General features: G+C 58.2%; 47 protein-coding genes, 5 tRNA genes and 1 riboswitch (1 of these 53 running past the window's edge). Of the genes, 38 read left to right on the top strand and 14 right to left on the bottom strand.

Annotation, left to right across the window (positions count from 1 at the left end; genetic code table 11):
* On the bottom strand, positions 1–103 hold the beginning of the coding sequence (locus tag GVL50_RS10130; RefSeq protein WP_053122884.1) for a DUF2790 domain-containing protein. Its footprint begins 158 nt before the window's first position; 103 of the gene's 261 nt are visible here — the first part of the coding sequence; it begins with the start codon at positions 101–103; its stop codon lies beyond the left edge, outside the window.
* Positions 104–554: 451 nt separating this feature from the next.
* On the opposite strand from GVL50_RS10130, the gene acs reads away from it, so the two are divergent.
* From acs to argR, 7 genes are all read left to right on the top strand, one after another.
* Positions 555–2510: an acetate--CoA ligase gene (acs, locus tag GVL50_RS10125; protein ID WP_053122882.1), complete on the top strand. Its 1956-nt coding sequence runs from the start codon at positions 555–557 to the stop codon at positions 2508–2510.
* Positions 2511–3292: 782 nt separating this feature from the next.
* Entirely contained in the window at positions 3293–4066 is a 774-nt protein-coding gene (locus tag GVL50_RS10120; protein WP_053122880.1) for an ABC transporter substrate-binding protein, read from the top strand.
* A 91-nt stretch (positions 4067–4157) separates the two neighbouring features.
* A complete protein-coding gene (locus tag GVL50_RS10115) occupies positions 4158–4847 on the top strand; it encodes an ABC transporter permease (RefSeq protein ID WP_007912702.1) in 690 nt (229 codons plus the stop codon).
* Complete coding sequence (locus GVL50_RS10110; RefSeq protein WP_008077928.1) at positions 4844–5542, top strand: ABC transporter permease; 699 nt, start codon at positions 4844–4846, stop codon at positions 5540–5542. Before GVL50_RS10115 ends, GVL50_RS10110 begins: the two co-directional genes overlap by 4 nt.
* A 1-nt stretch (position 5543) precedes the next feature.
* Positions 5544–6656, top strand: a complete 1113-nt coding sequence (locus GVL50_RS10105) for a M14 family metallopeptidase (protein WP_159812723.1) — start codon at positions 5544–5546, stop codon at positions 6654–6656.
* Positions 6657–6683: 27 nt separating this feature from the next.
* A complete protein-coding gene (locus GVL50_RS10100) occupies positions 6684–7448 on the top strand; it encodes an ABC transporter ATP-binding protein (RefSeq protein ID WP_007912705.1) in 765 nt (254 codons plus the stop codon).
* A 266-nt stretch (positions 7449–7714) separates the two neighbouring features.
* Positions 7715–8695, top strand: coding sequence for a transcriptional regulator ArgR (gene argR / locus GVL50_RS10095; protein WP_007912706.1), 981 nt, complete (start codon positions 7715–7717; stop codon positions 8693–8695).
* 24 nt (positions 8696–8719) lie between these two features.
* Here argR and GVL50_RS10090 read toward each other — a convergent pair whose 3' ends face one another.
* Positions 8720–13759, bottom strand: a complete 5040-nt coding sequence (locus GVL50_RS10090) for a dermonecrotic toxin domain-containing protein (protein ID WP_159812821.1) — start codon at positions 13757–13759, stop codon at positions 8720–8722.
* 308 nt (positions 13760–14067) lie between these two features.
* Between GVL50_RS10090 and GVL50_RS10085 the strand changes: the two genes are divergently transcribed.
* The 7 genes from GVL50_RS10085 (at position 14068) to astE (ending at position 21947) form a co-directional block, all read left to right on the top strand.
* Positions 14068–15288: an aspartate aminotransferase family protein gene (locus GVL50_RS10085; RefSeq protein ID WP_141126185.1), complete on the top strand. Its 1221-nt coding sequence runs from the start codon at positions 14068–14070 to the stop codon at positions 15286–15288.
* 239 nt (positions 15289–15527) lie between these two features.
* The gene (gene aruF / locus GVL50_RS10080; protein WP_053122867.1) at positions 15528–16547 is read left to right on the top strand and encodes an arginine/ornithine succinyltransferase subunit alpha; all 1020 of its coding nucleotides are present in this window, start codon (positions 15528–15530) and stop codon (positions 16545–16547) included.
* A 51-nt stretch (positions 16548–16598) separates the two neighbouring features.
* The gene (astA, locus tag GVL50_RS10075) at positions 16599–17624 is read left to right on the top strand and encodes an arginine N-succinyltransferase (RefSeq protein WP_053122864.1); all 1026 of its coding nucleotides are present in this window, start codon (positions 16599–16601) and stop codon (positions 17622–17624) included.
* A complete protein-coding gene (astD, locus tag GVL50_RS10070; protein ID WP_178124176.1) occupies positions 17621–19090 on the top strand; it encodes a succinylglutamate-semialdehyde dehydrogenase in 1470 nt (489 codons plus the stop codon). The genes astA and astD overlap by 4 nt, the downstream gene beginning before the upstream one ends.
* 139 nt (positions 19091–19229) lie before the next feature.
* On the top strand, positions 19230–20576 hold the full coding sequence (gene astB / locus GVL50_RS10065) for an N-succinylarginine dihydrolase (protein ID WP_053122860.1): 1347 nt from the start codon (positions 19230–19232) through the stop codon (positions 20574–20576).
* 57 nt (positions 20577–20633) lie between these two features.
* On the top strand, positions 20634–20924 hold the full coding sequence (locus GVL50_RS10060; protein WP_008077915.1) for a hypothetical protein: 291 nt from the start codon (positions 20634–20636) through the stop codon (positions 20922–20924).
* 12 nt (positions 20925–20936) lie between these two features.
* Positions 20937–21947: a succinylglutamate desuccinylase gene (gene astE / locus GVL50_RS10055; protein ID WP_159812719.1), complete on the top strand. Its 1011-nt coding sequence runs from the start codon at positions 20937–20939 to the stop codon at positions 21945–21947.
* Between the two features lie 144 nt (positions 21948–22091).
* Here the strand turns inward: astE and GVL50_RS10050 are convergent, their stop codons facing one another.
* Positions 22092–22601, bottom strand: coding sequence for a 6,7-dimethyl-8-ribityllumazine synthase (locus tag GVL50_RS10050; RefSeq protein WP_007919335.1), 510 nt, complete (start codon positions 22599–22601; stop codon positions 22092–22094).
* Positions 22602–22702: 101 nt separating this feature from the next.
* Positions 22703–22874, bottom strand: a riboswitch (FMN riboswitch).
* A 198-nt stretch (positions 22875–23072) separates the two neighbouring features.
* On the opposite strand from GVL50_RS10050, the gene ltaE reads away from it, so the two are divergent.
* From ltaE to GVL50_RS10010, 8 genes are all read left to right on the top strand, one after another.
* A complete protein-coding gene (gene ltaE, locus GVL50_RS10045; protein ID WP_159812717.1) occupies positions 23073–24077 on the top strand; it encodes a low-specificity L-threonine aldolase in 1005 nt (334 codons plus the stop codon).
* A 146-nt stretch (positions 24078–24223) separates the two neighbouring features.
* Complete coding sequence (gene alaS, locus GVL50_RS10040; protein WP_159812715.1) at positions 24224–26842, top strand: alanine--tRNA ligase; 2619 nt, start codon at positions 24224–24226, stop codon at positions 26840–26842.
* 90 nt (positions 26843–26932) lie between these two features.
* On the top strand, positions 26933–28174 hold the full coding sequence (locus GVL50_RS10035) for an aspartate kinase (RefSeq protein ID WP_053122853.1): 1242 nt from the start codon (positions 26933–26935) through the stop codon (positions 28172–28174).
* A gap of 188 nt (positions 28175–28362) precedes the next feature.
* The gene (gene csrA / locus GVL50_RS10030) at positions 28363–28551 is read left to right on the top strand and encodes a carbon storage regulator CsrA (RefSeq protein ID WP_002554426.1); all 189 of its coding nucleotides are present in this window, start codon (positions 28363–28365) and stop codon (positions 28549–28551) included.
* 62 nt (positions 28552–28613) lie between these two features.
* Positions 28614–28704, top strand: a tRNA-Ser gene (locus GVL50_RS10025).
* 107 nt (positions 28705–28811) lie between these two features.
* Positions 28812–28888 (top strand) — tRNA-Arg (locus tag GVL50_RS10020).
* Between the two features lie 71 nt (positions 28889–28959).
* Positions 28960–29036 (top strand) — tRNA-Arg (locus GVL50_RS10015).
* Positions 29037–29108: 72 nt separating this feature from the next.
* A tRNA-Arg gene (locus GVL50_RS10010) sits at positions 29109–29185 on the top strand.
* A 19-nt stretch (positions 29186–29204) separates the two neighbouring features.
* Here the strand turns inward: GVL50_RS10010 and GVL50_RS10005 are convergent.
* A complete protein-coding gene (locus tag GVL50_RS10005; RefSeq protein WP_159812713.1) occupies positions 29205–29723 on the bottom strand; it encodes a cell envelope protein SmpA in 519 nt (172 codons plus the stop codon).
* Positions 29724–30043: 320 nt separating this feature from the next.
* On the opposite strand from GVL50_RS10005, the gene mgtE reads away from it, so the two are divergent.
* Positions 30044–31486: a magnesium transporter gene (mgtE, locus tag GVL50_RS10000; RefSeq protein WP_053122849.1), complete on the top strand. Its 1443-nt coding sequence runs from the start codon at positions 30044–30046 to the stop codon at positions 31484–31486.
* A gap of 239 nt (positions 31487–31725) precedes the next feature.
* Here mgtE and GVL50_RS09995 read toward each other — a convergent pair whose 3' ends face one another.
* Positions 31726–32052: an Arc family DNA-binding protein gene (locus tag GVL50_RS09995; RefSeq protein ID WP_003178899.1), complete on the bottom strand. Its 327-nt coding sequence runs from the start codon at positions 32050–32052 to the stop codon at positions 31726–31728.
* A gap of 389 nt (positions 32053–32441) precedes the next feature.
* Here GVL50_RS09995 and phnN point away from each other — a divergent pair, with 389 nt between their 5' ends.
* The gene (gene phnN / locus GVL50_RS09990) at positions 32442–33011 is read left to right on the top strand and encodes a phosphonate metabolism protein/1,5-bisphosphokinase (PRPP-forming) PhnN (protein WP_159812819.1); all 570 of its coding nucleotides are present in this window, start codon (positions 32442–32444) and stop codon (positions 33009–33011) included.
* Here phnN and GVL50_RS09985 read toward each other — a convergent pair.
* Positions 32986–33165: a PA3371 family protein gene (locus GVL50_RS09985; protein WP_053122845.1), complete on the bottom strand. Its 180-nt coding sequence runs from the start codon at positions 33163–33165 to the stop codon at positions 32986–32988. The two genes, phnN and GVL50_RS09985, sit on opposite strands and share 26 nt — an antisense overlap.
* A gap of 20 nt (positions 33166–33185) precedes the next feature.
* The gene (locus GVL50_RS09980) at positions 33186–33416 is read right to left on the bottom strand and encodes a hypothetical protein (RefSeq protein WP_159812711.1); all 231 of its coding nucleotides are present in this window, start codon (positions 33414–33416) and stop codon (positions 33186–33188) included.
* Positions 33417–33710: 294 nt separating this feature from the next.
* On the opposite strand from GVL50_RS09980, the gene GVL50_RS09975 reads away from it, so the two are divergent.
* The 5 genes from GVL50_RS09975 (at position 33711) to GVL50_RS09955 (ending at position 39405) form a co-directional block, all read left to right on the top strand.
* Positions 33711–33787, top strand: a tRNA-Arg gene (locus GVL50_RS09975).
* 288 nt (positions 33788–34075) lie between these two features.
* Entirely contained in the window at positions 34076–35680 is a 1605-nt protein-coding gene (locus GVL50_RS09970; RefSeq protein WP_159812709.1) for a tetratricopeptide repeat-containing response regulator, read from the top strand.
* The gene (locus GVL50_RS09965; RefSeq protein WP_159812707.1) at positions 35677–36369 is read left to right on the top strand and encodes a sensor histidine kinase KdpD; all 693 of its coding nucleotides are present in this window, start codon (positions 35677–35679) and stop codon (positions 36367–36369) included. The genes GVL50_RS09970 and GVL50_RS09965 overlap by 4 nt, the downstream gene beginning before the upstream one ends.
* 338 nt (positions 36370–36707) lie before the next feature.
* Positions 36708–37949 (top strand): glutamine synthetase family protein, encoded by a 1242-nt coding sequence (locus GVL50_RS09960; protein WP_178124175.1) that lies wholly within the window; start codon positions 36708–36710, stop codon positions 37947–37949.
* Positions 37950–38016: 67 nt separating this feature from the next.
* Positions 38017–39405: an MFS transporter gene (locus tag GVL50_RS09955; RefSeq protein ID WP_159812705.1), complete on the top strand. Its 1389-nt coding sequence runs from the start codon at positions 38017–38019 to the stop codon at positions 39403–39405.
* A gap of 725 nt (positions 39406–40130) precedes the next feature.
* Here GVL50_RS09955 and GVL50_RS09950 read toward each other — a convergent pair.
* The 4 genes from GVL50_RS09950 to flgA all read right to left on the bottom strand — a co-directional run bounded on the left by GVL50_RS09950 (position 40131) and on the right by flgA (position 42730).
* On the bottom strand, positions 40131–40877 hold the full coding sequence (locus tag GVL50_RS09950; RefSeq protein ID WP_053122832.1) for a flagellar brake protein: 747 nt from the start codon (positions 40875–40877) through the stop codon (positions 40131–40133).
* An 88-nt stretch (positions 40878–40965) separates the two neighbouring features.
* Entirely contained in the window at positions 40966–41433 is a 468-nt protein-coding gene (locus GVL50_RS09945) for a flagella synthesis protein FlgN (protein WP_053122830.1), read from the bottom strand.
* Positions 41434–41481: 48 nt separating this feature from the next.
* Positions 41482–41808: a flagellar biosynthesis anti-sigma factor FlgM gene (gene flgM, locus GVL50_RS09940; protein WP_053122828.1), complete on the bottom strand. Its 327-nt coding sequence runs from the start codon at positions 41806–41808 to the stop codon at positions 41482–41484.
* A 160-nt stretch (positions 41809–41968) separates the two neighbouring features.
* Entirely contained in the window at positions 41969–42730 is a 762-nt protein-coding gene (gene flgA, locus GVL50_RS09935; protein ID WP_159812817.1) for a flagellar basal body P-ring formation chaperone FlgA, read from the bottom strand.
* 82 nt (positions 42731–42812) lie between these two features.
* Between flgA and GVL50_RS09930 the strand changes: the two genes are divergently transcribed.
* The 6 genes from GVL50_RS09930 to flgE all read left to right on the top strand — a co-directional run bounded on the left by GVL50_RS09930 (position 42813) and on the right by flgE (position 47944).
* Positions 42813–43745 (top strand): chemotaxis protein CheV, encoded by a 933-nt coding sequence (locus GVL50_RS09930; RefSeq protein ID WP_159812703.1) that lies wholly within the window; start codon positions 42813–42815, stop codon positions 43743–43745.
* Positions 43746–43791: 46 nt separating this feature from the next.
* The gene (gene cheR, locus GVL50_RS09925) at positions 43792–44619 is read left to right on the top strand and encodes a protein-glutamate O-methyltransferase CheR (RefSeq protein ID WP_053122821.1); all 828 of its coding nucleotides are present in this window, start codon (positions 43792–43794) and stop codon (positions 44617–44619) included.
* 360 nt (positions 44620–44979) lie between these two features.
* A complete protein-coding gene (gene flgB, locus GVL50_RS09920; RefSeq protein WP_053122819.1) occupies positions 44980–45387 on the top strand; it encodes a flagellar basal body rod protein FlgB in 408 nt (135 codons plus the stop codon).
* 3 nt (positions 45388–45390) lie between these two features.
* Positions 45391–45834, top strand: coding sequence for a flagellar basal body rod protein FlgC (gene flgC / locus GVL50_RS09915; protein WP_053122816.1), 444 nt, complete (start codon positions 45391–45393; stop codon positions 45832–45834).
* Positions 45835–45849: 15 nt separating this feature from the next.
* Complete coding sequence (flgD, locus tag GVL50_RS09910) at positions 45850–46578, top strand: flagellar hook assembly protein FlgD (protein ID WP_053122813.1); 729 nt, start codon at positions 45850–45852, stop codon at positions 46576–46578.
* Between the two features lie 31 nt (positions 46579–46609).
* Positions 46610–47944, top strand: a complete 1335-nt coding sequence (flgE, locus tag GVL50_RS09905) for a flagellar hook protein FlgE (RefSeq protein WP_159812701.1) — start codon at positions 46610–46612, stop codon at positions 47942–47944.
* A 1021-nt stretch (positions 47945–48965) separates the two neighbouring features.
* Here the strand turns inward: flgE and GVL50_RS09900 are convergent.
* Entirely contained in the window at positions 48966–51860 is a 2895-nt protein-coding gene (locus GVL50_RS09900) for a ribonucleoside-diphosphate reductase subunit alpha (protein ID WP_159812699.1), read from the bottom strand.
* Between the two features lie 832 nt (positions 51861–52692).
* Between GVL50_RS09900 and GVL50_RS09895 the strand changes: the two genes are divergently transcribed.
* Together GVL50_RS09895 and GVL50_RS09890 are read left to right on the top strand one after the other, a co-directional pair.
* The gene (locus tag GVL50_RS09895) at positions 52693–53415 is read left to right on the top strand and encodes a response regulator (protein WP_159812697.1); all 723 of its coding nucleotides are present in this window, start codon (positions 52693–52695) and stop codon (positions 53413–53415) included.
* Positions 53412–55022, top strand: a complete 1611-nt coding sequence (locus GVL50_RS09890) for an ATP-binding protein (protein WP_159812695.1) — start codon at positions 53412–53414, stop codon at positions 55020–55022. The genes GVL50_RS09895 and GVL50_RS09890 overlap by 4 nt, the downstream gene beginning before the upstream one ends.
* A 117-nt stretch (positions 55023–55139) precedes the next feature.
* Here the strand turns inward: GVL50_RS09890 and GVL50_RS09885 are convergent, their stop codons facing one another.
* Together GVL50_RS09885 and GVL50_RS09880 are read right to left on the bottom strand one after the other, a co-directional pair.
* Complete coding sequence (locus GVL50_RS09885) at positions 55140–55859, bottom strand: 4'-phosphopantetheinyl transferase (RefSeq protein WP_159812693.1); 720 nt, start codon at positions 55857–55859, stop codon at positions 55140–55142.
* Positions 55860–56054: 195 nt separating this feature from the next.
* Complete coding sequence (locus GVL50_RS09880) at positions 56055–56846, bottom strand: dienelactone hydrolase family protein (protein WP_159812691.1); 792 nt, start codon at positions 56844–56846, stop codon at positions 56055–56057.
* Between the two features lie 144 nt (positions 56847–56990).
* Here GVL50_RS09880 and GVL50_RS09875 point away from each other — a divergent pair, with 144 nt between their 5' ends.
* Positions 56991–57596 (top strand): hypothetical protein, encoded by a 606-nt coding sequence (locus GVL50_RS09875; protein ID WP_159812689.1) that lies wholly within the window; start codon positions 56991–56993, stop codon positions 57594–57596.
* Positions 57597–57671: the final 75 nt, after the last annotated feature.

Below are 57671 nucleotides of genomic sequence, written 5' to 3'. Positions count from 1 at the left end.
ATTCCTCGATGGCCGGTTTTTGCTGGGCGACATCAGTCGGGACCTCGTTTGCCATGGCGGTTGCGCACAGACTGCTGAGGGCCAGAACCAATAAAGCTTTCATTTCAAATTTACCTTTTTGAGGTCGAATGGGGTCACGCAACCTTTTTAGGGTTGCGTGTGGAACTTCATCGTTTGCGGTTGTTACTTGAGAGCTGGATTAACGGCCTTCGTGGGGGCTGTAACGTTGTTAATCGCGTTTGCCTTGTCGGCGAGGTGAATTCTAGGGAGGTGGAGTGGGGGTAAACAGACCGGGTTTTGATAAACACTTTTCACATATTTGGTAACAATCCCCCCAAAAACACCTCAATCCCTCTGTAGGAGCTGCCGCAGGCTGCGATCTTTTGATCTGGATGTTTAGGGGCAAGATCAAAAGATCGCAGCCTTCGGCAGCTCCTGCACGGGCCACCGTGGGTGGGCGAGGGGTTGTTACTACCATCGTCGAATGGTTCTATGGGCCCGGCCCCGTTACAACAGGGTCATACAAAAACAACTATTACACCGAGGTAAGAAAGATGAGTGCGGCTTCTCTGTATCCCGTTCGTCCCGAGGTTTTGGCTAACACGCTGACTGACGAGGCGACCTACAAAGCCATGTACCAGCAGTCGGTCGTCAACCCTGACGGCTTCTGGCGTGAGCAAGCCAAGCGCCTCGACTGGATCAAGCCTTTCACCACGGTGAAACAGACTTCTTTCGACGATCACCACGTCGACATCAAATGGTTTGCCGACGGCACCCTCAACGTTTCCTACAACTGCCTCGACCGTCACCTGGCCGAGCGCGGCGATCAAGTGGCGATCATCTGGGAAGGCGACGATCCTTCCGAGAGCCGCAACATCACCTACCGCGAACTGCACGAACAAGTGTGCAAACTCGCCAACGCCCTGCGTGGTCAGGACGTACACCGCGGCGACGTGGTGACCATTTATATGCCGATGATTCCCGAAGCCGTGGTCGCCATGCTGGCCTGCACCCGGATCGGCGCGATTCACTCGGTGGTGTTCGGCGGTTTCTCGCCGGAAGCCTTGGCCGGTCGCATTATCGATTGCAAATCGAAAGTGGTGATCACCGCTGACGAAGGCATCCGTGCCGGCAAGAAGATTTCCCTCAAGGCCAACGTCGACGACGCGCTGACCAATCCGGAAACCAGCAGCATCCAGAAAGTCATCGTCTGCAAGCGCACCGGTGGCGACATCAAGTGGAACCAGCATCGCGACATCTGGTACGAAGACCTGATGAAAGTGGCAGGCACCGTTTGCGCGCCGAAAGAGATGGGCGCCGAGGAAGCACTGTTCATCCTTTATACCTCCGGCTCGACCGGCAAGCCGAAGGGCGTGCAACACACCACCGGCGGTTATCTGCTGTACGCGGCGATGACCCACGAGCGCGTGTTCGACTACCGTCCGGGCGAAGTTTATTGGTGCACCGCCGACGTCGGCTGGGTCACCGGCCACAGCTACATCGTCTACGGCCCGCTGGCCAATGGCGCGACCACGTTGCTGTTCGAAGGCGTGCCGAACTATCCGGACATCACCCGGGTGGCGAAGATCATCGACAAGCACAAGGTCAACATCCTCTACACCGCACCGACCGCGATCCGCGCGATGATGGCCTCGGGTCAGGCTGCGGTTGAAGGCGCGGATGGCAGCAGTCTGCGTCTGCTCGGTTCGGTCGGCGAGCCGATCAACCCGGAAGCGTGGGATTGGTACTACAAGAATGTCGGCAAGTCGCGTTGCCCGATCGTTGATACCTGGTGGCAGACCGAGACTGGCGGCAACATGATGAGCCCGTTGCCGGGTGCGCACGCGCTGAAGCCGGGTTCGGCGGCGCGACCGTTCTTCGGTGTGGTGCCGGCGCTGGTCGACAACCTCGGTAACATTATTGAGGGCGAGGCTGAAGGCAATCTGGTGATTCTCGATTCGTGGCCAGGTCAGGCGCGCACGCTGTATGGCGATCACGATCGTTTCGTCGATACCTACTTCAAGACGTTCCGTGGCATGTACTTCACCGGTGACGGCGCGCGTCGTGATGCTGATGGTTATTACTGGATCACCGGGCGTGTCGATGACGTGCTCAACGTGTCCGGCCACCGCATGGGCACGGCCGAGATCGAGAGTGCGATGGTTGCGCATCCGAAAGTTGCTGAGGCGGCGGTGGTTGGGGTTCCGCATGACATCAAGGGGCAGGGTATTTATGTCTATGTCACGTTGAAGAATGGTGAGGAGCCGACCGAGCAGTTGCGTCTGGAGCTGAAGAACTGGGTGCGCAAAGAGATCGGGCCGATCGCTTCGCCGGACGTTATCCAGTGGGCACCGGGTCTGCCGAAGACGCGTTCGGGCAAGATCATGCGCCGCATTCTGCGCAAGATTGCCACGGCGGAATATGACGGGTTGGGGGATATCTCGACGCTGGCGGATCCGGGTGTGGTGCAGCATTTGATTGATACGCATAAGACGATGAATGTGGCTTAAGCGTTAGATGCTTAGGAGCCCCGTCCGGTGAATGCCGGGTGGGGCTTTTTTGTGCGGCAAGATCAAGGGATCGCAGCCTTCGGCAGCTCCTACAGGTTAACTGTTAATTCTCGAAATACGCGGTAGACACAATCAATGTAGGAGCTGCCGAAGGCTGCGATCTTTTGATCGTTCCCACGCTCTGCGTGGGAATGCAGCAAGGGACGCTCTGCGTCCCAGAAGCCGACGCAGAGCGTCGAGGGAGGCATTCCCACGCAGAGCGTGGGAACGATCAGCGGCTCAACCAATAATTATCGACCAGCGCCGTCAGCCCTTTCCTACTGTTACCCGCCGCCCTCCACGTAACCGAATGTGTAACCGCCCGCCCCGGAGCGGGGCAATGGGAAACGCATCGCCCCGTTTTAGAGCCTCCAAACCCCCGGTGAAAAATAAGACACAACGCTGCGCTTGCCGGATTAGAAGGGTTTGCGAATAATAGGCCCGCAATTTGCAGCGTAGATCGGTTCACTGTCTTTCGCTCTTGCATGAATTTGCAAGGCTGTCAACGTGCTCAAGCGGGTTTCTCTGTGCATCTGTAATTAGTTGTCGCATTGAAGAAATATCGACTTCGGGCCTGTCGTTAGAATGCCGATCACTCGCTCATCGTGGCTGATGTTGAAATCTCTCCAGGTTTCAACAGGAAATTTCCCACCGATGCAGCAACCGATTTCCCGATTCACCCATTCGCATATTGGGCTGTCGCTCACTCTGCCGTTTTTGCCCTTTACCGATGGAGTCCCAAGATGAAGAAACTTGTGCTGCTTGGCGCCCTGGCACTGTCCGTGCTGTCGCTGAATTCCTTCGCTGACGAAAAACCTCTGAAAATCGGTATCGAAGCGGCTTACCCTCCGTTCGCTTCGAAAGCACCGGACGGCAGCATCGTTGGTTTCGACTACGACATCGGCAACGCTCTCTGCGAGCAGATGCAGGTCAAGTGTGTGTGGGTCGAGCAAGAGTTCGACGGTCTGATCCCGGCACTGAAAGTGCGCAAGATCGACGCGATTCTGTCGTCCATGTCGATCACTGAAGATCGCAAGAAGTCGGTCGACTTCACCAACAAGTACTACAACACCCCGGCACGTCTGGTCATGAAGGCCGGTACTCAGGTCAGCGAAGGTCTGGCTGAGCTGAAGGGCAAGAACATCGGCGTACAACGTGGTTCGATCCACGAACGTTTCGCCCGCGAAGTGCTGGCTCCACTGGGTGCCGAGATCAAGCCGTACGGCTCGCAGAACGAAATCTACCTCGACGTGGCTGCCGGTCGCCTCGACGGTACCGTGGCTGACGCAACCCTGCTGGACGACGGTTTCCTGAAAACCGACGCCGGTAAAGGCTTCGCGTTCGTCGGTCCTGCGTTCACCGACGTCAAATACTTCGGTGACGGCGTAGGCATCGCTGTTCGTAAGGGCGACGCCCTGAAAGACAAGATCAACGCTGCCATCGCGGCCATCCGCGAAAACGGCAAATACAAAGCAATCCAGGACAAGTACTTCGCCTTCGATATCTACGGCAAGTAACACGTCTCTGCGACAAGTCCGAAATGGCGCAAGCAACAGGATCTCTGAGGTTTGCGCCATTTTTTCATCCCAACTTTCGAGGACCTGAATCATGTTGAAAGGCTACGGGGCTGTCATCCTCGATGGCGCATGGCTGACGCTTCAGCTCGCCTTGTCGTCCATGGCTCTGGCCATCGTTCTCGGGCTGATCGGTGTCGCGTTGCGCCTGTCGCCAGTGCGCTGGCTGGCCTGGCTGGGCGATCTGTATTCCACGGTGATTCGCGGGATTCCCGATCTGGTGCTGATCCTGCTGATCTTCTACGGCGGTCAGGACTTGCTCAACCGCGTGGCACCGATGCTCGGCTATGACGACTACATCGACCTGAACCCGCTGGCCGCCGGCATCGGCACTCTCGGTTTTATCTTCGGTGCGTACCTGTCGGAAACCTTCCGTGGCGCGTTCATGGCGATCCCGAAGGGCCAGGCCGAAGCGGGCATGGCGTACGGCATGAGCAGTTTTCAGGTGTTCTTCCGGGTGATGGTGCCGCAGATGATTCGCCTGGCGATTCCGGGCTTCACCAACAACTGGCTGGTACTGACCAAGGCCACCGCGCTGATTTCCGTGGTCGGTCTGCAAGACATGATGTTCAAGGCCAAGCAGGCGGCAGATGCCACCCGCGAGCCATTCACCTTCTTCCTCGCAGTGGCGGCGATGTACCTGGTGATTACCAGTGTTTCGTTGCTGATCCTGCGTCAACTTGAGAAGCGCTACTCGGTAGGCGTAAGGGCGGCTGATCTATGATCTTCGACTACAACGTCATTTGGGAGGCCCTGCCGCTGTACCTCGGCGGCCTGCTGACCACCCTCAAACTGCTCGCGCTGTCGCTGTTTTTCGGTTTGCTCGCGGCCCTGCCACTGGGGCTGATGCGCGTCTCGAAGAACCCGGTCGTTAATGGCGCCGCGTGGCTTTACACCTACGTGATCCGTGGCACGCCGATGCTGGTGCAACTGTTCCTGATCTACTACGGTCTGGCCCAGTTTGAAGCGGTACGCGAAAGCTTCTTGTGGCCATGGCTGTCCAGCGCAACGTTCTGCGCGTGCCTGGCCTTTGCGGTCAACACCAGCGCCTATACCGCTGAAATCATCGCCGGCAGCCTCAAAGCCACGCCGAACGGTGAGATTGAAGCGGCGAAAGCCATGGGCATGTCGCGCTTCAAACTGTACAAACGCATTCTGCTGCCATCGGCCCTGCGCCGGGCACTGCCGCAGTACAGCAACGAAGTGATCATGATGCTGCAGACCACCAGTCTGGCGTCCATAGTGACCTTGATCGACATTACCGGCGCGGCCCGTACCGTCAACGCGCAGTACTATCTGCCGTTCGAGGCGTACATCACCGCTGGCGTTTTCTACCTCTGCCTGACGTTCATTCTGGTCAAGCTGTTCAAGCTGGCCGAGCGTCGCTGGTTGAGCTACCTCGCGCCGCGGAAGCATTGATATGGAACGCATCGACCACGTTTTGCCGTGGAGCCATTTGGGCAGCGAGCGCAAGATTTCCGTATTCCGCTTCGGACGCGGCGAGCGCAAGGCCTACATTCAGGCCAGCCTGCACGCTGATGAATTGCCGGGTATGCGCACCGCTTGGGAGCTGAAAAAGCGCCTCGGCGAACTCGAAGCCAAAGGCTTGCTCAACGGTGTCATCGAACTGGTGCCGGTCGCCAACCCGTTGGGCCTTGGGCAATTGCTGCAGGGCAATCATCAGGGGCGTTTCGAGGCGGGCAGCGGCAAGAATTTTAACCGTGATTTCGTTGAGCTGAGCGCGCCGGTTGCGGCCGCTTTGGCTGACAGTCTCGGTGATGATCCGCACGCCAATGTGCGTCTGATTCGTCAGGCGATGGCCGATCATCTGGCCGCATTGCCGGAGGCGAGCAGCCAGTTGCAAGGCATGCAGCGTGTGTTGCTCAGCCATGCCTGCACCGCCGATGTGGTGCTCGATCTGCATTGCGATGCCGAAGCCGCGCTGCACATGTATGCGTTGCCGCAGCACTGGCCACAGTGGCGTTCGCTGGCCGCGCACCTGAATGTGCGTGTGGGTTTGCTCGCGGAAGATTCCGGTGGCAGCTCGTTCGATGAGGCTTGCTCGTTGCCGTGGTTGCGTCTGTCGCGTCAGTTCCCCGAGGCGCAGATACCGCTGGCGTGCCTGGCGACGACGATTGAGCTGGGCGGCCAGGCCGACACCGGTCGCGCGGAGGCCGAGGCGTATGCTGAAGACATTCTGGCGTTCCTCGCCGAGCAAGGTTTGATCACCGGCGAGTGGCCGAATCCTGCGCACGAAGCGTGCGAAGGCATGCCGTTCGAAGGCACCGAATTGCTCCTCGCACCCCATCCCGGCGTCGTAAGTTTTCTGCGCAAGCCCGGCGAGTGGGTCGAGGCGGGCGACGAGATTTTTGAAGTGATTGATCCTGTGTCCGATCGGGTCAGCACGGTGTGTGCTGGTACCTCCGGGGTGCTGTTTGCCATTGAACGGCTGCGCTATGCCCAACCCGGTTTCTGGCTGGCCAAGGTGGCGGGGCGCGAAGCGCTGCGTCACGGGCGCTTGCTCAACGACTGACTGACTGTTTTTGTGAGAACCGACCGCATGTACAAACTTGAAGTCCAAGACCTGCATAAACGCTATGGCAGTCACGAAGTGCTCAAGGGCGTGTCCCTGAAAGCGGCAGCTGGCGATGTGATCAGCATCATCGGCTCCAGTGGCTCCGGCAAAAGTACTTTCCTGCGCTGCATCAACCTGCTCGAGCAGCCGCACGCGGGCAAGATTCTGCTCAACAACGAAGAGCTGAAACTGGTTGCGAACAAGGACGGCGCGCTGAAAGCCGCTGATCCGAAGCAGCTGCAACGCATGCGTTCGCGCCTGTCGATGGTGTTCCAGCATTTCAACCTGTGGTCGCACATGACCGCGATTGAAAACATCATGGAAGCGCCGGTTCACGTGCTCGGCGTACCCAAGTACGAAGCGCGCGAAAAAGCCGAGTACTACCTGAACAAGGTCGGCGTGGCCCATCGTAAAGATGCGTTCCCGGGCCACATGTCCGGTGGCGAGCAGCAGCGTGTGGCGATCGCCCGTGCGCTGGCGATGGAACCTGAGGTGATGCTGTTCGACGAACCGACCTCGGCCCTCGACCCGGAACTGGTCGGCGACGTGTTGAAGGTGATGCAAGCGCTGGCTCAGGAAGGTCGCACCATGGTCGTGGTAACACACGAAATGGGCTTCGCCCGTGAAGTGTCGAACCAGTTGGTGTTCCTGCACAAAGGCGTGGTTGAAGAAAGCGGCAACCCGCGCGAAGTGCTGGTGAATCCGCAATCAGAACGTTTGCAACAATTCCTCTCGGGCAGCCTCAAGTAATCGCTGCCGTTATGCACCAAATTAGGTCATGCTTCGCGACCTGAAGGCTGGCTCCAATCCACTGTAGGAGCTGCCGAAGGCTGCGATCTTTTGATCTGTTTTTGAAGATCAAAAGATCGCAGCCTCGTTCCACTCGACAGCTCCTACATGGGAAAGGCATTTCATTCCCGATGGTGGATCTGCGTCAGGCTCAAGATTTGTGTTCATTTACGGGCTAGCATTGGCCCATGCCTTCATCACTGTTCTTCGCTTCGGATTGCCCGCCCATGACTGCCCATCGAATTGGTTTCCTGATTTGGCCCAGCACTAAAGCGTTGACGCTGGCGCTGGCGGAGGAAGCCTTGCGTGTTGCTCAGCGGGTGCACCCGGACGTGGTTTACGAACTGTCGTTCCTGCAAGCCGAGCCACCGGCCGAGGGCGCCTGGCAACTGCCCGGTGAGGCGTGGGCCGGCAAGCTCGAAAACTTCCAGAAACTGTTCCTGCTCGCTGACGAGCCGCCGACCACATTGGCCCCGGCACTCAGCAGTGCGCTCAAGCAATTGGTACGTGCCGGTACGGTCATCGGCGGTTTGTCTGCCGGTGTTTATCCGTTGGCGCAACTCGGTTTGCTCGACGGTTATCGCGCTGCCGTGCACTGGCGCTGGCAGGATGATTTCGCTGAACGCTTCCCGAAAGTCATCGCCACCAGTCATCTGTTCGACTGGGATCGTGATCGACTGACTGCCTGCGGCGGCATGTCGGTTCTCGATTTGCTGTTGGCGGTACTGGCCCGCGATCACGGTGCGGAATTGGCCGGCGCCGTTTCCGAAGAACTGGTCGTCGAGCGCATCCGCGAGGGTGGCGAGCGTCAGCGCATCCCGTTGCAGAACCGTCTCGGCTCCAGCCATCCGAAGCTCACCCAAGCGGTGTTGCTGATGGAAGCCAACATCGAAGAGCCGCTGACCACCGACGAAATCGCCCAGCACGTGTGCGTGTCCCGTCGTCAGTTGGAGCGCATCTTCAAGCAATACCTCAACCGTGTGCCGAGCCAGTACTACCTGGAATTGCGCCTGAACAAGGCCCGGCAGATGTTGATGCAAACCAGCAAGTCGATCATCCAGATCGGCCTGTCGTGTGGCTTCTCATCGGGGCCGCATTTCTCCAGCGCCTACCGCAATTTCTTCGGCGCCACGCCGCGGGAAGATCGCAACCAGCGGCGCAGCAGCAGCCCGTTTGAATTGTCATCGGTGCCGCCAGAGCGCGGTTGATCGCCGCGCTTCAGTCGACGAACACTATTCGTCGATTTCCGAGCCCTCGGACGTTGAAACTTCCATCTCCGCCTCGTCGATCGTGCTTTCGATGCCAAAGTCCATGCCGTGCTTTTTGAAGTAGGCGCTGAGGATTATCTGGCTCTGCGCATCGAACGGGTTGTCGCGAAAGTTAATTGCTTCAGCAACCTCTCCGGGAAGTTCGAGGATATCGCTGGGCATCTCGGTGATCGCATTACTGCTTAAGTCGGCTTTCATCAGGCGCTTGAGCTGGAACAGGCCATCCGGGATTCGCTGGATGCCAGTGTTGTTGAGTATCAGGTCTGTCAGCGAATTCAGTTGCCTCAGATCCGGTGCCAGTGCCAAGGGATTGAAGCTCAGGTCGAGAATCTCAAGGTTCACCATCTCCCCGAGGGCCGCTCTACTGTGTGCGCTCAGAGTGATGTTGCATTCCGTCAGATACAGCACGGTCAGATCACCCATTCTGAAAACCGCTTGAGGGATGTCGTCGAGTGAGAACTCGCGAATGTTTAGCGTCCTGAGTTTGGGAAAGCAATTCAGGAACTGATTGGCGCCCGACGTGGCGCCTTCTTCGCTAAACAAGGTCAAGGTCGACACATGACTGAAGTCTGCGTTCAGCGCCGGTAATTCCCCGATGATCGTGGTAGGCAGGTTTAGCTCGTACAGCGTCTCACCGTGCTCGCCGAGTTCGTCGAACTCGCTTTCTTTGCGCCAGCATTCTTCGACCAGGGCCTTGAACTCATCGCGTGCAGATTGCTCCTCCGCCAGTTCGACCAAGGTGAACGGGTTGTTGGTGAATGGGTTGATGGCCGGAATATCACCGGTCCAGGCGTCCAGATCCTCTCTGAGGCTCAAGTACTCGTTCTCCAGTCGAGTCAGTTCAATTCGAGCGTCATGCGTGAGCCCGGCCAGACGATAAAAAAACTGGCTGGCTTCCTGGACGTTAAACAACGAATAGAGATGTTTTACTCGCGTGATGTCGACCTCTTCACAGAGCACCCCCAGCGTTTGCCCAAACTGGTGAAAGTGCGCTCTGATCCTGTCGCGTGTCACGCTCGACCAAGGGTTGCGGGCAAAATCGAAACCTGAAGTGACTTCCGGCGGGTAATGGAAAAAACCCAAAGGTATGTCACTGATCTGGTTGTTGTTGAAAATACCGGTCGTCAGTTTCGGATGATTCACCAGGCCGTTGGGAAGATCAGCGATTCCGGTGTCGGCAAGGTCGATGTAGGTCAGCGCGGGCATGTTTGTGATGTCCGGCGCGCGTCCCAATGGATTGCCATACAGATCCAGCGCGCTCAGTGAGGTCAGCCCGTTCAACGTTGTCATTGCTGCGTCATCAAAGGTGATGCCGCACTCCGCCAGTATCAATTGAGTGAGGTGGGGCATGACTCTAACGGCTTGGGGCACATTCCCAAGATTGAAACTGCGAATCTCCAGATGTTGCAATCGCGGGAAATAACCCAGAAAACGCTCGGCGCCCAGTACGCCGCGACTGCCTTCCAGTGATAAGTGCGTGACGTGGCTGAAATCTGCTGTGAGCTGCGGAAGCTCTCCAACGATCGGAAGAGCGAATTGCAGCAGTGATCGTGCCTCGGGACTTTCGCTGTCGAGCGTTGTGCGTTCTAGCCAGCAACGCTGCAGAGCTTCCTTGAAGGCCAGTCGATTGTTTTTGGCTTCGGAGAACGTCGCAACATCCAGCCGCGTGCCGGTCACGGGATGCAGCCTGGGTGTTTGCGCTGTCCAGTCGTTCAGATCCTGTCGCAATTTAGCCAGTTCGGCGGTGAGCCGAGACAATTCCATGCGCGGGCCCGCCGGGTAGGTCATCAGTCTTTGCATGAATGCTTGAAATTGCTCAGGCGTAAATGACGGGTTGAGCGCCATCGCCTCTTGTTCAAGCACCGGAAGATAGGGGTTGAAGTGTCTATAGCCTTCGCTGCCTCCCGGTAAACGCATGGTGTGCGGATCGTAGGTTGGCTTGAGCTCTCGGTGCAGCGCGAGGATTTTTTGCAGATCGTCGCGGGCTAATGCGTGCTTGCGGATAGTCTGCTTGAGCTTCGCGCCGGCACCGATGTCGATGCCCAGCGTGTCACGTGCATTGTCGGGTAAGGCTTGCAACACGGCGTTGTAGAAATCGAGCGCCGCCGACAATGGCTGGCTCTCATCGTCGAAAGCCTGGTAGCGGCCGTCTTCAAGCAGCACCAGGGTTTTGTGCAGGGTGGCATCGCCGGGGTCAATACTGTCGCGCAATGTGCCGCGAGTACCGTATTCACGGACGTCGATTCGCAGGTTTTTTGGCCATCCCGGGACACGTTCGAGTGAATGCAATGCCAGCCGATGAGTGTCCAGCGGGTTGATCGAATCCAGGTACAAACCTTCAAAGGCGCGACTGCTGCGAACGTCCTCCAGGGCCCAGCGCGACAGTTGCATGAGCCGTTTTGGGACGAGTGATTGCTTGAATTGTTGGCGTTCTTCGCCCGTGGCAGTGCGCAGGATTTCCCGGGCGACGCTGGTAGGGAGTTCGGGCGTTGCGTCGATGAGTGCGCGCGAAGCGGCGTCGGTGCTGTATTCGAGTACGCGGTAGCGTGCATTGAACAGGATGTTGCGACGTTCGGTGGCGATGTCCGCCAAGGTTTTGCGCAGTGCGCGCGCTCGTGCGGTAAAGGCTTGGGGAGGTCGGCCAGGTTCTTCTTTTAATAGTGTCTTGAGATCACTTTCATCGAGCTTCGCCAACAGGTTCGTGAGCAGATCACCTGACCCCGGCGGCAGTTCGTACAGCTCAATCATCGGCAAATCCTGGCGGTTGCTTTGCCAAACGGTCTCGCCTTTAGCGTTGAGTAAACGCAGGCTTTTGTCCTCGGGCCAAGGGCAATGTTCGGTCAGCAGTTGCAATTGGGTGGTCGGCTCGGCGTGGGAAAATTCTGCGAGGTGAGGGCTGTTCATTTGATCGATGAACGTGCGAATGCCTTTGTCGATGCTGAAGCGTTTTAGGGTGTCCTCCAGCAAGGGTGGAAGTGGCTCGCGCTCAGCGTGAAATTTGCGCAACACATCTTCGTGATAACCGCTGCTGCTGAGGGCGTGTTCCAGTTCGGTGGGTGACAGGCTGTCGACCGTGTGGCCGATCCGTCGCAGCAGTTTGTCGGTTGGCCAGGTGAGCGGGCGATCAAGTTCCGTATGCCAAGTGCCGGTGTGGAAGTGTTCCAGCGCAGGAGGATAGGCATCAGTGCGCGTTGGGTGATCAATTCGAAAGCCGCTGGTGCCTGGCTCAGGTCTGACGGCGAAGACTTTGCCGTCCAGCGGTAGCAGCAGTTTTCCATCGACCTGATGCAAACCGTGCTGATCAGGCAGGGATTCTTTCGCCAACGAAATCGCTTGCTCATAGGGAGCCAGGTCAGCTTTCCAGTAGAGGGTTTTTCCGTTCGGTGCCCGAACCGGTTTAAAGCGGTCGATAAAACGCACGACTTGCTGCGGCAGTACGTTACGAAACTCGCCGGCGACCAGCATGCCGCCGGCGGCGAATATGCCCAGTTGCACGACGGATTCCACCGCGTCCAGCAGGTGCAGAAATGCCTCGGTTCGTTGCCCTTGCGCCCACTCGATAATGCCTTCGAAGGTCTCGTCCAGTAACTGATAGGCCATGTAACCCAGCATCAGTTCGCCCAGAAACGGCACGAACGGCATGGCCACGAAAGCAGCGACGTTGAGCAGTGATGAAGCGATGTTCACCAGTGAATCCCAAAACGCCCACCGCGCTTGCTGATCAACCGATGCTGTTGGTACTGCAAGGCTTGGCCCGTCGTTGAGGATTTTGTTTAGTGCATCCTCAAATTGCTGCTGCCATAACGATGCCTGGATGATCTGGGCGCGAAACTGCAGGTCGGGTTTTTCAATTGCTACTTCACGCCAGGCAGGTTTTGGATCGCCTCGTTCATGCGGGTAAAACTGAATCTGGGTCAAGCGTGCCTTGAGTGTTGAAAAGAAGCGGCCGCGTTCGCTGTGCGCAATAAACCGACTGAAAAAATCCTGGTAGTCGCTTTCGCGCAACTGACGCGTCAGTTCGGCGGAGAAGGCGGCGCTGGAGGCGTATTCCTTGATCGGGTGCTCGGGGTCGTTCGGCACATAGGCCACCAGGCGACTGACGTGTTCGCTGCTGTTCAGGTCCGGCGCAAAAACAATGATGCCGTGCAGTTCAGACGACAGCAGTGACAGGCTCTGGCTGCGCAGGGGTTCGCCGTCGAGCCGCATGCCTTGCAGACCGTCGATCAAGCCGCTGATCAGACGGAACAGATCCTCCTGAATGTCGTTGTTCATCCGCGCGTACAAGAGCGCCGATTTCAGTGCAGCCTTCTGACTGGTTTCAACGTGCAAACGTAAGGTCGCCGCGACGTCGGGTCGGGTGACACCCAGTTGATGTTGCAGATGCTGCTGGTATTGCGCGCCGATATCGAGCGTTCGGCACAGTTTGATGAAGTCGGGTATCGACAGCGTCCGGGTGATGTCCGGGAGCGTTTCGAACTGCTCGTGCTCGTCTGGCCGGGTGATGAAGCAGGAGTCGGGGTCGAACGCATCCGCTTCGGTTTCGTGGCGCTCGAAGTTATGCAGCGCCGCATCCAGCAATGACGCGCTCCAGATCCGCTGGGCGCCCGTGGAGAATCCGAACCAGGGATTTGTCACCGGAATGTACAGGCGCACGAAGGTGTTTTTGACGTCGAGTGTCAGGCCGACCTGATCCTTGATGGCCGCTGTCAGCAACGGTGCGGCAAAGGCGTCGACATCCTTGAGATCGGCGAGCAGGCGATCCACCTGGTTTTGCGCTGTCCAGTACTGAGCATTCAGGGTGCGCAGATGAGCCTGATGCTGACGAGGAGAACTTGCCAGCCCTGGTTCAGGGTGTGGCGTGCCGCGCCGCAAAGCATGTCTTCGAAGTGCCGAAGCGTTCGCCAGCCAATCAGGTGTGGCGTGATGCAAATGCAGAAAATGCGTGTCGTCGTGCTCGGCAACGAAAGCGTCGAGACGGACGGTAGGTTGAAGCGGTTGTGACAGGTTCATACGCTCATCCATTAGCGTGTGGAGAGCGCCCAGCAAATCAGAAAAAAAATCATCATGTGCGGTACATAGTTACCGCACATGGAATTCTTCGATCAAATACAGTGAAGCCACCGCAGATCCGCCCGGGCAGTTTAAACTGCGCCTTTGCGACGCTATATGTCGCATTGCCGTAAACCCGGGAAAATCCGGGGTTTGCGCTATAAGAAGTTGTCGCTTGGCGGCAAGGCCGGGCTGAAAACTGTCCTTACAATCCCCCCATCGCTCGCCAGTTTCAGGCGGGTGTTCCTCTTCAGGAGACTCCGATGTCCGTTGAGCACGCTGCGGTACAACGCGCCGATTTCGACCAGGTAATGGTTCCCAACTACGCGCCTGCCGCTTTCATTCCGGTGCGTGGCGCCGGTTCCCGCGTCTGGGATCAGGCCGGCCGCGAGCTGATCGACTTCGCCGGCGGGATTGCCGTTAACGTATTGGGCCACGCGCACCCGGCGCTGGTCGGTGCATTGACCGAACAGGCGAACAAGCTGTGGCACGTGTCCAACGTGTTCACCAACGAGCCAGCCCTGCGTCTTGCGCACAAGCTGATCGACGCCACGTTCGCCGAGCGCGTGTTCTTCTGCAACTCCGGCGCTGAAGCCAACGAGGCCGCTTTCAAGCTGGCCCGTCGTGTTGCGTTCGACCGTTTCGGCACTGAGAAATACGAAATCATCGCTGCGCTGAACAGCTTCCACGGCCGTACGTTGTTCACCGTTAACGTCGGTGGCCAGTCGAAGTACTCCGACGGTTTCGGCCCGAAAATCACCGGCATCACCCACGTTCCTTATAACGACCTGGCCGCGCTGAAAGCGGCGGTTTCCGACAAGACCTGTGCGGTCGTGCTGGAGCCGATCCAGGGCGAGGGCGGCGTGCTGCCAGCCGAATTGGCGTACCTGCAAGGTGCCCGCGAACTCTGCGACGCGAACAACGCGCTGCTGGTATTCGACGAAGTGCAAACCGGCATGGGCCGCAGCGGCAAGCTGTTCGCCTACCAGCATTACGGTGTGACCCCGGACATCCTCACCAGCGCCAAGAGCCTGGGCGGCGGTTTCCCGATCGCGGCGATGCTGACCACCGAAGCGCTGGCCAAACATCTGGTTGTCGGCACTCACGGCACCACCTACGGCGGCAACCCGCTGGCGTGCGCGGTCGCGGAAGCGGTGATCGATGTGATCAACACTCCTGAGGTGTTGAGCGGCGTAAACGCCAAGCACGACAAGTTCAAGGCGCGCCTTGAGCAGATCGGCGAGAAATACGGCCTGTTCACACAGGTGCGTGGCCTCGGTCTGCTGATCGGTTGCGTGCTCAGCGAAGCGTGGAAAGGCAAGGCAAAAGACATCTTCAACGCCGCTGAAAAAGAAGGCCTGATGATTCTGCAAGCCGGCCCGGACGTGATCCGTTTCGCTCCGAGCCTGGTGGTGGAAGACGCTGATATCGATGCCGGTCTGGATCGTTTCGAGCGCGCGGCTGCAGCACTGACGCAAGCCTGATAGACCCTTCGGCGCCTGAGTACTTGGGCGCCGAACCCAATTTTTGATATCGGGCAGATTCAACTGTCGGAGTCAGCCTTTGTGGTGAGGGGATTTATCCCCGACGGGGCGCGAAGCACCCCCAAAATCTGGGGCCGCTGCGCAGCCCATCGGGGATAAATCCCCTCGCCACAAAGAGCCGATCCCACAATGTTCGGTATTTTTTTTCTGTGAATTGATAAGAGAAAAGGAGTGACACCATGCTGGTGATGCGCCCCGCGCAAATGGCTGATCTGGGCGAGGTACAGCGTCTGGCTGCGGACAGCCCGATTGGTGTCACTTCCTTGCCGGATGACGTGGAACGTCTGAGCGACAAGATCGCCGCGAGCGAAGCGTCGTTTTCTGCCGAAGTGAGCTTCAACGGTGAAGAGAGTTACTTCTTCGTCCTCGAAGAATCCACCACCGGCAAACTGGTCGGTTGCTCGGCGATTGTCGCGTCCGCCGGTTACTCGGAGCCGTTCTACAGCTTCCGTAACGAGACCTTCGTCCACGCCTCCCGCGAGTTGAAGATCCACAACAAGATCCACGTGCTCTCGCAGTGCCACGACCTGACCGGCAACAGCTTGCTGACCAGTTTCTACGTGCAGCGTGAGCTGGTCGGGTCGCCGTGGTCGGAGCTGAATTCCCGTGGCCGTCTGCTGTTCGTCGCCAGCCATCCCGAGCGTTTCGCTGATTCGGTGGTGACCGAGATCGTTGGTTACAGCGATGAGAATGGCGACTCGCCGTTCTGGGACGCGATTGGTCGTAACTTCTTCGACCTCAATTACGCCGAAGCCGAACGCCTGTGCGGGCTGAAAAGCCGCACGTTCCTCGCCGAGCTGATGCCGCATTACCCGATCTACGTGCCGCTGCTGCCGGACTCCGCCCAAGAGGCGATGGGCCAGGTGCACCCGCGTGCGCAGATCACCTTCGACATCCTGATGCGCGAAGGCTTCGAGACCGATCACTACATCGACATTTTCGACGGTGGCCCGACCCTGCATGCGCGTGTTTCGGGGATCCGTTCGATCGCCCAAAGCCGTGTGGTGCCAGTGAAGATCGGCGAGCCGGTGAAAGGCGCCGGGCGCCAGTATCTGGTGGCCAACGCGCAGTTGCAGGATTACCGCGCGGTGCTGCTGGAACTGGATTACGCGCCGGGCAAACCGGTGACTCTGGATCTGGAAGCGGCCGAAGCCCTGGGCGTCGGTGAAGGTGCCAGCGTGCGCCTGGTGGCGGTTTAACGCCTTAGCGAGTTTCACGGGTGGCGAAGGCGGCCCGTTTGAGGAGATAGCATGATTGTTCGTCCCGTACGCAGCAGCGATTTATCCGCGCTGATCGACCTGGCCCGTAGCACCGGCACCGGTTTGACTACTTTGCCGGCCAACGAAGAACGTCTGGCCCATCGGGTCGGCTGGGCCGAGAAGACTTTTCGCGGCGAAGCTGGCCGTGGTGATGCGGACTACCTGTTCGTGCTCGAAGACGACGACGGCCGCGTGGTGGGGATTTCCGCCATTGCCGGCGCGGTCGGCATGCGTGAGCCTTGGTACAACTTCCGTGTCGGCCTGACCGTCAGCGCCTCGCAAGAACTGAATATCTATCGCGAGATTCCGACGCTGTTTCTGGCCAACGACCTGACCGGTAATTCCGAGCTGTGCTCGTTGTTCCTGCACGCCGATTACCGCAGCGGTCTGAACGGTCGCATGCTGTCGAAGGCGCGGATGCTGTTCATCGCGGAATTCCCTGAATTGTTCGGCAACAAGATCATCGCCGAAATGCGCGGTGTCTCCGATGACGCCGGTCGTTCGCCGTTCTGGGAAAGCCTCGGTCGGCACTTCTTCAAGATGGAATTCAGCCAGGCCGACTACCTCACCGGTGTCGGCAACAAGGCGTTCATCGCTGAACTGATGCCGAAATTCCCGCTGTACACCTGCTTCCTGTCGGAAGGCGCGCGTCAGGTCATCGGCCAGGTTCACCCGGACACCGAGCCAGCCTTGGCGATGCTCAAGGGCGAAGGTTTCAGCTATCAGGGTTACGTCGACATCTTCGACGCCGGCCCGGCCATCGAATGCGAAACCGGCAAGATCCGCGCGGTGCGTGACAGCGAAGCGCTGGTGCTCGCCGTGGGTACGCCTGGCGACGACGCCACGCCGTTCATCATCCATAACCGCAAGCGCGAAGACTGCCGCATCACCGCTGCGCCGGCGCGTCTCGCTGCCGGTACTTTGGTGGTCGATCCGCAGACCGCCAAACGTCTTCAACTCAACGCTGGCGATCAAGTGCGCGCCGTGGCGTTGTCCGCTGCACGGGAGTCGAAATAATGAATTCGCTATACATCGCAGGTGAGTGGCTGGCCGGTCAGGGCGAGGCCTTTCAATCGCTGAACCCGGTGACCCAGCAAGTGCTGTGGTCGGGGGAGGGCGCCACGGCGGCTCAGGTTGAATCGGCTGTGCAAGCTGCGCGTCAGGCGTTCCCGGGCTGGGCACGTCGCACGCTGGACGAGCGCATCACGGTGCTTGAGGCTTTCGCCGCGTCGCTGAAAAACCACGCTGACGAACTGGCTCGCACCATTGGTGAAGAGACCGGCAAACCGCTGTGGGAATCGGCGACCGAAGTGACTAGCATGGTCAACAAGATCGCGATTTCGGTGCAGAGCTACCGCGAGCGTACCGGCGAGAAGAGCGGCCCGTTGGGTGACGCCACTGCTGTGCTGCGCCACAAACCGCACGGCGTGGTCGCAGTATTCGGCCCTTACAACTTCCCTGGCCACTTGCCAAACGGCCACATCGTGCCGGCGCTGCTGGCGGGTAACAGCGTGCTGTTCAAGCCAAGCGAACTGACCCCGAAAGTGGCCGAGTTGACGGTCAAGTGCTGGATCGAAGCCGGTCTGCCAGCGGGTGTTCTGAACCTGGTGCAAGGCGCCCGGGAAACCGGCATCGCGCTGGCAGCGAACCCGGGCATCGATGGTTTGTTCTTCACCGGTTCGAGCCGCACCGGCAATCATCTGCACCAGCAATTCGCCGGTCGTCCGGACAAGATTCTGGCGCTGGAGATGGGCGGTAACAACCCGCTGGTGGTTGATCAGGTCGCGGATCTGGATGCGGCGGTTTACACGATTATTCAGTCGGCGTTCATTTCTGCCGGTCAGCGTTGCACCTGCGCACGCCGCCTGCTGGTGCCGCAAGGCGCGTGGGGCGACAGCCTGTTAAAGCGTCTGGTTGAAGTCAGCGCGACTATTGAAGTCGGCGCATTCGATCAGCAACCGTCACCGTTCATGGGCTCGGTGATTTCCCTCGGCGCGGCGAAAGCGCTGATGGACGCTCAAGAACATCTGCTGGCCAACGGCGCGGTGTCGCTGCTGGAAATGACTCAGCCACAAGCACAAGCCGCGTTGCTGACGCCGGGCATCGTTGATGTGACGGCGGTTGCCGAGCGTCCGGACGAAGAACTGTTCGGCCCGTTGCTGCAAGTGATCCGCTACGTTGATTTTGAAGCAGCGATCGTTGAAGCCAACAACACCGCTTATGGGCTTGCTGCGGGTTTGCTGTCGGATTCCGAAGCGCGTTATCAGCAGTTCTGGCTGGAAAGCCGCGCCGGCATCGTCAACTGGAACAAACAACTGACCGGCGCTGCGAGCAGCGCGCCATTTGGTGGGGTGGGTGCCTCGGGCAACCATCGCGCCAGCGCCTATTACGCAGCGGATTACTGCGCGTACCCGGTGGCGTCGCTGGAGACGCCGAGCCTGGTGTTGCCTGCCTCTCTGACACCCGGCGTGAAGATGGCGTGATGCCCATTCGCGAGCAAGCTCGCTCCCACAAGTGCGATGAAGATCCCTGTGGGAGCGAGCTTGCTCGCGAAGGCCGCACCTCGGTCAAAAAGAACAGTTACTGAAGCCTATAACAACAGATTCTCGTGGAGCCTCGCTGATGAAATCCTATGAAGTCAATTTTGACGGTCTAGTGGGGCCGACCCATAACTACGGTGGTCTGTCCTACGGCAACGTTGCGTCCCAGAGCAACAGCCAGCAATCCTCGAACCCGAAGGAAGCGGCGCTGCAAGGTCTGGCGAAGATGAAAGCGCTGATGGAAATGGGCTTTCAGCAAGGCGTACTGGCGCCGCAGGAACGTCCGGACGTGGCCGCTCTGCGCCGTCTGGGTTTCAGCGGTACCGACGCGCAAGTGATCGAGCGCGCCGCCAAAGAAGCCATGCCGCTGTTGGTCGCCAGTTGCTCGGCGTCGAGCATGTGGGTGGCCAACGCCGCCACGGTCAGCCCGAGTGCCGACACTGCTGACGGTCGCGTGCATTTCACCGCCGCCAACCTCAATTGCAAATACCACCGCAGCATCGAGCACCCGACCACCAGCCGTGTGCTCGGTGCGATGTTCGCCAATCAGCAGCACTTCGCCCATCACGCCGCGTTGCCGGCGGTGGCGCAGTTCGGTGATGAAGGCGCGGCCAACCACACACGTTTCTGCCGTGAGTACGGCGAGGCGGGCGTTGAGTTCTTCGTGTTCGGTCGCAGCGCGTTCGACAACCGTTTCCCGGCGCCGCAAAAGTACCCGGCGCGGCAGACCCTCGAAGCTTCGCAAGCCGTTGCGCGTCTGCACGGTCTGCGTGACGAAGGCGTGGTTTACGCCCAGCAGAACCCGAACGTGATCGATCAGGGCGTGTTCCACAACGACGTGATTGCTGTGGGTAATGGCGAGGTCTTGTTCTATCACGAGGACGCGTTCCTCGACACCGAGTCGATGCTGGCCGAGCTGCAAAGCAAACTGGCCAAAGTCGGTGGTAACTTCCAGTCCGTGTGTGTGCCGCGTTCGGCGGTTACCGTGGATGACGCGGTGCGCTCGTACCTGTTCAACAGCCAATTGCTCTCGCGTCCTGACGGTTCGATGCTGTTGATCGTGCCGCAAGAGTGCCAGGCCAACGAACGCGTCTGGGCTTACCTGCAAAGCCTGACCAGCTCCGGCGGTCTGATCCGCGAAGTGAAAGTTTTCGATCTCAAGCAAAGCATGCAAAACGGCGGTGGTCCGGCGTGCCTGCGACTGCGCGTCGCGCTTAACGAAACCGAACTGGCGGCGGTCAACCCAGGGGTTATCATGACGGCACCGTTGTACGGTTCGTTGACCGCATGGGTCGAGAAGCACTACCGCGACCGCCTGAGCGAAACCGATCTGGCGGATCCGCAGTTGCTGCTTGAATGCCGGACGGCACTGGATGAACTGACGCAAATCCTTAAACTGGGCGCGGTTTATCCATTCCAGATCAATTGATGGCCGGCGCGTCGCCCGAACGCGGCGCGCGGCTTGTCTCACCAAGAGAGTAAAAACATGAGCGATTCCCTGCAGCTGATCCTTGAAGACACTGACGGCACGCAACTGGAGACCTCCTGCACCCGCGTTGCGGTCATGTGGCAAGGCAAAGAGCTGTGGATCCAGCAGGACGGCCGTGGCCAGTTGCTGATCGGCGTGGACGTTGAAGAAGGTGACGCCGAATACGCCAACCTGCTGCTGCGCCCATTGGCGACTAATCTGGTAAGTCTGCAACTGGAAATGGAACCGGCTGACGCTGGCGACGACGAAGACCACGTGCACGGCCCGGATTGCAACCACGACCACTAAGGAAACCGCTCTATGCTCGCCCTCGGCAAACTGCTTGAACTGACCCTCGCCGGCCGCGAACCGGCGGAGAAGACTCAACTGACTGTCGAAGGCGTGCGCATGCGCTGGTTGAGCGAAGGGGCGCTGGAAGTCCGGCCACCCGAAGCGCGCGACAATGGCCTGGATCTGCTGCTGTCGGCAGGGATCCATGGCAACGAAACAGCGCCGATCGAGTTGCTTGATCGGCTGCTGCACGACATCGCACGCGGCGATCTGAAGCCGCGCGCACGTATTCTGTTTCTGTTCGGCAACCCCGAGGCGATTCGCAAAGGCGAGCGCTTTGTCGAGCAGGACGTCAATCGGCTGTTCAATGGCCGTCACGAACAAAGCAGTGGCTCAGAAGCGCTGCGAGCCTGTGAGCTGGAGCGTTTGGCGGCGATTTTCTTCAGCCTGCCGGATCGCCAGCGCCTGCACTACGACCTGCACACAGCGATTCGCGGCTCGAAGATCGAGCAGTTCGCGCTGTATCCGTGGAAGGAAGGTCGTCAGCATTCACGCCTTGAACTGGCGCGCCTGCGCGCTGCCGGGATGGAAGCGGTGCTGCTGCAGAACAAACCGTCGATCGTTTTCAGCTCTTACACCTACGACAAACTCGGCGCTGAGGCTTTCACGCTGGAACTGGGCAAGGCGCGGCCGTTCGGGCAGAACGACGGGGTTAACGTCTCGCTGCTGGAAACTCGCTTAAAGCAGATCATTGAAGGCACAGAACCAGAGATGGCTGAAGCGCAGCTGGATGGTTTGCAGCTGTTCAGTGTCGCGCGGGAAATCATCAAGCACAGCGATGCGTTCCGCCTGAACCTGCCGCAGGACATTGAAAACTTTTCCGAGTTGGAGATGGGTTATGTGCTGGCCGAAGATCTGGCCAATACCCGCTGGATCATTGAGGAGGAGGGCGCGCGCATCATCTTCCCTAATCCCAAGGTCAAGAACGGCTTGCGCGCAGGCATCCTCATCGTCCCGACCAGCGACGAAAACCTCGCCTGACCCTGCCACATTTTCCTGTAGGAGCTGCCGAAGGCTGCGATCTTTTGATCTTGTGGTTTTTTAAGATCAAAAGATCGCAGCCTTCGGCAGCTCCTACAGGTGATGATCGTTCCCGCGCGATGCATGGGAACGATCATCAGTGGGTCAGACCGCTACTGCATGCGGCTCGGTACGGCGCAGTGCGCGAACCTTGCGCAGTGTATCCGCGCAAGTCCGCGCTGCTTCCTGACCCTTGTGTACAAAGTGCTCAAAGAAGAATTTCTGATGCTCGTCACCCGCATGGAAGTGATGCGGCGTCAGCGACACCGAGAACACCGGCACTTCGGTTTCCAGTTGCACTTGCATCAGGCCGCTGACCACCGATTGGGCGACGAACTCGTGACGGTAGATGCCGCCATCCACCACCAGGGCTGCGGCGACGATGCCGGCATAACGACCGGTTTTGGCCAGCAACTTGGCGTGCAGAGGCATTTCAAAAGCGCCGCCGACTTCGAAGATGTCGATGTCCGATTCCTGATAGCCCAGGGCAATCATTTCGGCGACGAAGCCTTTTCGGCTCTGGTCGACGATTTCTTTGTGCCAGCAGGCCTGGATGAACGCAACGCGCTCGCCGTGTGGGTGTTTGCTTTTGCTGTCGATAGCGGTGGGTTGCATGTTCTGACTCCTGTTTGTGTGAAAAACAGGGCGTTATGAATCGAAAGGGATTCAAGGGTGCGCACACGCACAGCATCGCGCGGACGGCCCTTTGGCGTTAATCCCGTTCTCTCTTCATCCGGACTATGACCGTCGGCCCCGGGATCACACCGGGTCTGCTGACCTTGCCGCCGATCTCAACCGAAGTCGTATTCGTCGCCAAGCGCTCGCGGGCTATGCGCATTGCGCGCAATTACCGCCGGTGGGGAATTGCACCCCGCCCTGAGAACGTTTTTGCCGCCCTTTCTCGGGCGGCGCAGCGTTTTTAACACAGATTTTGTGTCTGTGCATTGCGCCTTTTTGATGATTGCCATCGAAAACCTGAAAGCCTTGAAACGAAAAATCCTTGCGCAAGGGTTGATTAATCCGCGCCATGACCGCAGTAATTCCACTTCGTAAAGGGATTTCCCCTGCTGAATTGAGGCCAGGTTCATGAGCGTTATCGATCTTCGCAGCGACACCGTCACCCAACCGACACCCGCCATGCTCGACGCGATGACCGCAGCCGATACCGGTGACGATGTGTACGGCGAAGACCCGACGGTCAATCGTCTGGAAGCCGAACTGGCTAAACGCTTGGGCTTTGCCGCCGCGCTGTTCGTGCCGACCGGCACCATGAGCAACCTATTGGGATTGATGGCGCACTGCGAGCGCGGCGACGAATATGTCGTGGGTCAGCAGGCGCACACCTACAAGTACGAGGGCGGCGGCGCGGCGGTGCTCGGTTCGATTCAGCCGCAGCCGCTGGAAGTGCAGACCGACGGTTCGCTGGATCTGGATCAAGTCGCGGCGGCGATCAAACCCGACGACTTCCATTTCGCTCGCACCCGTTTACTGGCGCTGGAAAACACCATGCAAGGCAAAGTGCTGCCGCTGGAATATCTGGCGCGGGCGCGTAAATTCACCCAAGACCACGGCTTGCAACTGCACCTCGACGGCGCTCGGCTTTACAACGCGGCGGTCAAGCTTGGAGTTGATGCACGGGAAATCACCCAGTATTTCGATTCGGTATCGGTGTGCCTGTCCAAAGGCCTCGGTGCGCCAGTGGGATCGGTGCTGTGTGGTTCCGAGCAACTGATCGGCAAGGCCCGGCGTTTGCGCAAAATGGTCGGCGGCGGCATGCGTCAGGCCGGATTGCTGGCGGCGGCGGGGCTGTATGCGCTGGATCACAACGTCGAACGCCTGGCGGATGACCACGCCAACGCGCAGTTTTTGGCCGATGGTCTGCGTGAAGCAGGTTTCACCGTTGAACCGGTGCAAACCAACATGGTTTATGTGCAAATGGGCGACAAAGCCGAAGCGATCAAGGCGTTTGCCGGCGAACGCGGGATCAAGTTGAGCGCCGCCGCGCGGCTGCGTATGGTCACGCACATGGACGTCAGTCGCGCGCAAATCGAGCAAGTGATCGCGACATTCGTCGACTTTTCGCGCAAGTGACAGCGTTAGCCGTCCAATTGACCGTTTCTATCGTATAAACACGCTGTACCCCGCGCGCAGGGCCGATATAATGCGGCCCTTTGCCGTCGCTTCGTCTGTTGACGTTTCGAACAGGCCTTTGGCCGCAGCCTCCGTGGAAGAACCTAATGAAAAGCGCAGAAATCCGTGAAGCCTTCCTTCGCTTCTTCGAAGAGCAAGGCCACACCCGTGTAGCCTCCAGCTCTTTGATTCCGGGCAACGACCCAACCCTGCTGTTCACTAACGCGGGGATGAACCAGTTCAAGGACTGCTTCCTGGGCCAGGAAAAACGTGCGTACACCCGTGCGACCAGCAGCCAGAAATGCGTGCGTGCCGGTGGCAAGAACAGCGACCTGGAAAACGTCGGTTATACCGCTCGTCACCACACGTTCTTTGAAATGCTCGGTAACTTCAGCTTCGGTGACTATTTCAAGAAAGACGCGATTACCTACGCGTGGACCTTCCTGACCGGCGTTCTGCAACTGCCGAAAGAAAAACTCTGGGTCACCGTCTACGCCTCCGACGACGAAGCGTATGACATCTGGACCAAAGAAATCGGTGTGCCGGTCGAGCGCATGATCCGCATCGGCGACAACAAAGGCGCGCCGTACGCCTCCGACAACTTCTGGACCATGGGCGATACCGGCCCGTGCGGTCCGTGCACCGAGATTTTCTACGATCACGGCGACCACATCTGGGGCGGCCCGCCGGGCTCGCCGGAAGAAGACGGCGACCGTTACATCGAGATCTGGAACAACGTGTTCATGCAGTTCAACCGCACCGCCGATGGCGTCTTGCATCCGTTGCCAGCGCCGTCGGTCGACACCGGCATGGGCCTGGAGCGGATCAGTGCGGTGATGCAGCACGTCAATTCCAACTACGACATCGACCTGTTCAAAAACCTGCTGAAGGCCTCGGCTGAAGCGATCGGCTGCGAAAATGGCGATCAGTCTTCGTTGAAAGTCGTGTCCGACCATATCCGTTCGTGCGGTTTCCTGATCGCCGACGGCGTGCTGCCGTCCAACGAAGGTCGCGGTTATGTACTGCGCCGGATCATCCGTCGCGCCTGCCGTCACGGTAACAAGCTGGGCGCTACCGGCAGCTTCTTCTACAAGATCGTTGCTGCACTGGTTGCCGAGATGGGCGAAGCCTTCCCGGAACTGAAAAAGCAGCAAAGCAACATCGAGCGCGTGCTCAAGGCTGAAGAAGAGCAGTTCTCCAAGACTCTGGAGCACGGCCTGAAAATTCTTGAGCAGGATCTGCTTGAACTCAAAGGCACCGTGGTACCGGGCGACGTAGTGTTCAAACTCTACGACACCTATGGTTTCCCGATGGACCTGACCGCCGACATCGCCCGCGAGCGCAGCCTGACTGTCGATGAAGTCGGCTTCGAACGTGAGATGGAAGCTCAGCGTGTGCGTGCGCGTTCGGCCAGCTCGTTCGGTCTGGACTACAACACTTTGGTCAAGGTTGACGTGGCCACTGAGTTCACCGGTTACAAAGACACCAGCGGTTCGGCAAAAATCGTTGCTATCTATAAAGATGGCCAGTCGGTCGACGTCTTGAATGAAGGCGAAGAGGCGGTGATCGTTCTGAATCAGACGCCGTTCTACGCTGAGTCCGGCGGCCAGATCGGCGACTGCGGTTATCTGCAGGCCGGCAGCAGCCGTTTCGACGTGCGCGACACCACCAAAACCGGCGGCGCTTTCCTGCACCACGGTGTGCTGGATTCGGGCAGCCTGACCATCGGCGCGCCAGTGGAAACCCACGTCGACGCCGAAGTGCGTCACGCCACTTCGTTGAACCACTCGGCCACGCACTTGCTGCACGCTGCACTGCGCCAGGTTCTGGGCGAGCACGTTCAGCAGAAAGGTTCGTTGGTCGATAGTCAGCGTCTGCGTTTCGACTTCAGCCACTTTGAAGCGATCAAGCCTGAGCAGATCAAAGCGCTGGAAGACATCGTCAACGCCGAGATTCGCAAGAACTCCGCCGTTGAAACCGAAGAAACCGACATCGAAACCGCGAAGAACAAAGGCGCGATGGCGCTGTTCGGCGAGAAGTACGGCGACAACGTGCGCGTGCTGAGCATGGGCGGTGATTTCTCCGTCGAGCTGTGCGGCGGTATCCACGCCAATCGTACCGGCGACATCGGCCTGCTGAAAATCATCAGCGAAGGCGGTGTGGCTTCGGGCGTGCGTCGTATCGAAGCAGTCACCGGTGCTGCGGCACTGGCGTATTTGAATGCTGCAGAAGAACAACTCAAGGAAGCGGCCAGCCTGGTCAAGGGCAGCCGCGACAACCTGATCGACAAGCTGTCGGCTGTGCTCGAGCGCAATCGCCAACTGGAGAAGCAACTCGAGCAGTTGCAAGCCAAGGCGGCGAGCGCGGCGGGCGACGATCTGTCGTCCTCGGCACTGGACGTCAAAGGCGTGAAGGTTTTGGCCGCACGCCTGGATGGTCAGGACGCCAAGGCGCTGCTGGCGCTGGTTGATCAGTTGAAGAACAAACTCGGCCGCGCAGTGATCCTGCTCGGCAGTGTCCATGAGGAAAAGGTCGTTCTGGTTGCTGGCGTAACCAAAGACCTGACTGGCCAACTCAAAGCCGGTGATTTGATGAAGCAAGCTGCTGCGGCAGTGGGCGGGAAGGGCGGTGGTCGTCCGGACATGGCGCAGGGCGGTGGCGTTGATGCCGGCGCGCTGGATGGTGCACTGGCGCTGACCGTTCCATTCGTCGAGCAGGGTTTATAAGACGGTTCATCGCGCTCGCAGTCTAGTGGCGGGCGCGGCGGCTGTTCGAGTGATTATTGGGCGCCCTTCATGGGCAGAGGCGGCTTTGAAATGGCTTTGATCGTACAGAAATTTGGAGGCACCTCGGTCGGTACTGTCGAGAGAATCGAGCAGGTCGCCGACAAGGTTAAGAAATTCCGCGATGCCGGCGATGACCTGGTGGTTGTGCTGTCTGCAATGAGCGGCGAAACCAACCGTCTGATCGATCTGGCCAAGCAAATCAGTGGCGACGGTCAACCGGTTCCGCGTGAGCTGGACGTGATTGTTTCAACCGGTGAGCAGGTGACGATTGCCCTGTTGGCCATGGCGCTGATCAAGCGCGGTGTGCCGGCGGTGTCGTACACCGGTAATCAGGTGCGGATCCTGACCGACAGTGCGCACAATAAAGCGCGTATCTTGCAGATTGATGACCAGAAGATTCGTGGTGATCTGAAAGCAGGTCGCGTGGTAGTTGTCGCCGGTTTCCAGGGCGTCGACGAGCACGGCAACATTACCACTCTCGGTCGTGGCGGTTCCGACACCACCGGCGTGGCACTGGCTGCGGCGTTGAAGGCTGACGAGTGCCAGATCTACACCGACGTTGATGGTGTTTACACCACTGACCCGCGCGTTGTGCCGGTCGCTCAGCGTCTGGACAAGATCACCTTCGAAGAGATGCTGGAAATGGCCAGCCTCGGTTCCAAGGTGTTGCAGATCCGTGCCGTGGAATTCGCCGGCAAGTACAACGTACCGCTGCGCGTACTGCACAGCTTCAAGGAGGGTCCGGGCACCCTCATTACTATTGATGAAGAGGAAACCATGGAACAGCCGATCATTTCCGGCATCGCTTTCAACCGCGATGAAGCCAAGCTGACCATCCGTGGCGTGCCAGACACCCCGGGCGTGGCGTTCAAGATTCTCGGCCCGATCAGTGCCGCGAACATCGAAGTCGACATGATCGTGCAGAACGTCGCGCACGATAACACCACCGACTTCACCTTCACCGTACACCGCAACGACTTCCAGGCCGCACAGAACGTGCTGGAAAACACTGCTCGCGAGATCGGTGCCCGTGAAGTGGTTGGCGACATCAAGATTGCCAAGGTCTCGATCGTCGGCGTCGGCATGCGTTCCCACGCAGGCGTGGCCAGCCGCATGTTCGAATCGCTGGCAAAAGAAAGCATCAACATCCAGATGATCTCGACTTCGGAAATCAAGGTTTCCGTGGTGATTGAAGAGAAGTACCTGGAACTGGCCGTGCGCGCTCTGCACACGGCTTTCGAACTGGATGCGCCGGCCCGTCAAGGCGAGTAATTCCGTTCAACTGAAGGGCGCGGTCTGACCGCGCCCTTTATTTTTTTGAATGGCGTGAGCCCTGACTGTTCTTTTGCTCGCGCTGGTCAATACTCAGGCATGTAGGGCTACGATCGCTCCGGTTGTAGGTCGGGTGCCTTTTTTTTGCAGACTGTTGTCCCTGAACTGAATTGCGTAAGGAGAAAGGTATGCTGATTCTGACCCGTCGGTGCGCAGAAAGCCTGATTATCGGTGACGGCGAAATCACCGTGACCGTGCTCGGCGTTAAAGGAAACCAAGTGCGCATCGGTGTGAACGCGCCGAAAGAGGTTGCCGTGCACCGTGAGGAAATTTACCTGCGTATAAAGAAAGAGAAGGACGAAGAACCAAGCCATTAATTTTTATCGATTTTTATGTTTGCAAACGGGGAAAAGGTTGGTTAAGATACGCCCCGTGTTGCGGAGAGCTGGCCGAGTGGCCGAAGGCGCTCCCCTGCTAAGGGAGTACACCTCAAAAGGGTGTCGGGGGTTCGAATCCCCCGTTCTCCGCCATTATTTGCTTAGTACGTCGTAATCTGGCTTTTTCTGTAAGTTGTTGAAATTAATAGAAAAAGTGGTTGGAATAGAGATTAGACGGGCTATAATGCGGCGCAACAAATGCACTCGTAGCTCAGCTGGATAGAGTACTCGGCTACGAACCGAGCGGTCACAGGTTCGAATCCTGTCGAGTGCACCATTTAAGAGTCAGTTACAGCAATGTAAATGACTTGGCTTCAACCAGATGTGATCTGGTCTAAAAACACAAATGCACTCGTAGCTCAGCTGGATAGAGTACTCGGCTACGAACCGAGCGGTCACAGGTTCGAATCCTGTCGAGTGCACCATTTAAGAGTTAGTTGCAGCAATGCAGATAACTTGGCTTCATCCAGTTGTGGTCTGGGCTAAAAACACAAAATGCACTCGTAGCTCAGCTGGATAGAGTACTCGGCTACGAACCGAGCGGTCACAGGTTCGAATCCTGTCGAGTGCACCATATACCGAAAAGCCCGCGTTTATCGCGGGCTTTTTGCTGTCCGGGATTTGGCTTTTTCCTTCACGCATCCCCGCTGATCGAAATCGATTTGTGCCGTTCGGCCTCGCTTGAGGTCGTAACGATATGTGGTCGTCGATGTCCGAATATTGATCTTGTCCGGCTTGCCTAAAGCGCTTTCGACATCTTGCGCGCTCATCCCGGCGATAACGCGTCGATTGATGATCGCCTGGCGGCGTTGTCTCGCGTCGATCACGTTGCCGCAGATGTGCTCCGCGCCGCCGACAATGCCCGGTGCTCGGCCTCTGGTATTCATACCGGATGTTTCTTCGTGATTGGCTTCAGGCATCACCGCCACGACAGATCCGGGCAAGTAGGGGTGTACTTCCTGCACGGAGAGGTGTTCGCCGTGCGCGCAACTCATCGTGGTGAAGGTGATGCTGCCGTCAGGTGCTTCGCAGCGATGCAGGGTGGTCGTGGCCCCGGCGTGCGGTAGGCAGAGCAAAAAAGTCAGTACGAAAAAAGATGATTTGAGTGGCATTCGACGTCCTCCATGACGATCTACGCTCAAGGGTAGTCGCTACATTTTGCGCTGCCGGTGTGTTTTCTTTTCAAGATGAGTCGTCGCATTTGCATGGATCAGGATGGCGCTCAGGTTTGTCTCGCAAGCGCTTGTTTCAGCCATGATTTTTTAACGTATTAAACCGTCAGGCGTGTATCATTGCGCCCGTCAGCCCCGCCGGGGCTTATGGAAAACCTCCATGGACTTACCCAGTAGTTGTTCAGTAACCCGTTTCACCAATCATGAATTGACTGATTGATTCTTCCGGCGTGCCCCGCTGCTGGGAGTGGAGTTCGCCTATGTCCGAAATCGAAGTAAAGAAAACACAGGAAAGCCTGCAGGATCGCCTGGCCCAAGTGGTCGAGCTTTTGCAGCGCCAGCGAGTCGTCGAAGACCTGACTCATCGCCAGGAAGGCGCGCACAACGACCGGGTGGAAAACCTGGTTCACCGGCAGAATCTGGTCGAGTTGCAACGCAAACTCGATGATCTGCACTCCGCCGACGTTGCCTACATTCTTGAAGCCTTGCCGCTGGACGATCGTCTGACGCTCTGGCAACTGGTCAAGGCTGATCGCGACGGCGACATTCTTCTCGAAGTATCCGATTCCGTTCGTGAAACGCTGATCGCCGACATGGACGATCACGAGCTCCTGGCTGCAGCCAAGGACATGGACGCCGACGAACTTGCTGACCTGGCTTCCGAGCTGCCGCGAGACGTCGTCCATGGACTGATGGAGAGCCTCGATAACCAGCAGCGTGAGCGTGTGCGTTCGGCCCTGTCTTATGACGAGGAGCAGGTCGGTGCGCTGATGGACTTCGAGATGGTGACGATCCGTGAGGATGTCAGCCTCGAAGTGGTGCTGCGTTATCTGCGCCGTCTCAAAGAGCTGCCGGGCCATACCGACAAACTGTTTGTGGTCGATTACGACGGCGTGCTCAAGGGCGTGCTGCCGATCAAACGTTTGCTGGTCAACGATCCGGACAAACAAGTTGCCGAGGTCATGGCCAGCGACCCGGTGAGTTTCCATCCGGACGAAGACGCCTACGACGCCGCTCAGGCGTTCGAGCGTTATGACTTGATCTCGGCCCCGGTGGTCGACAAGAACGGCAAGCTGATCGGCCGTCTGACCATCGACGAAATGGTCGACCTGATTCGTGAAGAAAGCGAAAACGAAGTCCTCAACATGGCGGGTCTGCGTGAAGAGGAAGACATCTTCGCCTCCGTGTGGAAGTCGCTGCGTAACCGTTGGGCGTGGCTGGCAGTCAACCTGATCACCGCGTTTGTTGCGTCCCGTGTGATTGGTCTGTTTGAAGGCTCGATCGAGAAGCTGGTAGCGCTGGCGGCATTGATGCCGATCGTGGCGGGTATTGGTGGCAACTCCGGTAACCAGACGATCACCATGATCGTTCGGGCGATGGCGCTCGATCAGGTCAGCACCGGCAATACCTCGCGTCTAATGCGCAAGGAACTGGCGGTCGGTTTGATCAACGGCTTGGTCTGGGGCGGGGTGATCGGTGTGGTCGCTTATCTGCTTTATGGCAGCTGGTCGTTGGGGGTGGTGATGACGGCGGCGATGACGCTCAACCTGCTGCTGGCAGCGCTGATGGGCGTACTGATCCCGATGACGCTGGCCAAGATGGGCCGCGACCCGGCCATGGGCGCCAGCGTGATGATCACCGCGATGACCGACAGCGGTGGCTTCTTCATCTTCCTCGGGTTGGCGACAATCTTCCTGCTCTGACCCGCTGCAAACAAAGAGCCCGCCAAATTGGCGGGCTTTTTTGTGCCTGACAGGCAACACAAAACAATTGTGGTGAGGGGATTTATCCCCGTTGGGCTGCGCAGCGGCCCCAAAAACATTAGGACAGCTGCGCACTCCAGCGGGGATAAATCCCCTCGCCACAGGTACAGTGTTTGATCAGCCAAAACGAAGGCAAAAAAAAGCCAGCAATCATGCTGGCTTGAGATATTCGGTGTAGCTCAGGACGCGTCTGCGGCCATCTCGGCGTCGTGTGCGATCAACGACACCAATGCGTTCTGTTGACGGTGCGACAGCTGACGGAAGCGTTGCAGCAGCTCGCGCTCGTGCAGCGACAGCTCAGGGCTATCGAGGCGCATGCTCAATTCTTCGCCCAGTGCACCTTCTTGAATAAGGCTCTGTTCAAGGCGCGCGATGATTTCGGAGTTCATGCTGCGATGATGATTGCGAGCCACCTCGGCAATGCGTTCACGCATTCCGTCTGGCAGACGTACGACGAACTTGTCAGCCGTACGGCTGGAATAAATTGCCTGTTTCAATGGGCGCATATATTTAACCGGTTAGTTCAGGGGAGCGGTTCTCGGGAATGGCCGCAGGATGTGTGATAGGACAAGCATCCGGACCAAATGGTTCAACCTGAATTGTTAAGAGGCGCGCATCATGCCTCAAAATTGCCAGTTCATTGGCGTCAATTCTGTGACAAATATTGAGCCGGATAAAGGCGTAATGCCAGCACCAATTGTCAGAAATGCGGACTGGTTTGAAATCTTTGCCTTCGTCCGAATCACTGCCCGCTTCCTGTTGCACATCAATGGGTGTCCAAAGACCTCAGAACGTGCATGCTATGCGGCTTTCTATCCTTGTTCCTTACCTGTACAGGATAGTGGCAATTTGCCGATTTACTAGGGGCAGACCCGTGCCAGAGGGCATTTTCAGGATGGATGGCAAGCTTATTTATCTGATGGGGCCGTCCGGTTCAGGCAAGGACAGCCTGATTGAGGCGGCACGCGAACCTTTGCGTGCGATGAATTGCGAAATCATTCGCCGGGTGATAACCCGATCAGCGGAGTCTGTGGGTGAGGACGCGGTCGGCGTTACGCCAGAAGAGTTTGAACGCCGCCAGCAAGCCGATAACTTCGCGCTGGCCTGGCACGCTAATGGCCTCGCTTACGGCATTCCAGTAGAAATGGATCGGTGGCTTAAAGACGGGCGAAACGTCTTGGTGAATGGCTCGCGGGCCAACCTGCGTCAAGCGCAGGTGCTGTATCCAACGCTGGTGCCAGTGCTGTTGACGGTGAGGGATGAAGTGTTGCGTGAACGCTTGCTCAAACGAGGTCGTGAGACCCTTGAGCAAATCGATGCGAGGCTGGCGCGCAATGCGCTGTTCAAAGACCGACGAGCCAGCGACACGCCCGTGAATCTAGTCGACAACTCCGGCGATCTGGCGACCGCCGTCAATCAATTGCTGGATGTGCTCAAACTCAACGCAGCACCGGATCAAACTTGATCCGACGCCCGGCCACCAGCGCCAGCACAAACAACACCGCAAACACGCCGCAGCCGATCAGGGGCAGGGTGACCTGGGTGTCCTCGAACAGCGAAAAATGCAAAACGCCACTCAATAAGGCGAGGATCAGAAATCCTGCAGCTGATTTGGACATGCTGTACTCCTGAAGATATTTCAAAAAACCAGACGTTCGGAAACCTGCGCCGGCAAAGCCTGTTCGGCCTCACTAACAGCTCTTGGGCCGTAGCTGCCCTGATCGCTCAGCACCGCCAGTTGCGGCTGTTTCTGCACTTGCAGGTAATGTGGCATGCGCTGGGCGACCGTCTCATGACTGTCCGGGGCCAAGTGAAAGCCCACCAAGACCGCCAATGCGATTGCGTTTGCAAGCAAGAGGGTGCTGTTCATGAGGCGGACTCCGATTGTTCTTCTATGGAACAGACATAGCACCCGCCGTGCCAACAGTCTAACCGCTGTTAAGTCCTTTAAAAACAAGCATTTGAGAGGGTTTTTCGAAGTGCCTGGGTTGCAATCTGCAATGATGGCATTTTGTGGTAGTGCAAAATGCACGGTAAAACATCCCGCAGCCTTGCAGGGCGCCTGCCTACACTTAAAAAGCCCTACGGATGACATGACAAATCAGGGCCTGGCCGTTACCATGCACGCCGTCCGTCGCGCCGCGTCTGCCCGCGACAACTCAGTGTCTCAGTAGCTCAATTGGATAGAGCATCCCCCTCCTAAGGGGAAGGTTGCAGGTTCGAACCCCGCCTGGGACACCACATTTCAATAGCCCCATTCAGGACAATCCCGGTGGGGCTTTTTTGTGCCTTTCGTATGAGAGTTCCAGCAATGTGAAAGTGATCTGGCTGAGTTGGTTTCTTCTTCAGCACCGCGCTCCGACAAACACATCAGGAATCTTCAGGCACCCACCCTCAGGGAACGCCACCCGTTGCCGATAACGTACTCGGTGACTTCAAAGTCGCGTGAAATTGCTTGATAGCATTTTGCCGCCAGCTATCATCGTCGCGCCCGAAATTGCCCTCACTTCAATTGCCTGGAAATCTTCGATGCTGTCGTATCACCAAAAGCGTTTTCTGATCGTCGATGATTTCTCGGATTTTCGCAGTTCGGTTCGCTCGATGCTGCGTGAGCTTGGGGTCAAGGACGTCGACACTGCGGACACCGGTGAGCAGGCGCTGAAGATGTGTGCGCAGAAATCCTACGATTTCATCTTGCAGGATTTCCATCTGGGCGACGGCAAGAAGAACGGCCAGCAGGTGCTTGAAGACCTGATGCTGGAAAAGCTCATCAGCCATGAAGCGGTGTTCGTCATGGTCACCGCCGAGACCAGTCAGGCGATGGTGCTCAGTGCGTTGGAGCATGAGCCGGACGCGTATCTGACCAAGCCGTTCAACCGTTCGGGTCTGGCGCAGCGACTGGAGCGTCTGGAGCAGCGCAAGACTTTGCTCAAACCGATTCTGCAGGCCCTCGACCGTGGCAAACCGGTCGAGGTGCTTAACGCCTGCATTGCGTTGTGCAAGCAGGACATCCGCTACTCGCCGTTGTGCCTGCGTTACCGCGCCGATGCGTTGCGTGATCTCAATCAGAACGAAGCGCTGGAGCGCCTCTACGACGGCATCATTGCTGACCGGCCGTTGCCGTGGGCATTTGCCGGGTTAGGCAAACTGTTGTTCAAGCGCGGGCAGATTGCGCAGGCCAAAGGCGTTTACGAAAAAGCCCTGAAGGTGTTTCCGATGATGCCGTCGCTGTATGACGGCATGGCCGATGTGCTGGTGGCCGAGGGTGATACCAAGGGCGCGCAACGGGTGCTTGAAGAGGCGATTCGCTTGTCGCCGCTGGCGGTGCGTCGACAGGCCCTGCTCGGCAAACTGGCGATGACCAACGAAGATTTTGACACCGCCTCGCGGGCGTACCGTCAGGCCGTGGCGCAGGGCGCGCAGTCGCGTTTCAAGGATGCGGAAAGCAACCTCGGTCTGGCCCACGCGTTGATCAGCAAGGGCAGCGAGCGCGGTCTCGATACGCGCACGCGGCTGGAGATCAACACCACGCTCAGCGCCGTGGCCAAGGAAAATCCGAGCGACCCGGGCCTGCAAATTCGTGCGCGGTTGATGAAGGCCACCAGCCTGTTGCTCAACGATGCCGAAACCGCTGACAAACTCACCGAACAAGCGATGTTGCGTCTCGACGGCATGGAGCAATTCATGAGTCCTGAGGCCGCGCTGTTGGTGGCCAAACAACTGCAAATGCTCGGTCAGGCCGAGGCGGGCACTTCGATGCTCAAGAGTTGCGCGGAGATCTACGGCGATGATCCGGCGGTGATGAAAGACATCGCCAAGCTCACCGATGACCCGACTATCCTCAGTTCGAGCAACGCCGCTGCCGACCTCAACCGTCAGGGCGTGCGCGTGTACAAGACCGGCAATCTGGTGGAGGCCCGCGAGGTGTTCCGCAAGGCGCTGAAGTTGCAGCCGAAGAACATCAGTATTGCGCTGAACTTGGCCCAGTCGCTGCTGCACGGTACCGACACGTCGGTGCCGTCGGCGGAGCTGGAAGAATGTCGGGCCTGCCTGAAAATGGTCGGCCTGATGCCCGACACCGACGCGCGTCATGCGCGTTACCAGAAGCTGAAAAGCAAGGCGTTTGGCGAATGAACCACGACGAGCAAACACTGGATTTTTCCACGGTGATCGCCTCCACCGTTCACGACATGAAGAACTCGCTGGCCATGCTCATGCAGGCGCACAGCCAATGGCTGGCGCGGTTGCCGCCAGCGCAGCGCGAGGGTTCTGAGCTGGGCGTGATCGACTTCGAGTTCGCTCACCTCAACGGCATGCTCGTGCAGTTGCTCGGGCTGTATAAGCTCGGTGTTAATCAGATGCCGTTGCAGCCGGCGTATCACGAACTCGACGACTTCATCGAGGCGCAACTGGCGGCGCATCAGGAAGTGTTCGCCAGTCGCGGGATCATCGCCACCTATGAAATTGATCCGCTGTGTCCGCTGGGTTTCTTCGACCGTGAACTGATTGCTTCAGTGCTCGGCAACTGCATCAACAATGCGATCCGTTATGCCCGCGAGTCGTTGCTGATTACTGTCAGCGACGAGGCGGGGCAGTTGGTGCTGACCATCAATGATGATGGCGCCGGTTACCCGACCGAGATGCTTGAGCGTCAGGCCGATTACGTGCAGGGCATCAATCACAGCAGCGGCAGCACGGGATTGGGTCTGTATTTCGCCCACCGTATTGCCGTATTGCACCAACGCAACGGCGTCGAAGGGCGCACCCAAATCAGCAACGGCGGCCCACTCGGTGGCGGCCTCTTCAGCCTCTTCCTCCCCTGAGACGTTCGACTGATCGTGACGGCAACGTTCTCCCCGTGTAGGAGCTGCCGAAGGCTGCGATCTTTTGATCTTGTTTTCACCAGCAACATCAAAAGATCGCAGCCTTCGGCAGCTCCTACACGGGGGATTCGCGTTGTTTGGTTTTTTTGTTTTGACGCTGCTTGATATTCCGAACAGCCGCAGCCTATTTTGTCCGGGTCGCCGTTCGCGGCTCGCACAACAACAAGGATTGCGTCATGACAACCGATGGCCAGCGCTCACTCGCACAGCGATTGACGGGCATTGATGAGATTGAATGTGTCACGCCGGATTTGAACGGCGTGCCGCGAGGCAAGGTGATGACCGCCGAGGGGTTCCTCGAAGGGCGGCGTTTGCAGATGGCGCGGGGTGTGCTGCTGCAATGCATCATGGGCGGTTACCCGGCGGCGAAGTTTTACGGCAGCGATGACGGTGACCTGGCGCTGGTGGCCGAACCGAGCATGATCCATCCGTTGCCGTGGAGCGACGAGCCGCGCGCATTGGCGATCTGCGATGCCGATGAGCTGACCGGCGAAAGCTCCAACCTGTCGACCCGTGGCCAGTTGAAGAAAGTCATCGCCCGTTATGCGGCGTTGGGCCTGGCGCCGGTGGTGGCGACCGAGCTGGAATTCTTTGTCTTCGCACCCAATACCGATCCGAATCAACCGTTCCGCCCACCCGTTGGTCTCGACGGTCGCCGCGAGGATGGGCAATCGGCGTTCAGCGTCAGTTCCAACAACGGTCTGCGGCCGTTCTTCAACGAAGTCTATAAATGCATGGCGGCCCTCGGTTTGCCGCGCGACACCTTTATGCATGAAATGGGCGTCAGCCAGTTCGAGATCAACCTGCTGCACGGTGATCCGCTGTTGCTGGCCGACCAGACCTTCCTGTTCAAACACTTGCTCAAAGAAGTCGCGCTCAAGCACGGCCTGACCGTGGTATGCATGGCCAAACCGCTGGCGCACACGCCGGGCAGTTCGATGCACATTCACCAGAGCATCGTCGAGATCGGCAGCGGCAAAAATGTATTCAGCGACGAGAAGGGTCAGCCGACCGCAATGTTCCGCCACTTCATCGGCGGACAGCAGGCGGGCATGGCTGAATTCACCGCGCTGTTTGCGCCCAACGTGAACTCCTATCAGCGTCTGTGTCATCCATTTGCGTCGCCGAACAATGCCTGCTGGTCGCATGACAACCGCGCCGCCGGCTTACGGATTCCCGCCAGTTCACCAGTAGCCCGTCGGGTCGAAAACCGTTTGCCGGGCGCCGACGCCAACCCGTATCTGGCAATCGCCGCCAGCCTGGCCGCGGGCTTGCATGGCATCGAGCATGAGCTGGAACCGACTGAAGCAATTCAGGGTGAATTCGAAGTCCCGGACAATCTGTCGCTGCCGTGTACCTTGCATGCCGCACTCGAACGTCTGAAACGTAGCCAATTGGCCATGGAACTGTTCGGCAAGGAGTTCATCGAAGGCTACATCGCTTCGAAGACCATGGAGTTGACGAGTTTCTTTGATGAAATTACCCCCTGGGAACGACGTGTTCTAGCAGCCCAGGCCTGACGAACTGTCGCCACCGGGCTATCGTTTGATAGCCCGGACTCACTGCAAGGAGCCGCTCGGAACGCCGATGCGCCAAATCTGGAAATCCTTTCGAGCGCTGTATTTTGCCTCGCTGATGATGTTGATCGGCTCGGGCCTTTTGTCTACTTATCTGGCTTTGCGCCTGGCCGCTGACAATGTCGACGGGCTGTGGGTCGGTGCGCTGATGGCCTGCAACTATTTTGGTCTGGTGCTGGGCGGCAAGATCGGTCACCGCTTGATCGCCCGTGTTGGGCATATTCGGGCGTATTCGGCGTGCGCCGGGATCGTCGGTGCGGCGGTGCTCGGGCATGGTCTGGTGGACTGGCTGCCGGCGTGGCTGGTGCTGCGGACGATTGTCGGTCTGGGCATGATGTGCCAATACATGGTGATCGAGAGCTGGCTCAACGAGCAGGCCGACGCCAATCAGCGTGGTCTGGTGTTCAGTGGATACATGATCGCGTCGTATCTGGGCCTGGTCTTGGGTCAGTTGATTCTGGTCATGCATCCAGGGCTGGGGCCGGAGCTGTTGATGCTGGTCGCGCTGTGTTTCGCCCTGTGCCTGGTGCCGGTGACGCTGACCCGACGGATTCACCCGGCGCCGCTGCATCCTGCGCCGATGGAGCCGCGCTTCTTCATTAAACGTGTGCCGCAGTCGCTGAGTACGGTGCTCGGCGCCGGTTTGATCATCGGTGCGTTTTACGGTCTGGCGCCGTTGTATGCCTCGCAGCAAGGGCTCTCGACCGAGCAGGTCGGTCTGTTCATGGGTAGCTGCATTTTTGCCGGGCTGCTGGTGCAGTGGCCGCTGGGGTGGTTGTCCGACCGCTATGATCGTGCGCTGCTGATTCGCTGCTTTGCCGGGTTCCTCGCGGTGGCGGCGCTGCCGTTGGCGATCATGCCGGAGGTGCCGCTGGAGGTGCTGTTTGTGGTCGGCTTCTTCTGCTCGCTGGTGCAGTTCTGTCTTTATCCGCTGGCGGTGGCGTTTTCCAATGACCACGTTGAGGGCGATCGCCGCGTCTCGCTGACGGCGATGCTGCTGGTGACGTACGGCGTCGGCGCGAGCATCGGGCCGCTGCTGGCGGGTGTGTTGATGAAGTTTCTCGGCAGCCAGAGTCTGTATGCGTTTTTCAGCTTCTTTGCGTTGGTGCTGGTGTGGCGAATTCGCCCGAAAGCCGTGACCAATCTGCACCAGGTTGATGACGCGCCGCTGCATCACGTGGCGATGCCGGACAGCATGTCGAGCTCACCGCTGGTGGCAGCGCTGGATCCACGGGTGGATGAACAGGTGGTGCAGGATCAGATGCAGACACCGGTCGAGCCTGAGCCTGAACCGGAAGTGGAGCCTGAATCTGAGACTTCGCCGGAGCCAGTGGTGGAAACGGAGCCGGAAGATGGCAGCGATAAACCGACGCCAGACATCAGTGGCGCCAGACCCTGACTCTGACTGCAATATTCACCTGTGGTGAACACAGATTTAATGATGAATCGATAATCCTGTGGTGACTGAATTACTTGTGGCGAGGGGATTTATCCCCGATGGGCTGCGCAGCAGTCCCAAAACCATCCAGCTCGGTTCAACAGGAAAAATGTGCAGTCAGGATTTGGGGCCGCTTCGCAGCCCAGCGGGGATAAATCCCCTCGCCACAAGTAATTCATACACCACAGATTCTTGGTTGAATTCTCACAGGCGAATAATTCACATAGGTGCAAAACCCTAAAGGGAAACACTTAACCTGTGGCGAGGGGATTTATCCCCGTTCGGCTGCGCAGCAGTCGCAAAACCATCCAGCTCGGTTCAACAGGAACATTGTGCAGTCAGGATTTGGGGCCGCTTCGCAGCCCAGCGGGGATAAATCCCCTCGCCACAATTAATTCACTCACCACAGATTTTTGATTGAATATCTCTCAGGCACAAAACAGTGCGGTCGGGAAACACTTGACCTGTGGCGAGGGGATTTATCCCCGTTCGGCTGCGCAGCAGTCGTAAAACCATCCAGCTCGGTTCAACAGGAACAATGTGCAGTCAGGATTTGGGGCCGCTTCGCAGCCCAGCGGGGATAAATCCCCTCGCCACAGGGATCTCAGTGTTAATTGGATTTTCGATCAGGCACAAAAAAGGGCCGCCCCGCCAAGGACTGCCCTTTTTTTATTTGCCGCTACGAATCACATATCGTCTTTATCAAAACGCCGTGCTTCACGCTGCAGTTGATACACAAAGCGCTCAACGTTACGCGCCGCCTGGCCACTGATGTTGTGGAAGCGCAGACCAGCAAAGGTGATGTTGAGTTTTTCTTCGAAATGCAGATAACGCAGTTCAACCGAAGTCGGCTGATTGCCGAACAGCGGCGGGGCGATCAGGCGGTCGTAGACCTGGCCCAGTTGCAGGCGGTCAGTGATGTCGCCTTCAAAGCGCAGCTTGCAACCGGTGGCGGAGATGTCCAGCAGCTTGCCGTTGATCGGCGCCTTGAGTTTCTCGCCGCCGAGTTCGACGTTGACCAGATCGGTCAACTTCAGCGCGGCGCGAAAAGCATTGCGGCGCTGGTGATAAACCACTTCGGTCGGCAGTTCGCCGGTGTAGAAGCGGTCGCCGTCGGCATCGACAATGTCCAGCGTGCCATTGCATTCCCAGGCGATGCGCACGCCTTCGTGGAAACCCTCAACCTTGAACGGCTCGCCCGCCAGCAGAAAGCGTTCACCGTCACGTGGCACCATCTCATCGAGGTTAATCGAAGCGGTATCGCGGTCAACCTTGATCAAATAGCTCTGAAAACGCTGGCTGCGCTCGTGAAAGGTGATGATCAGCGGATCATGGCTGTCTTGCAGCTGACGCAGGTTGCTGGAGATTTCCAGAGGTGTGGTGAGCACCTTAGGAGGCTGCGGAGCATCATCCGCGCTGAGGGCGTTGGACACGGTTTATCAATCTCCAGACAAAATATGACGACTAGCCAGCATTTTGCCAGCATGTTTCGCGAGTTGATAGAGCTGGCGCATCAACGACTCATGCCTGGCTGAGCGGACGCGGCATCGCGGGTTTGGCAAACGTGCCGCTGGCGTCATACAACGCTGGCGCTTCGCCCCCGGTGAGGATCTTCAGTTGATTGCTGGTCGCGGCCTGTTGCATGAGGATCGACTGGCCGTTTTTGACGTTGGCCGCCTGACATTGGGCGATGAGATCGGTCAGGGCATCGCCCTGGGTCAGCAGCTGCTGGCCAACGCTCGATTGCGCGGCCAGTTGCTCAAGACCTTGACGGTCTGGCGTCAGGTTGAGGCTGACGAGGATTTCGCTGCGCTTGCGGCCATGCTGTTCAAGCAAAATGATCAGTGCCTGTTTGGTTGCCAGAATCTCTTCGAGCAGGGGCATGTCGCGACCGTGCAAAGCGAGGGACTCGGTTTGCAATAACTCCAGCAATTGTTGAGCTGGAGCAAAGTCGTCGTTGATCAGTTGCAATAAATTAGTGTCGTGCATGGCTGGCCTTGGGTTTTAAGCGTCCAAAAGCCTCGCGCCGGCAAAAGCCTAGCGCTGGGCTTCGAAGTTGAGCAGTTTGCTGGCTACACGGTTGCTGTCGACTTTATAGCTGCCATCGGCAATCGCGGCTTTCAACTCGGCCACACGGGCTTTGTCGACAGCAGGCTGATCGCGCAGCTTGTCAGTGACCTTCTGCAACTGTTGAGCCTCATTGCTGAGGTGTACCGATTCCCCGCTTTTAGCGGTACTGGCCGTTTCGGCCTGGGTATTCAGCGGCGCGGAAGTGCCGTTTTCGGCGGTTTCCTTGGGCGCGCTGGTACGTGTACTGCCTGTCAGTGACGAGGAGCTGTTCAAACGGCTGAAATCGATGACCATGATAAAAACCTCTGGGAATTTGGACGCTTGCCATGTTTTCGGCCATCTCCTGGAAAACTTTAGGCACATTTAGCAATGAAAGCTGCATGCACCCGCGCGCGTCCTGCTGCGGCACAGTTTAGGGAACAGCCATGGCCAGCGCCAGTTTTCTCCTCGGTGTTTACATGGAAACTTCCACCTGTCCCGGCGCGATGATTTGCGCCTTGATCACCCGTTGCGAATTGAGGTTTTTCACTCGGATCTGTTCTTTCAGTCCGCCGTTGGACAGGGCTTCGCCGGGCATGCGCACGGCGAGTGTGCCGCTGCGCGCGGTGATGACCACTTGATCACCTTTACGCACGACTTCGGCCTGTTCCAGGTGGACTTGGGTAATCACCTGATCGGCGACCGTTGGTCGGGTCAATTTTTGCCCGATCGCTTCGTCTACCGAGGTCAGAAAACCTTGATTGATCTGACTGACATCGCGCTCGCGCAACGTCACGTCCTGAGGTTCGATAATCCCGGCGCGCCTGAGTGCTCGGGTGGTGGTGACAATCTCGCGAAACAGGCGGACTTGAGCGGGTACGAACACCGTCCAGGGCGAACTGCCCTCACAGCGAACCTTGACCGTCACCCGGCCCAAAGGACGGGGGGTGTTCTCCAGCGACGCTGTCAATTCCTTGTCGCACATCGGCATGCGCATACGCGGATCGAGCTGCTTGACTTCAATCTCGTAGCGGCCTTCGGTTTGACTGGTTGCCAAATAGTCTTCTACGGTGAACTCAAGAAAGCCCTGAGTGACGCCGATAAGCATGTCAGGCAAGGTAACCGAATCCGCAACGGCAGGGCTGCCAGCAAGCAAACAGCAGGCGGCAGACACCGCGCAAAGCCCTTTGCGAAGGGGAGAGGTCAGGTGTCGGAAAAATGTCGTTTGAGCGTTCATACGAGTTAAAAAGCAAGCGCCGTGCCGTTTAGCAATGAATGTGCGTCGCAACAACACTTGGCGTTGAGGTAGGAGTCTGGGCATGGCTGGTGTAATGGATTCGGTAAACCAGCGCACGCAACTGGTGGGGCAGAATCGCCTGGAGCTGTTGTTGTTCCGTCTCGACGGTCAGCAGCTCTACGGAATCAACGTGTTCAAGGTGCGGGAAGTGCTGCAATGCCCGTCGCTGACGTTGATGCCCAAGTCCAGTCCTGTCGTGTGCGGGGTGGCAAATATCCGGGGGGCGACCATTCCGATCCTTGATCTGGCGATGGCGACCGGCTCCGGCGCGTTGAAAGACAAGAACAACCCGTTCGTGATCATCACGGAGTACAACACCAAGACCCAGGGTTTCCTGGTGCGCTCGGTGGAGCGCATCGTCAATATGAACTGGGAAGAGATTCATCCGCCGCCCAAGGGCACGGGTCGCGATCATTACCTGACCGCTGTGACTCGGGTGGACAATCAGTTAGTCGAAATCATCGACGTCGAGAAAGTGCTGGCGGAAGTTGCGCCGACGCCGGAAGCGATTTCGGTGGGCGTGGTCGATGTCGAGACCCAGACCAAAGCGTTGTCGCTGCGGGTGCTGACGGTCGATGACTCGTCGGTGGCGCGCAAGCAGGTGTCGCGTTGTCTGCAAACGGTCGGCGTCGAAGTGGTGGCGCTGAACGACGGCAAACAGGCGCTGGATTACCTGCGCAAACTGGTCGATGAGGGCAAAAAGCCGGAAGAAGAGTTCCTGATGATGATCTCCGACATCGAGATGCCGGAGATGGACGGATACACTTTGACGGCTGAGATCCGCAGCGACCCACGCATGCAAAAGCTTCATATCATCCTGCATACTTCGTTGTCCGGGGTATTCAATCAGGCGATGGTCAAGAAAGTCGGCGCCGATGACTTTCTGGCTAAATTCCGCCCTGATGACCTGGCATCCCGGGTAGTCGACCGGATCAAAGCAGCAGATATCAGCTAGGAGCGCTTTGCTCCTGGCGGTCAACACGATTTAAGAGGCGGCATCATTGTCTACGGGTAATTTGGATTTCGAACAGTTCCGGGTCTTCCTGGAAAAAGCCTGTGGCATTTTGCTCGGTGAAAACAAGCAGTATCTGGTCTCGAGCCGTCTCAACAAACTGATGGAACAGCAAGGCATCAAATCCCTGGGTGAGCTGGTGCAGCGCATCCAGACCCAGCCGCGCAGCGGTTTGCGCGAGCAGGTGGTTGATGCCATGACGACCAACGAAACCCTGTGGTTTCGTGACACCTATCCGTTTGAAGTCTTGAAGAAAAAAGTCCTGCCCGAAGCGATCAAGGCCAGCCCCAACCAGCGTCTGCGGATCTGGTCGGCAGCGTGCTCGTCGGGTCAGGAACCGTATTCGCTGTCGATGTCGATCGATGAGTTCGAACGCACTAACCTCGGTCAGCTGAAGATGGGCGTGCAGATTGTTGCCACCGATCTGTCCGGCCTGATGCTCAACAACTGCAAGACCGGCGAGTACGACAGCCTGGCCATTGGCCGCGGTTTGTCGCCGGAACGTCTGCAGCGTTACTTCGATCCGAAAGGCCCGGGGCGCTGGGTGATCAAGGCGCCGATCAAAAGCCGCGTCGAGTTCCGCTCGTTCAACCTGCTCGACAGCTACGCCGCGCTGGGCAAGTTCGACATCGTGTTCTGCCGCAACGTGTTGATCTACTTTTCTGCCGAAGTGAAGAAAGACATCCTGCTGCGCATTCACAGCACGCTGAAGCCGGGCGGTTATCTGTTCCTTGGCGCATCGGAAGCGCTGAACGGTTTGCCGGATCATTACCAGATGGTGCAGTGCAGCCCGGGGATTATTTACCAGGCGAAATGATTGACGAGTGGCAACACACGAACGGGAGTCCTCAGGGGCTCCCGTTTTTTTGTACCCGAAGAAACTCTCCCAGACACCAAAAAATCTGTAGGAGCAAGGCTTGCCCGCGAAGACGGTATGTCTGGTTAATTGATGTCGACTGGCTCGACGTCTTCGCGGGCAAGCCTTGCTCCTACACAGCGGGGCGTGCGGGGAGGCAAGCGGCAGAAAAGCGGCATCTGGCGGAAACCGCTTGCCGCTTTTCTGGCATTGCCGCTTTGCCGGCTGCCCGCAAAGCCCCGGTTTACGGGGTTTCTTCTGTTTGGCACGCGGCTTGCTAAAGCTCATGTACGAAAAACCGGTCACCTGAAGGTTCCCGACATGAGCATCAGCTTCGATAAAGCGCTCGGCATTCACGAAAAAGCATTGGGCTTCCGCGCCCAGCGTGCCGAAGTGCTGGCCAACAACATCGCCAACGCCGATACCCCGAACTACAAGGCGCGGGATCTGGACTTCTCGAAAGTGCTCGAAGCACAGACCCAGAAGAACGCCAACGGCACCATCGCCCTGAACATGACCAACAGCCGTCACATCGAAGCTGAAGGCCTGGGCAATGGCGACGAATCGCTGCTGTATCGCACGCCGATGCAACCTTCGATCGACCAGAACACCGTGGATGCGCAACTGGAACAGTCCAACTACGCGGAAAACGCCGTGGGCTTCCAGGCCAGCTTCACGCTGCTCAACAGCAAATTCAAAGGGCTGGTCTCAGCCCTGCGCGGAGAATAATCCATGTCCCTGTCCAGCGTTTTCAACATTGCCGGCAGCGGCATGAGCGCACAAACCACGCGTCTGAACACCGTGGCGTCGAACATCGCCAACGCCGAAACCGTTTCGTCGAGCATCGACCAGACCTACCGCGCCCGTCACCCGGTGTTCGCCACCATGTTCCAGGGCGGCCAAAACGCTGGCAGCAACTCGCTGTTCCAGAGTCAGGACGCCGCGGGGCAGGGCGTGCAGGTACTCGGTGTGGTCGAAGACCAGAGCAACCTCGAAGCGCGTTACGAGCCGAACCATCCGGCGGCCGACGCCAAAGGCTACGTCTACTACCCGAACGTCAACGTGGTGGAAGAAATGGCTGACATGATTTCCGCGAGCCGTTCGTTCCAGACCAACGCCGAAATGATGAACACCGCCAAAACCATGATGCAGAAGGTACTGACCCTAGGTCAGTAATAAGGGGCGACTGCCATGAGCGTTACCGATACCACCAGCTCCCTGAGCATGAACGACATTCTGGCCAACTCGTCGAAGACGGCCAGCAGCAGCACCTCCGGCGGCATCGCTTCGGCGACCAACAGCGCCACCGGTGGCCAGGCGCTGGGCAAAGATGCGTTCCTGCAATTGCTGGTGACCCAGCTGAAAAACCAGAACCCGCTCGATCCGCAGGACAACAGTGCGTTCGTTGCACAGTTGGCGCAGTTCAGCAGTCTGGAAGGCATCACCACACTGAACAGCACCGTCAGCTCGCTGGCCGGCAACTACAACTCCTCGCAAGCCTTGCAGGCGTCGTCGCTGGTCGGTCGCAACGTGATCGTGCAGACCAACACCGCGCAGCTCGACGACCCAACCAAAGGCCTGACCGGTTCGGTCACCGTGCCTTCGTCGATCGCCGGCGGCACCGTCACCATCACCGATAAAGACGGCAAGGCTGTTCGCACTATCGATCTGGGCAGCCGCGCGGCCGGCGATGCCAGCTTCACTTGGGACGGCAAGGATTCTTCCGGCACCGTGGTGCCGGTCGGTACTTACACCTTCAAGGCCAGCGCACCGATCGATGGCGCCGCAACGGATCTGGCCACTTACCTGCCGGCCACGGTCAACAGCGTGACCATCAGCCAGACCGGCGGCGAGCTGATGCTCAACCTGGCCGGCAAGGGCAGCGTTGCCCTGTCCAAAGTACAAACCATTGGTATATAGAGCCGATTAACCCGGCACAAAGGAGTGGAATATGTCTTTCAATATCGGCCTTAGCGGTCTCTATGCAGCCAACAAACAACTGGACGTGACCGGCAACAACATCGCCAACGTTGCCACCGCCGGTTTCAAATCCTCGCGCGCAGAATTCGAAGACGTCTACTCGGCGACTCGTCTGGGCAGCGGCAGCAAAGTGATTGGTAACGGCGTGCGCCTGGCCAACGTTTCGCAGCAGTTCACCCAGGGTGACATCAGCAACACCGGTAACGTGCTCGACATGGGTATCAACGGTTCGGGCTTCTTTACCATGAGCAATAACGGTTCGGTGTCGTACACCCGTGCCGGTACGTTCAAGGTCGACAACGCCGGTTATATCACCAACACCGATTACACCTCGCGTCTGCAGGGTTACGGTGTGGATGCCAACGGCAAGATTCTCAACGGTGTGTTGACTGACCTGAAAATCGACACGTCGAACCTGGCACCGAAATCGACTTCGTCGGTGACCTCGACCATCAACCTGAATTCGTCGGCACCGGTGATCGTTGATACCGGCGCCAATGCGGTCAAGTTCGATCCATCGAAAGCCGAGACGTACACCAAGTCGTTCAGCACACCGATCTATGACACTCAGGGTAACTCCCACGTCATGGATCAGTACGTGGTGAAGACCAGCGACAACACCTGGAAGGTTTACACCCTGGTTGACGGCCGTAACCCGGACGCGACCGGCAGTGATCCAACCCTGACGGCGCCGACGGCTTCGACGTTGTCGTTCGACAGCTCGGGCAAGTTGACTCAGGTGAGCACGCCGAATCCGGCGGATCCTGCAAATCCGATTATCAGCAGCGACTTGACGCTGAGTAACTGGAAGCCAGGCACTGTGACCAATGGTGTGTTTACGCCTAACGGTGCGGCAGCGAACCCGGCGGGTGTGACCATTTCGATGGCCAAGACTACTCAGTACAACGCTGATACTGCGCGTTCGATTCCGACTCAGGATGGTTATGCCACCGGGCAGATCACTAACCTGACGATTGATGGCACCGGTACCTTGTTCGCCAACTTCAGTAACAATCAGAGCAAGGCGATTGGGCAGGTGGCGTTGGCCAGTTTCACTAACGAGCAGGGTTTGCAGGCGGTTGGTGGTACTAGCTGGAAGGAGACGTTTGCTTCGGGTATTCCGGGGTACGATGCGCCGGAGACCGGGACTTTGGGTTCGATCGCGTCGAACTCGCTGGAGGAGTCGAACGTTAACCTGACGAATGAGTTGGTTGATTTGATCAAGGGTCAGAGTAACTATCAGGCGAATGCGAAGACGATTTCTACGCAGAGCACGATTATGCAGACCATTATTCAGATGACCTGATTTTTGGTTTTGCTGTTTGAGAAGGGCCCCTCTTTTTGAGGGGCTTTTTTTTGGGTTTGGGTTTATATCCGTTGCTGCGGGGGTGGCTGATTATGGTTCCGCCCTTACGGCGGGTCACTTTTGGCAAACGCCCCAAAAGTAACCAAAAGGTCTGTTCCCTGACGTCCGGCCCTCGCTAAGGCTCGGGTTCCTTCGCTCCGGGTTCATCCGGGGGCATCGCCTACGGTTTGCTTCGCTGCACCTCCTCTCGATGCTTTCCCCGTATGAATCCCTCCACTCAGCCTCCCGACGGGCTCTAAGATCAAAAGCTGCACCCGAGCTTGCGCTCATCGTGTTGAGTGGTGAAGAGCTCAGCGTGATCGGCTTTTGATTTTCGTTGGATTCGCCCCTCACCCCAGCCCTCTCCCGAGGGAGAGGGGGCCGATTTTTGGGTTTCTCAGGATTTGTGTTCGGCTCGGTATTTCATGTCGGCGTACCTCTCCCAATCCACGCGGTCAGTATCCTCTCCCACCGGGAGAGGGCTAGGGTGAGGGACTCTTGATTTGGATTTGAAGCTCAAATTCAACTCGGTATTTCATGTCGGTGCATCTTGCCCAAAACACCCCGGTCAGTCCCCTCTCCCTCTGGGAGAGGGCTAGTGAGGGGCTCTTGATTTGGATTTGAAGTTCAAATTCAACTCGGTATTTCATGTCGGTGCATCTTGCCCAAACACCCCGGTCAGTCCCCTCTCCCACCGGGAGAGGGCTAGTGCGATGGGCTCTTGATTTGGATTTGAAGCTCAAATTCAACTCGGTATTTCACGTCGGTGCATCTTGCCCAAACACCCCGGTCAGTTCCCTCTCCCTCTGGGAGAGGGCTAGGGTGAGGGTTTGCTTTTGATTTGATTGGGGGAGTGAGCCTGCTGGCGATAGCTGTTCATATTCAATCCATTTCAACCAGCCCAAAAAAAGCCCCCAACAAACCAGAGGTCTGTCAGGGGCTTTTTCAATCAGGTGTTTTTCAACACCTGATTTCGCTCAGCTTATTGGCAAGCTTCGCAATCCGGCTCGTCGATCGCGCAGGCTTTTGGCACTGGCGCTGGGCCGGCTGGAGCAGCCAGGACCGAATCATCACCGTGGTTGCCGCCGCTGGATACAGCGTTCAGCTTGCTGGTGCTGATGGTCGACTTCTCGGTGCTGGTCGCGGCCAGGGCACGGAGGTAGTAGGTGGTTTTCAGGCCACGGTACCAAGCCATGCGGTAGGTCACGTCGAGTTTCTTGCCCGATGCGCCAGCGATGTACAGGTTCAGCGATTGGGCCTGGTCGATCCACTTCTGACGACGGCTGGCCGCGTCAACGATCCACTTGGTGTCCACTTCAAAGGCAGTCGCGTAGAGCTCTTTGAGTTCTTGCGGGATGCGCTCGATTTGCTGAACCGAACCGTCGTAGTACTTCAGGTCGTTGATCATGACCGAGTCCCACAGACCGCGAGCCTTGAGGTCGCGAACCAGGTACGGGTTGATCACGGTGAATTCGCCCGACAGGTTCGATTTCACATACAGGTTCTGATAAGTCGGTTCGATCGACTGCGAGACGCCAGTGATGTTGGCGATGGTCGCGGTCGGTGCGATGGCCATGATGTTGGAGTTACGAATGCCTTTCTGTACACGGGCGCGAACCGGTGCCCAGTCCAGGGATTCGTTCAGGTCAACGTCGATGTACTTCTGGCCACGTTGCTCGATCAGGATCTGTTGCGAATCCAGTGGCAGGATGCCTTTGGACCACAGCGAACCCTGGAACGTCTCGTACGCGCCGCGCTCGTCGGCCAGGTCGCAGGACGCCTGGATTGCGTAGTAGCTGACCGCTTCCATCGACTTGTCGGCGAATTCGACGGCAGCGTCGGAACCGTAAGGGATGTGCTGCAGGTACAGCGCGTCCTGGAAGCCCATGATGCCCAGACCGACCGGACGGTGCTTGAAGTTGGAGTTCTTCGCTTGTGGCACCGAGTAGTAGTTGATGTCGATAACGTTATCGAGCATGCGCACGGCGGTGTTCACGGTGCGTTCCAGCTTGGCGGTGTCCAGCTTGCCGTTGACGATGTGGTTCGGCAGGTTGATCGAGCCCAGGTTGCAAACGGCGATTTCGTCCTTGTTGGTGTTCAAGGTGATTTCGGTGCACAGGTTCGAGCTGTGAACCACGCCGACGTGCTGCTGCGGGCTGCGCAGGTTGCACGGGTCTTTGAAGGTCAGCCATGGGTGGCCGGTTTCAAACAGCATGGAGAGCATTTTGCGCCACAGGTCTTTGGCCTGGATGGTCTTGAACAGACGAACCTTGCCTGGGTATTCGGTCAGGGCTTCGTAGTACTCGTAACGCTCTTCGAAGGCTTTACCGGTCAGGTCGTGCAGGTCCGGTACTTCGGATGGCGAGAACAGGGTCCACTTGCCGTCGTCGAAGACACGCTTCATGAACAGGTCAGGGATCCAGTTGGCAGTGTTCATGTCGTGGGTACGACGACGATCATCACCGGTGTTCTTGCGGAGTTCGATGAACTCCTCGATGTCCATGTGCCAGGTTTCCAGGTAAGCGCAGACAGCGCCTTTGCGCTTGCCACCCTGGTTAACGGCGACGGCGGTGTCGTTCACGACTTTCAGGAATGGAACCACGCCTTGCGACTTGCCGTTGGTGCCTTTGATGTACGAACCCAGTGCACGCACCGGTGTCCAGTCGTTGCCCAGGCCGCCAGCGAATTTCGACAACATGGCGTTGTCGTGGATCGCGTGGTAGATGCCCGACAGGTCATCCGGCACGGTGGTCAGGTAGCAGCTCGACAGCTGTGGACGCAGGGTACCGGCGTTGAACAGGGTCGGCGTCGACGACATGTAGTCGAAGGACGACAGCAGGTTGTAGAACTCGATCGCACGGTCTTCTTTCTGCTTCTCTTCGATCGCCAGGCCCATGGCCACGCGCATGAAGAAGATCTGCGGCAGTTCGAAGCGGATACCGTCTTTGTGGATGAAGTAACGGTCGTACAGGGTTTGCAGGCCCAGGTAGGTGAATTGCTGATCGCGCTCGTGGTTGATCGCCTTGCCCAGTTTTTCCAGGTCGAAGGTGGCCAGCACAGGGTTCAGCAGTTCGAACTCGATACCTTTGGCGATGTAAGCCGGCAGCGCCTTGGCGTACAGGTCGACCATCTCGTGGTGAGTAGCGCTTTCGGCCACACCGAGGAAGCCCAGGCCTTCGGCACGCAGGGTGTCCATCAGCAGGCGGGCGGTCACGAACGAGTAGTTCGGCTCGCGCTCAACCAGGGTTCGGGCGGTCATCACCAGGGCGGTGTTGACGTCGGTCAGGGCCACGCCGTCGTACAGGTTTTTCAGAGTTTCGCGCTGGATCAGGTCGCCGTCGACTTCTTCCAGACCTTCGCACGCTTCGGTGACGATGGTGTTCAGGCGGCCCATGTCCAGCGGCGCCAGACTGCCGTCAGTGCGGGTGATACGGATCGACGGGTGAGCGTTGACCGCTTCTTCGGTCGGGGCGTGGGCAGCGCGTTCTTTCGAACGACCGTCACGGTAGATCACGTAGTCGCGCGCCACTTTCTGCTCGCCGGCACGCATCAGGGCCAGTTCGACCTGGTCCTGGATTTCTTCGATGTGGATGGTGCCGCCCGAAGGCATGCGACGCTTGAAGGTCGCGGTGACTTGTTCGGTCAGGCGGGCAACAGTGTCGTGGATTCGCGACGAGGCGGCAGCGGTGCCGCCCTCAACTGCGAGGAACGCTTTGGTGATAGCGACGGTGATCTTGTCATCGGTGTAAGGAACGACAGTGCCATTACGCTTGATCACGCGCAGTTGACCAGGCGCGGTGGCTGCCAGATCCGAATTCGAATCAGCGGCCTGCGGCAAGGTGCCCTGCGGGTTCTCGCGAGTTGTGTCGGTTTGCATGGGGGGTGATCTCCACATTCTCTAGTTTGTTTGGGCACCATCATGGTGCCCACCGTTCTGGCCAGAAGCACTACAACCGACGGGCGTCGGGCATAACAACTTCGGACCAGTAGGAAAAAGGCTAATGACGCCGCGTCCCTGCCGAAGTTTTTGGCTGCGAGCCAAGGCTCGAGCCGGGTTCCATCCCGGGTGACAGTAATGACTGCAACACCCGTACCGTTTCGGTCGTTTCCGACCTGAAAAACGGTGCCATCCGCAAGTGCGGTTTGGTCTTCAGAAAACTTGCTTGGTTCAACCGGAAACCGGCAATAAATCGCTTGAGTTTCAGGTCTGAAATGTGGTTGGGCTTTTCAGTCAAAAACCCTATATGTAGGGTTTTTTTTTGCGCCGTGCTACAAGATAATGCGTTTCGAGGGGTGTTGCAACGTACTACCTGTGGATAAACCTGTGCGTAAATTGTGTAAGAAAGGTGGAATTCTCGTGTAGGCCGCGAACCTGCTGAGCTAGACCGTTTGTCACCGTTTTCTCACCGGGAAAAACGCTTCAGCGGATTTTTAAGGGCGCGAACCCTACCACAAAAAACCGCCTTGTCCGAACGCATTTACCGACTTGTGTTCTGGCTGTACGCCGTTTATACAATCGGGCCATGTGAACGCGACAAAAGCACGAGCGGATCCGTGTAGGAGCTGCCGAAGGCTGCGATCTTTTGATCTTGAAAAAAACAAAATCAAAAGATCACAGCCTCGTTTCACTCGACAGCTCCTACAGGGGATCGTCTGGATTCGGGCAATCGTCTTCCTTTATTAATAACAATAGAAAGCAGAGGTCACCGGTGGAGCAACAAGCCTGGCAGGTATTGATCGTCGAGGATGACCAGCGACTGGCCGAACTCACGCGCGACTACCTGCAAGCCAATGGACTGCGCGTGGAAATTGAAGGCAACGGTGCGCTCGCCGCAGCGCGGATCATCAATGAGCAACCGGATCTGGTGATCCTCGACCTGATGCTGCCCGGCGAAGATGGCCTGAGCATCTGCCGCAAAGTCCGCGACCGTTACGACGGGCCGATCCTGATGCTCACCGCGCGCACCGACGACGCCGATCAGATTCAGGGCCTCGACCTCGGCGCCGACGATTACGTGTGCAAACCGGTGCGCCCGCGTCTGTTATTGGCGCGGATTCAGGCGTTGCTGCGACGCAGTGACTCACCCGAGCCGACCAGCGAAAAAAGCCGTCGCCTGCAATTCGGCCCGCTGGTGGTCGACAACGCATTGCGCGAAGCCTGGCTCAGCGATAACGGCATCGAACTGACCAGCGCCGAATTCGATTTGCTCTGGCTGCTGGTCTCCAACGCCGGGCGCATTCTCTCGCGGGAAGAAATCTTCACAGCCCTGCGCGGCATCGGTTACGACGGCCAGGATCGCTCGATCGATGTGCGCATCTCGCGCATTCGCCCGAAAATCGGCGACGATCCTGACCATCCACGCCTGATCAAAACCGTGCGCAGCAAAGGTTACCTGTTCGTCCCTGAAGCCTGCGTAGACCTGCCGTTGTGAACTCGATCTTCCTGCGCATCTACGGCGGCATGTGCGCAGCGATCATTCTGGTGGCAGTGCTCGGCGTGCTGGCGCTTAACCTGCTCAACCAAGTGCGCAGCGAGCAGTACCGCGAGCGTCTGGCCCACGGCACGTTCTCGCTGATGGCCAGCAACCTGCAACCGATGAACGAAACCGAACGCCATCGCGCATTGCTGGTGTGGGAACGTTTGCTGGGGATTCCGCTGGCGCTGAAGAAGTTTACTGACACCGATCTCGACCTGACCCAGCGCACCCGCGTGCAGCGCGGCCAGGCTTTGGTCGAACAGACCGGCCCGCACGCGGCGAAGGTCTATCGACTGGTCAGCGACAAAGAGCAGCTTGTGCTCGTAGGCGAGGTGCAGCAGATCAGCGAGCAACTGGCCCGCGCGACTATTTACCTGCTCGCCGATGAGCTGGTGCGCGTGCCGGTCGCTGACCAACCGAAACGGCTGGCGCAGATAAAGGAAGAGAAGGGCTTCGGGTTCGATTTGCGTTTGGTCACGGTGGATGACGCCGACATGGACGAAGACCAGAGCCGCCGCGTGTCTGAAGGCGACACGGTGATGGCGCTGGGCAAGGGCGGCGATTCGATCCGCGTGTTCGCCGGTATGGTCGGCACGCCGTGGGTGCTGGAGATCGGCCCGCTGTACCAGATGAATCCCTATCCGCCGGAGTGGCTGGTGCTGATCGCCGCGCTCGGGCTGAGTCTGATCGGCTTGATCGTTTACTTGCTGGTGCGCCAACTCGAACGGCGTTTACGCGGTCTCGAAGCAGCGGCCACGCGCATCGCCAAAGGCAGTCTGGAAACCCGTGTGCCGGCGCGCGGTGCCGACTCGGTCGGACGGCTGGCGGCGGCGTTCAATGGCATGGCTGAGCACTTGCAACAACTGCTGGCGATTCAGCGTGAACTGGTGCGCGCGGTGTCCCACGAACTGCGCACGCCGGTGGCGCGTCTGCGTTTCGGTCTGGAAATGATCGGCTCGGCGACCTCCCCGCAAGCGCTGGAAAAATACCGCGAGGGCATGGATCACGACATCGAGGATCTCGATAAGCTGGTCGATGAGATGCTCACCTACGCGCGACTGGAGCAGGGCTCACCGGCGCTGACCTTCCAGCGGATTGATCTGGATGCGCTGGTCAATCAGGTCATCGAAGAATTGGCGCCGTTGCGCGCCGAGGTCACGGTGCAGCGCGGGCTGTGTCTGTCGGCTGCGGACAATGACGATGCGTGGGTCGAGGCTGAGCCGCGTTATCTGCACCGCGCGTTGCAGAATCTGGTGAGCAACGCCATGCGCCATGCCCGTTCGAACGTGACGGTGAGTTATCAGGTCGGGCAGTTGCGTTGCCGGGTCGACGTTGAGGATGACGGGCCGGGTGTGCCGGAAGTTGCCTGGGAGAAAATCTTCACGCCGTTTCTGCGCCTGGATGACAGCCGCACGCGCGCGTCGGGTGGGCATGGACTGGGGTTGTCGATTGTGCGACGGATTATTCACTGGCACGACGGCCGGGCGTTGATTGGCAAGAGCAAGAGTTTGGGCGGGGCGTGTTTTAGTTTGAGTTGGCCGAGGAATCAGGAACGACGTTGAGGTTTGTGGTGGCTGGGATGGCCCCTTCGCGAGCAAGCCCGCTCCCACAGGGGCACGCATTGCAAAATGTGGGAGCGGGCTTGCTCGCGAAGACGGCCGAACAGGCGCTGAAAATCCTCAGGCCTTAATGCTGACCAAACTCAACAACTGCCCATCCCGCACCCCAAACTGCGCATCCAGCTCCGTCCCGCTACACCATTCCGCAGACAAATCCGTCAGCAGCCGCAACCGAACCTCACCCGCCTCAGTCCACTCCAGGACTTCCGCATGCTCGAAGTAAAAGCGCTTCTGCACAATCGGATACAGCGCTTTGAACAAACTCTCCTTCACCGAAAACGTCAGCGTCACCCACAACGCCAACTGATCCCGCGAGCCTGCCGCCATGCGCTGCATTTCCGCCGGCGTGAGGATTTCTCCGGCGAGGCGTTCGGCGCGTTCGGCGTTGAGCAGGTTTTCCAGATCCATGCCCAAACCGCGCCAGTGCTGTTTATTGGCAACAATCGCTGCTGCGCGCCCAGTGCTGTGGGTGATCGAGCCGCAGATATGCGCCGGCCAAACGGGTGCGCGATCTTCGCCAATCGGCGGAACCACGCTGGAACCTTCCAGTTGCTGTAACGCCGCCCGAGCGCAGATCCGCCCCGCGAGAAATTCAGCCTGACGCTTGGCCACCGAACGCTGAATGCTCGGCGGCGGCTCAATGGCGCTGCGACGAAAGTCATCGCCGAGCAGTTGCGCCGGATCGAAGTGAGTACTGAGCAGCACGGTATCGGCCAGCACCGAGGGCAACGGCCAATCGGCATCGAGCGGGGTGCAGCAGGCGGGGAGGGTGAGGTTCATGGCGGGCATTTTGCCGGTTAGCACCCACGCTGACCAGTGCCTGCCCGTGTAGGAGCTGCCGAAGGCTGCGATCTTGATCGTTCCCACGCTCTGCGTGGGAATGCCTCAATAGACGCTCTGCGTCCGCGTTGGGACGCAGAGCGTCCCGGGCTGCATTCCCACGCAGAGCGTGGGAACGATCAGGGTCGGGGACGGTTAGCTGAAGATTTTCTGGAAGAACGCTTTCATGTCCGCCCAGGACTTCTCATCCGCTGCTTTGTTGTAACCAATATCCGGCCCGCCATGTTCGCCATGGCTCAAACGATCCGCATCCGGATTGGTAAAACCATGCTTGGCGCCCTCAAGCGTGACGAACTTGTAGTTGGCCCCGGCCTTGTCCATTTCCGACTTGAAGGCGATGACATTGTTCGGCGTGACCATGCTGTCCAGCGCGCCATGCTCCACCAGAATTTTCGCCTTCACACTGCCAGGCGTCGCTGGCGTATTGGTCGCCAACGCGCCGTGGAAACTCACCACGCCCAACAACGGCTCACCCTGACGCGCCGCGTTCAGCACCACGCCCCCGCCGAAGCAATAACCAATGGCTGCGAGTTTGTTCACGTCGGTCTGTGGCTGTTTCTTCAGCAAATCCAGACCGGCTTCGAAGCGTTTGCTCGATGCCGCCGAATCCTTGCTCGCCGCCTGCATGAACGCCATCGCATCCTTCGGGTGCTCGGTGTTCTTGCCCTCGCCGTACATATCAATCGCCAGCGCGCTGTAGCCAAGCTCGGCGAGATCACGCGCTCGGCGTTTGGCGTAATCGTTCAGGCCCCACCACTCATGCACCACGACGACGCCCGGGCGTGCGCCTTTTATAGCGTCGTCATAAGCGTAATAGCCGATCAGTTTGGTGCCGTCGGCACTCTGGTAGGGGATTTCTTCGGTCTTGATCGCTGCCTGAGTCAGGCTGCTGACCGCCAGCAAAGTGAGGGCGAGGAACAGGCGCATGGTCGGGGTCTCTTTATCGAAAGTGGTCAAAACAGCCTAGACGATTTGGTTCAGGTCAGGTTCAGAGACGGTTCAGGGGCGGTACAGGGGCTGGTCAGTAACCTTGCGCCATACCCAAACAGCACTGTGAAAGAGGAAATACCCATGACTCGTCTAAACAAACTGCTGCTGGCATTTACCCTGTTGGGCTCCAGCCTCGCGGCCAATGCCGACGACACCACCAATTTCGCCGGCCTGTCCTTCGGCCAGACCAGTGACAAGATCGACAAGTCCAACGCGCTGAACGACAACCTCGGTCACCCGAACGCCACCGGCGCCATCGATGGCAACAACACTTACGGCGTACGCCTCGGTCAGCAAAACAGCCAGGGTCGCTACTACGCCACCTACGACAACGTGTCGGGCTCGCACAATGGCATTAAACTGCGGCAGGAAAATCTGCTCGGCAGCTACGATCTGTTCTACCCGGTGGGCGGCAGCACCAAGTTGTTCGGCGGTGCCACGGCGGGTCTGACTAAACTGACTCAGGATTCGCCAGGCTACAGCCGCGACAGTGACATCGGTTATGCGGTCGGCGGGCAGTTGGGTGTGTTGCAACAAGTCACCCAGAACACCTCGGTGGAACTCGGTTATCGTTACCTGATGAGCAATGCCAGCACCGAAATGAAAGAAAGCGGCGGCAGCAAACAAGGCTCGCTGGATCTGAACAGCAGCGCGCAGACTTACCTGTCGGCCAACTACAACTTCTGAGGACGACAGTGAAATCATTGTGGGAGCGGGCTTGCTCGCGAAAGCGGAGGATCAGTCAATGTAGATGTTGACTGA

Source organism: Pseudomonas sp. 18058 (assembly GCF_902706155.1).
In the GTDB taxonomy this organism is placed as follows: Bacteria; Pseudomonadota; Gammaproteobacteria; order Pseudomonadales; family Pseudomonadaceae; genus Aquipseudomonas; species Aquipseudomonas rustica.
This window is presented reverse-complemented; position numbering and strand designations above follow the sequence as displayed.

Excerpts from the sequence above, each read along its gene's own strand:
- acs (WP_053122882.1), top strand. The coding sequence starts at position 555 with ATGAGTGCGGCTTCTCTGTATCCCGTTCGTCCCGAGGTTTTGGCTAAC.
- GVL50_RS10120 (WP_053122880.1), top strand. The coding sequence starts at position 3,293 with ATGAAGAAACTTGTGCTGCTTGGCGCCCTGGCACTGTCCGTGCTGTCG.
- GVL50_RS10115 (WP_007912702.1), top strand. The coding sequence starts at position 4,158 with ATGTTGAAAGGCTACGGGGCTGTCATCCTCGATGGCGCATGGCTGACG.
- GVL50_RS10110 (WP_008077928.1), top strand. The coding sequence starts at position 4,844 with ATGATCTTCGACTACAACGTCATTTGGGAGGCCCTGCCGCTGTACCTC.
- GVL50_RS10105 (WP_159812723.1), top strand. The coding sequence starts at position 5,544 with ATGGAACGCATCGACCACGTTTTGCCGTGGAGCCATTTGGGCAGCGAG.
- GVL50_RS10100 (WP_007912705.1), top strand. The coding sequence starts at position 6,684 with ATGTACAAACTTGAAGTCCAAGACCTGCATAAACGCTATGGCAGTCAC.
- argR (WP_007912706.1), top strand. The coding sequence starts at position 7,715 with ATGACTGCCCATCGAATTGGTTTCCTGATTTGGCCCAGCACTAAAGCG.
- GVL50_RS10085 (WP_141126185.1), top strand. The coding sequence starts at position 14,068 with ATGTCCGTTGAGCACGCTGCGGTACAACGCGCCGATTTCGACCAGGTA.
- aruF (WP_053122867.1), top strand. The coding sequence starts at position 15,528 with ATGCTGGTGATGCGCCCCGCGCAAATGGCTGATCTGGGCGAGGTACAG.
- astA (WP_053122864.1), top strand. The coding sequence starts at position 16,599 with ATGATTGTTCGTCCCGTACGCAGCAGCGATTTATCCGCGCTGATCGAC.
- astB (WP_053122860.1), top strand. The coding sequence starts at position 19,230 with ATGAAATCCTATGAAGTCAATTTTGACGGTCTAGTGGGGCCGACCCAT.
- GVL50_RS10060 (WP_008077915.1), top strand. The coding sequence starts at position 20,634 with ATGAGCGATTCCCTGCAGCTGATCCTTGAAGACACTGACGGCACGCAA.
- astE (WP_159812719.1), top strand. The coding sequence starts at position 20,937 with ATGCTCGCCCTCGGCAAACTGCTTGAACTGACCCTCGCCGGCCGCGAA.
- GVL50_RS10050 (WP_007919335.1), bottom strand. The coding sequence starts at position 22,601 with ATGCAACCCACCGCTATCGACAGCAAAAGCAAACACCCACACGGCGAG.
- ltaE (WP_159812717.1), top strand. The coding sequence starts at position 23,073 with ATGAGCGTTATCGATCTTCGCAGCGACACCGTCACCCAACCGACACCC.
- alaS (WP_159812715.1), top strand. The coding sequence starts at position 24,224 with ATGAAAAGCGCAGAAATCCGTGAAGCCTTCCTTCGCTTCTTCGAAGAG.
- GVL50_RS10035 (WP_053122853.1), top strand. The coding sequence starts at position 26,933 with ATGGCTTTGATCGTACAGAAATTTGGAGGCACCTCGGTCGGTACTGTC.
- csrA (WP_002554426.1), top strand. The coding sequence starts at position 28,363 with ATGCTGATTCTGACCCGTCGGTGCGCAGAAAGCCTGATTATCGGTGAC.
- GVL50_RS10005 (WP_159812713.1), bottom strand. The coding sequence starts at position 29,723 with ATGCCACTCAAATCATCTTTTTTCGTACTGACTTTTTTGCTCTGCCTA.
- mgtE (WP_053122849.1), top strand. The coding sequence starts at position 30,044 with ATGTCCGAAATCGAAGTAAAGAAAACACAGGAAAGCCTGCAGGATCGC.
- GVL50_RS09995 (WP_003178899.1), bottom strand. The coding sequence starts at position 32,052 with ATGCGCCCATTGAAACAGGCAATTTATTCCAGCCGTACGGCTGACAAG.
- phnN (WP_159812819.1), top strand. The coding sequence starts at position 32,442 with ATGGATGGCAAGCTTATTTATCTGATGGGGCCGTCCGGTTCAGGCAAG.
- GVL50_RS09985 (WP_053122845.1), bottom strand. The coding sequence starts at position 33,165 with ATGTCCAAATCAGCTGCAGGATTTCTGATCCTCGCCTTATTGAGTGGC.
- GVL50_RS09980 (WP_159812711.1), bottom strand. The coding sequence starts at position 33,416 with ATGAACAGCACCCTCTTGCTTGCAAACGCAATCGCATTGGCGGTCTTG.
- GVL50_RS09970 (WP_159812709.1), top strand. The coding sequence starts at position 34,076 with ATGCTGTCGTATCACCAAAAGCGTTTTCTGATCGTCGATGATTTCTCG.
- GVL50_RS09965 (WP_159812707.1), top strand. The coding sequence starts at position 35,677 with ATGAACCACGACGAGCAAACACTGGATTTTTCCACGGTGATCGCCTCC.
- GVL50_RS09960 (WP_178124175.1), top strand. The coding sequence starts at position 36,708 with ATGACCGCCGAGGGGTTCCTCGAAGGGCGGCGTTTGCAGATGGCGCGG.
- GVL50_RS09955 (WP_159812705.1), top strand. The coding sequence starts at position 38,017 with ATGCGCCAAATCTGGAAATCCTTTCGAGCGCTGTATTTTGCCTCGCTG.
- GVL50_RS09945 (WP_053122830.1), bottom strand. The coding sequence starts at position 41,433 with ATGCACGACACTAATTTATTGCAACTGATCAACGACGACTTTGCTCCA.
- flgM (WP_053122828.1), bottom strand. The coding sequence starts at position 41,808 with ATGGTCATCGATTTCAGCCGTTTGAACAGCTCCTCGTCACTGACAGGC.
- flgA (WP_159812817.1), bottom strand. The coding sequence starts at position 42,730 with ATGAACGCTCAAACGACATTTTTCCGACACCTGACCTCTCCCCTTCGC.
- GVL50_RS09930 (WP_159812703.1), top strand. The coding sequence starts at position 42,813 with ATGGCTGGTGTAATGGATTCGGTAAACCAGCGCACGCAACTGGTGGGG.
- flgB (WP_053122819.1), top strand. The coding sequence starts at position 44,980 with ATGAGCATCAGCTTCGATAAAGCGCTCGGCATTCACGAAAAAGCATTG.
- flgC (WP_053122816.1), top strand. The coding sequence starts at position 45,391 with ATGTCCCTGTCCAGCGTTTTCAACATTGCCGGCAGCGGCATGAGCGCA.
- flgD (WP_053122813.1), top strand. The coding sequence starts at position 45,850 with ATGAGCGTTACCGATACCACCAGCTCCCTGAGCATGAACGACATTCTG.
- flgE (WP_159812701.1), top strand. The coding sequence starts at position 46,610 with ATGTCTTTCAATATCGGCCTTAGCGGTCTCTATGCAGCCAACAAACAA.
- GVL50_RS09900 (WP_159812699.1), bottom strand. The coding sequence starts at position 51,860 with ATGCAAACCGACACAACTCGCGAGAACCCGCAGGGCACCTTGCCGCAG.
- GVL50_RS09885 (WP_159812693.1), bottom strand. The coding sequence starts at position 55,859 with ATGAACCTCACCCTCCCCGCCTGCTGCACCCCGCTCGATGCCGATTGG.
- GVL50_RS09880 (WP_159812691.1), bottom strand. The coding sequence starts at position 56,846 with ATGCGCCTGTTCCTCGCCCTCACTTTGCTGGCGGTCAGCAGCCTGACT.
- GVL50_RS09875 (WP_159812689.1), top strand. The coding sequence starts at position 56,991 with ATGACTCGTCTAAACAAACTGCTGCTGGCATTTACCCTGTTGGGCTCC.